Genomic DNA, 55,211 nt, shown 5'->3' on the forward strand with positions numbered 1-55,211 from the left:
GCTGGCCCTGCTTGCCATGGCGCTGCTGGCGCCGTTCGCTGCCTCGCTGATCCAGATGGCCATCTCCCGGACAAGGGAGTACGACGCCGACGAGGACGGCTCCGCGCTCACCGGCGACCCGCTGGCGCTCGCCTCGGCCCTGCGCAAGATCGAGCAGGGCGTGCAGCTCGCGCCGCTGCCGCAGGACCAGCGGCTGGTGAACGCCTCGCACCTGATGATCGCCAACCCGTTCCGCGGCGGCGGCATGGCCCGGATGTTCTCCACGCACCCGCCGATGAGCGAACGGATCGGCCGGCTCGAGCGGATGGCCGGGCGGCCGCTGGTGTAGGCACGAAAAAGCCGGGCCCGGCGTCGGTGATGACGCTGGAGCCCGGCCCGTGCGGCTCTGTTAGCTGCGGAAGTTGACGAACTGCAGGTCGGCCTCGTCGAAGCCCTTGAGCAGGTTCATGGTCTCCTGCAGGTCGTCGCGGGACTTGGAGGTTACGCGGAGCTCGTCGCCCTGGATCTGCGACTTGACCGACTTCGGCCCCTCGTCGCGGATCAGCTTGTTGATCTTCTTCGCGAGGTCCTGGGCGATGCCCTCCTTGATGGTCGCCTCGAGGCGGAACTCCTTGCCGGAGGGGTAGGGCTCGCCCGTGTCGAGGGACTTCAGCGAGATGCCGCGGCGGATGAGCTTGGACTGGAGCACGTCCAGGACGGCCAGCACCCGCTCCTCGGAGTTGGCCTTCATCAGGATCTTCTCGCCGCTGAAGTCGACCTCGGCGCCGACGCCCTTGAAGTCGTAGCGCTGCGCCAGTTCCTTCTGGGCCTGGTTCAGCGCGTTGGCGACCTCCTGCTTGTCGACCTTGCTGACGACGTCGAATGTGGATTCGCCTGCCATGACTGTCCTCCTGTTGGTTGTCCGGGCGCCCTCCTGCAGGGCGGTGTTTCCTGCATTCCAGCCTAGTACGGATGCTCCGGTTGTGAAGGTGCGGCGGGAGGCCGGGCTTCACAGTTGGCTCAAAGCTGAACCACGGCGGGAACGAAGCCATGTCCGGCAGAGTTGTAGCCGTTGGAAGAGCCGCTTGAAAGGCAAGGCACATGAACCGCAAAGCCGTCCGTTACGTCACCAGCACCACCGCCGCAGCCGCAAGCTCGCTCTCGTCGGCGGCAACGTCGGTGGCCGCAGCGGCGCTGGCGGCCTCGATCATCCTCAGCCCTGCGGCCGAGGCATCCGCCCGCCTGGACGGGGTGCAGGCGGACCTGGCCCGGGCGGTGCAGCTCAACCAGGTCACGGCGGAGCAGGCGGCCAAGTTCGAGGCCAGGATTGCCGGCCGCATCCTCGGCGAAGCTTGATTTTCCGGGCCTCCGGGGGCCTAATGGCGCCGATTCGATTCTTCGGCGGAAGTTCTGTAAAGTTGTCTTGCCCGCGGTTGCTGGAAGCGAAACGGACTGGAAACAGGTGTTCCGAACACGGAAGCCGCGAGTGATCTTCTTTTGAAGTTCGGCAGATTACCCGAGCGGCCAAAGGGGGCTGACTGTAAATCAGCTGGCAACGCCTACGGGGGTTCGAATCCCTCATCTGCCACCCTCGAAAAAGCCTCCGGAACCCATCGGTTCCGGAGGCTTTTTTGTTCTATTGGCCGGCGACTACTCCGTAGGCGCCGTTATGGAACGTGAAAACGGCAGTTATGGAGCAATCGCTGTGCCGTCGACGGCGGCGAGAATGACCGCCCCCAGTTCCGCCGGCCTGGTGAACTGCGGCCAATGCCCGGTAGGCAGGTCCACATATTCAACGTCCCGGATCCGCGCCAGCTCCGCCACGTAGGGGTTTCCTTGCGCAATCCATTCCCAGAGCAGCGACGACGGAAATTCGCAGGCGATGATGGTGGCGGGAACGTCGTAGCGCCGCTCATCGTGCAACTCCTGCCGGTCCTGGGCCACTGCCTTGGGTTCCGGCACGGCGCGGGCGCGGAAGGCGGCCCGCAGTTCCTGGTCCAGGTCAACGAGGTCCTCGTCGTCGAACAGCTCCCACGGCGGCAGCGGCACCTCATCTCCGTCGGCCGGCAGCTGGTCGTTGATGACCCCACCGGCCCCCAGCGGGCCGCTGTCCACGTAGATGGCGCGGGCAACCCGGTCCGGGCGCGCATCCACGGCGCCGTGGATGATCGCCCCGCCGCCGGAATGGCCCACCAGCACCACCGGGCCGTCAATGCCGTCAACGGCGGCCACGACGGCGTCAACGTGGGTGCGCAGGCCAATCCCCGCACGCGGCGCGTCTGCCGCTCCGAGTCCGGGCAGCGTGAGCGGGTGGACCCGATGGCCCGCGGCGACGAGCGGCGGCGTGACCTCCGACCATGACGACGCATCCAACCAGAACCCGGGAACCAGGATGATGTCCATGGCGGCACCCTACGCGCTCCGGCACCCGCGTGGCCGGCGCAACGCGGGTACCTTTTACGGACGGATCGTCATTTTTCGGATGCAAACGTAACGGGCATCACGTTTTTGCCCGCAACGCGCTATTCTGTCGCGGGAGGGGGATCACGATGGAAATAGTCCTGGCGGCCGGCAAAGGTACGCTCAGCCTGGATGAGACCGGCATTATTCGGCTGGTCTGGGCCGGCGGCTCCGCGCTGGAGACTGGAGACGCAGCCGAATCCGTCCTGGCCATTTCAAAAATCAGCGCCGGGCGGCTGCTGCCCCTGCTGATCGACATCAGCGACGTCAAGCTGAGCGCCGGTGCCCGCAACCACTACCTGGACAGCCGCTTCGTCTCCTCCGTGGCACTGGTCGGCGAATCGAATGTGGACCGGGTGGTCGCGGCGTGGATGCGCCGCGGCAACGAATGCCCGCAACGGTATTTCACCTCCACCTCGGAGGCGCTTGCGTGGCTGGGCGAGTTGGCCGCCAGCGACGACGCGGCCCAGTGCGTCCCGGGCTGAAGTCTCCGCCGCCCCCAGCTGCCCGCTGTTAGGGCCGCGCCGGCACGGCTGAGGGGCGCCGCCTCGACGGTGCCCCCCGTTGTCCCCGGCGCGCGGGAACGTCAGTCTGCCTCCCTGCCAGCTAGTTCTTGCTCCAATTGTCGTGGACCTTGTTGTCCTTCTTGTCGTTCTTGTGGTCTACCCATTTGTCGGAGTTGTGGTCGGAGCGGTGGTCTCCGGAGTGGTTCTTGTCGTCGTGGCTCCGGGAACTGCGGTCGTCGCGGCGATCGTCCCAGTTGAACCTGCCGTCGTGGCTCCACCAGCCCCAGCGGTCATGCTCGCATCCGTCCCTGTCGTGCCAACGGCCGTTGTCGTCGTCGTCGGAACGCCAGTTGCAGTTGTCGTCGCGCCAGCCGTTGCGGTCATCGCGGTCGTGGAAACGGCCTTTGGAGTCCCACCAGCCGTGCGAGGAGTCGTGCCTGTTGTTGCAGGTATCGTCCCTGAAATCCCGGTGGTCGCCCGACATGCTTACCGTTGTCTTCAGCCCGGTATCCGCCGATGCCGCTCCTGCGGAGAGAACGGTGCCGCCGAGGCCTAGTCCGCCGGCAAGCAAAGTGACGCCGGCCAGTCGTATTGAGCTCTTCATGAGGTTTCCTAGCGTGAGTTTCATCCTGATGAGCCGCAGCCGTCCGGACGTGGGCATGCAGCCTCCCAAGACGCCTGCGGTGATGGGCCCCGAAAAAATCCGGCGCAGGACCGCGCGTCAAAGACAGCCTGGGTGGCCTGGGGCCGCGGCGGGCGGAGAAAGCGCGTAGCCAGCGCATTCGGGGCTCCGTGCCCGGTGTGAGTGGTGCGCGCCTGTCGCGCCAGGGCACGGTCTGTTTTTCTTGGGGACCCCCCGCGCCTGCCCCAACGCCAACAGGGGGTTCGCGGAATGGTAATCCTCGACCGGCTGCGGCAGGAACGACACCCCGCCTCGTCATTGAGTCTACGGAGAGGTTCGTTCACCAACCACGATAGCCCGATGAAGGTAGGGACAACAGTGCCGGAGCCCATAAATCCTGCCTGCGGTGCGCCCGGCGCCGCCGGCCGCCACGGCGACACCGGAACACGCCCTCGGCTCGATTACAGCTACTGCAGAGTAGGGTGGGGCCGTTGATCATTGAGTCCTAGGAGCTGAAGTGAAGTCGTTTGCATGTGGTGACGTGGTCCCCGGTTGCGAAGCCCGGTGGGTCTGCAGCACGGATGACGAGATCCTGGTCCAGGTGGGGGCGCACGCCGCCACGGTGCATGGCCTGACCGATCTGCCCGCCGAATTGGTTGAATCTGTCCACAAAGCGATCCACCCGGTTAGTTGACGCACGCGGCAGGCGGGCCAGGCCCGGAGCCCGGGCCGCCCGGGCCGCCGGGCTGGGACAGCCTGCTGGCCTCGGCCTGCCGCGGCGAAGGGCTGGCGGCCGCCTATCAGCCAATCGTCGATACCGCACGGGGCGCCGTGGTGGGCTATGAGGCCCTTGCGCGGTTCCCCGGCTACGCCGAGAAGAACCCCGAGGCCTGGTTTGCGGCAGCGCGGGAGCACGGAAAAGCCGCCGAGCTTGAGTCCGCGGCGCTGCGTACCGCGCTGAAGGCGCGCGCCGCGCTGCCGGCGAATTGCTTCCTGACCCTGAACGTCTCGCCAGAACTGCTCACCTCGGAGGACATCCGCCGTGTCTGGCGGGACGAGGGCGCGCTGGGCGGACTCATCGTCGAACTGACGGAGCAAACGCCGATCGAGTCGTATGTGGAACTGGAACCGGATCTCAACCAGTTGCGCGCCGCCGGCGCCCTGATCGCCGTCGACGACGCCGGAGCCGGCTACGCGGGGCTGCGCCACCTGCTGGACCTGCGGCCCTCGATGATCAAGATCGACCGCGCGCTGATCCAGGACGTCGACCGCGACGAGGCGAAACGGGCCCTCATCGGGATGCTCGGCGCGTTTGCCAGCCGGGTCGACGCCTGGATCCTGGCCGAAGGCGTGGAACGGGCCGAAGAGCTCGACGCGCTCGTTTCGCTGGGGGTCCCGCTCGTGCAGGGCTACTACCTCGCCCGGCCCGCTCCGCCCTGGGCCGGCATAGAGCTGGAGGTCGCGCACCGCCTCGCCAGTGCCCGTCCCGTGGCCCACAAGAGGGTCGTCCGCGACGTCGTCGAACCGGCGGCGACGGCGACGAGTGTCACGCAGGCGGCCGAAGCCTTCGCGGCCAACCCAGCGCTGGACGCCGTTGTGCTGCTGGGCGAGCACCTGAGGCCGGTCGCGGTGCTGGGCGCCGGTGCGTCAGCACTCGGGGTGGTGAGCCCCGGGATGCGGGTGAACCTCGATACCCCGCTCAGCCAGGCGCTGGCCCGCTCCATGACGAGGCCGCCGAACCAGCGGTTCGACCCGCTTCTGGTGACGGACAACGCCGGCCGCTTCGCCGGCGTCGCCCGGATGGAGCGCATGGTCATCGCCGTGGCCGGGACCGCCGACGGGACTGACGACGGCGCCACGGACTAGCCCGGTCCGTTCCCGGGGGCACGAGCCTGAACGAGTACTGCCCGGTGCCCCCGGCAGGCGCCATGCTCAGCTCGGCATCGGATCCCCGGCGACCGCGCAGCTCGCCGGCGGCGCGGCGCCGGCTGCGGACCTGCGGGCATCGGTGAGTATGGGGGATGTGATCACTGAGGGTTCAAGCATGCTTGCGGGAGACTTGCCCGGCGATGTCCACATCAGGCTGCTTCGCGGCTCCGACGCCGAGAGGCTGGGCGCCGCCTACCGGCGGAACCGGGACCATTTGGCGCCCTGGGAGCCGGTGCGGACGGCGGAATTCGTCACTATCGAGGGCCAGCGGGCCAACATCGGCGGCAAGCTCGGCATGTTTGCCGCAGGAACCGGAGTGCCCTGGATCCTATTGGCTGGCGACCGGGCCGTGGGAACCATGACGTTGAGCTGCATCATGCGGGGCCCGTTCCGCAGCGCCAACCTCGGCTACTGGGTGGACCGGGACGTCACCGGAAAGGGCATCGGCTCCGCCGCCGTCGCCCACGTGATTGAGGCCGCCCGTGGCCCGCTGGACCTGCACCGGATCCAGGCGGCCACCCTGCCCCACAACGCAGCCTCCCAGGCAGTGCTTCGGCGGGCCGGTTTCCAGGAGATCGGCCTGGCACCGGAGTACCTCCAGATTGCCGGATTTTGGCAGGACCACCTCCTGTTCCAGCGCATTCTGAACTGAGCCGCGTGCCAGACTTTCACAGTGACTGACGAATCTTTCGGTGCGCTGCACCATGTGGAACTCTGGGCGCCGGAGCTAGGCAGCGCCAAGGACCAGTGGGGCTGGCTGCTGACCCTGCTTGGCTACGACCAGTACCAGGACTGGCCCCACGGGCGGAGCTGGCGGCGCGGACCGACGTACATCGTCGTCGAGCAATCCCCGGACCTGAGCAGCACCACCCACCGGCGCACCGCGCCCGGCCTGAACCACCTGGCTTTCCATGCCGGCACCCGGCGGCAGGTGGACACCATGGCGGCCGACGCTCCCGCCCACGGCTGGACCGAGCTGTTTCCGGAGAAGTACCCCCACGCTGGCGGCCCCGAGCACTTCGCCGCCTACCTGGTGAACTCGGACGGCTTCGAGGTCGAGCTGATCGCCGCGGACTGACGCCGGGGCTGCCCGGCCGGTAGCGTGAGCCCATGAGCATCATCCTGGCGGGCGGCGGCCCCGATACCGTCACAACCCCGGTGGTCTTTGACCGCTTTGTGAAGGATGTCCGGCACCGCGCCGGCGGGCGCCGGCCTGCCAGGATCGCGGTCGTCCTCTTCGACCGCGACGGCAGCTCGGAGTATTTCCTTCCCGCCTACCGGGAGCCGCTGCAGGCCCGCACGCCCTGCGACGTGATCCCTGTCCTGCTGCGAACCGGCGAACCGGCCGATCCGGCGGCGTTCGACGACGTCGACGGGATCGTCGTCGGGGGCGGACCGACCCCGGAGTACCTCGCGGGCCTGCTCGGCTCGGCGGCGGCGGCGATCCGGGCCGCGGCCGCAGCGGGTGTGCCTTATCTGGGGTTCTCCGCGGGGGCCATGATCGCGCCGCAGCGGGCGCTGGTGGGCGGCTACCGGATCCGGGGCACCGAGGTGTGCTCGGAGGAATGCTCCGAAGGCCTCGATGAACTCGACGTCCGCGACGGCCTGGGCCTGGTGACGTTCGCCGTCGATGTCCATGCCGCGCAGGCAGGCACCCTGAGCCGGGCGGTCGCGGCCGTGGCGGAGGGCCTCGTGGACCGGGCGGTGGCGGTAGACGAGAACACCGCGTTGGTGCTCCGCCACACGGGCTTGGAAGACCTGGAAGTCATCGGCACCGGGAACTGCTGGAGCATCCGCGGCTCCGGGAAGAAGGCCACGGTGGCCGTCCTGTCCGCCTGCTGACGGGACCCCTTGGCACCTTTGTTACTGACGGGTAACATGGGCTCCATGCATCTGCTCCTCCGCACCATCCTCCTGCTCATCACGTCCGCCCGGCGCTCACCACTGAGCATCTGGGACGCGTCGTCGCTGCCGCTGCGTGTCCTGCCGACGGACATCGACATCGCACTGCATGTCAACAACGGCATGTATTTCTCGCTGATGGACCTGGGCCGGTTCGACCTGATGGCACGCAGCGGCACCTGGAAGGCCATCCGCCGGCGGGGCTGGACGCCGGTGGTGGCCGGGGAGACCATCGCTTTCCGCCGCTCCCTGCAGCTGTGGCAGCAGTACACCATCGAGACCAAAGTGATCGGGCTGGATGAGAAGGCCATCTACTTCGAACAGCGGATGGTGGCCGACGGCGAAATCTACGCCCGCGCGCACATCGCCACCCGGCTGGTCAGCAAGGGCAAGCCCGTCAGCCAGGAAGAGATCATCAGCGAGCTCGGTGCGCCGCCGGCGGATCTGGAACTGCCGGAGTGGATCCACGACTGGCGCGAAACCAACGCCCTGCCCGGTGCCCGCCGTCCGGCCCCGCACGTCTGGGCCTGATCTCAGGACCTGGCCCCCGGGCCCGGACGGGATGAGCCAACAGCGAAACGAGGGGGACTTTCACGGGTGGCTCGCGTACCGTTGAACCCATGGCAACCGTAGACATTACAGGTGAACAGTTCGCATCGACCGTCGAGGACAACGACATTGTCCTTGTAGATTTCTGGGCCGAATGGTGCGGCCCGTGCAAGCAGTTTGGCCCCACATACTCCGCCGTCTCCGAGAAGCACCCGGACGTCGTGTTCTCCAAGGTGGACACCGAGGCGGAGCAGCAGCTTGCCGCCGAGGCCGGCATCACCTCGATCCCCACGCTGATGGCCTTCCGCGAGAAGGTGCTGGTGTTCTCCCAGCCGGGCGCGCTGAACGCCCAGCAGCTGGAGCAGGTTGTGGACGCCGTTAAGGCCCTGGACATGGAGGAAGTCCATGCCCACGTGGCGCGCTCCCAGGCCGAGGCGCCCGCATCCCAGCAGGATGGCACCCAGATCCCGGACGTCTAGTCCGGGGCTCACAGCAACAACAACGCGGGGTCACTCCGCGCCCATCCCCGAGGGATGAACCGGCGCGAAGTGACCCCGCGTTTGTGCTGGGGGGCTTAGAGCCGTTCCAGCCTCACAGGCTCGGCCAGCAGTGCGCTCAGGGACTCGTTCAGGTCCTGGAGGGCGGTTCCCTTGGCGTGCCTGTCCAGGTCCTCCTGCGAGGCCCACTGCTCGGTCAGCACCAGCTTGTCCTCGGCGGCCTCGGTCAGCTCGTACCGGAGGCACCCGGGTTCGTTGACCACCTCGTCGATGGCGATCTCGAGGGCTAGTTTCACGCGGAAGAATTCGCCCTCGTTGGGGATGAAGGTGGCCTGCAGGTCAATGGGTGAGCTCATGGTTTTCACCCTACCCGGCGGACGCCGAGGCGCCGCAGCATGGGCACAAGATTTCCTAGGACTTCCACGCTTTGCCCTTCTCTTGCCGCCGGGCTGTTGGTAGCGTCGCACCATGCTTGCCTACACAGCCGGGGACACTGACGTCCCGCTGCTCAACGAGACCATCGGCGACAACTTCGAGCGGATCGTGGCCCGGTTCCCGTACCACGACGCCCTGATCGAGGCCGCGGCCATCCCCGGCGGGGAGGCCCGGCGGTGGAGTTACACCAAGATGAACGACGACGTCGACCGGCTGGCTCGCGCGCTGCTCGCCGTCGGCGTGGCCAAGGGCGACAGGGTGGGGATCTGGAGCCCGAACTGCGCCGAGTGGACCATTCTGCAGTACGCCACGGCGAAGGTCGGGGCCATCCTGGTCAACGTGAACCCGGCCTACCGCAGCCACGAGCTTGAGTTCGTTGTCCGGCAGAACGGCATGCGGATGCTGGTGGCGGCCCCCTCGGACAAGAACAGCGACTACACCGGCATGGCGCGCCGCGCCCTGGCCGAGTGCCCCGAACTCCGCGAGCTGGTGTTCCTGCCCGACGGCGGCCAGCCGGGCCTCGCTGCCGGTGTCCCGGAAGGCGAGGCGGAGCGGACATACGCCGAACTGCTGCGGCGGGCCGACGACGTCGCGCATTCCGGCCTCAAGGCGCGGATGGCAGAGCTGGATCCGCATGACGCGATCAATCTGCAGTACACCTCCGGCACCACCGGCTTCCCCAAGGGCGCCACCCTGACACACCACAACCTGCTCAACAACGGCTACTCCATCGGCGAGCTGCTGAACTACTCCGAGCATGACCGCGTGGTCCTGCCGGTGCCGTTCTACCACTGCTTCGGCATGGTGATCGGAAACCTGGCCGCCTTCAGCCACGGCGCCGCCACCATCATCCCGGGGCGCGGGTTCTCCCCGGCCGCGGCCCTGGAGGCGGTGCAGGACTTCGGCGGGACCTCGCTTTACGGCGTGCCGACCATGTTCATCGCCGAGTTCGCCCTGGCCGACTTCGCCTCGTACGACCTGTCCACCCTGCGCACGGGCGTGATGGCCGGCTCGCTGTGCCCCATCGAGGTGATGAACCGGGTGATCGCCGAGATGAACATGCGCGACGTCGCCATCTGCTACGGGATGACGGAGACCTCGCCGGTCTCCACCATGACCCGTGACGGAGACACCCTGGCCCAGCGCACCCAGACGGTGGGCCGGACCATGCCGCAGCTGGAGAGCCGGGTGGTGGACCCCATGACCGGTGAGGTGCTGCAGCGCGGCGAAATCGGCGAGCTGTGCACCCGCGGCTACTCCGTGATGCAGGGCTACTGGAACCAGCCGGACAAAACCGCGGAGGCGATCGACGCCGAGGGCTGGATGCACACCGGGGACCTGGCCCGGATGGACGAGGACGGCTATCTCGTGATCGAGGGCCGGATCAAGGACATGGTGATCCGCGGCGGCGAGAACATCTACCCGCGCGAAATCGAGGAGTTCCTGTACACCCACCCGGACATCCAGGACGTGCAGGTCATCGGCGTCCCGGATGCCAGCTACGGCGAGGAACTCATGGCCTGCGTCATCCTCAAGCCCGGCGCCGCCCCGCTGGACGCCGAGGCCCTTGCGGAGTTCTGCCGCGGCAAGCTGGCGCACTACAAGATCCCGCGCTATGTGGACGTCCGCGAGAGCTTCCCGATGACCGTTTCCGGCAAGATCCGCAAGGTGGACATGCGCCAGGAGGCCGTGGCGAGGCTGGGTCTCTAAAAGCAACGCTGACCGGGGCCGGCCGGGGCTGGGGCGGTGATTCGCGCCGTGGACCGATCGGGGGCACTTTGGCGGCCAAGGACGACGTCGGCGGCCCGGTTGGCGGCGTGTCCGTGCCAAAGTGCCCCCGGAGCGCAGGCGGTGCCGCCTTGCTTGGGGGAGGAGTCAGTGGGTCCGATGGTCCTGGATGGTCATCCGCGGGCCGAAGACTGGCTTGCGGAAGCCGCTGAGGCCGATCATGCGCACCACCCGCTGCCGGTGGCCGGCCCAGGGGGCGAGCAGCCGCAGCATGCCGGCGTCGTCCGTTCTCCGCCCGGTCAGGGCGGCGCCGACGTAGGCGGCCAGATGATAGTCGCCCACCGCGATTGAGTCCGGGCAGCCGTGCGTGCGCTGCACCACCTCGGCCGCCGTCCAGACCCCGATTCCGGGCAGCGTCTGCAGCTTCGCGGCCGCCTCGGCGGCGGGCAGTGCCGCCAGCCGTTCGAGCGCGGCGGCGGAGCGGAGCGCCCGCATGACGGTGTCGGAGCGCTGCGGGCCGACACCGGCCTTGTGCCATTCCCAGGACGGAATGCGCAGCCACTGCGCGGCGGTGGGCTGAACCCGGAGATCCGACGGCGCCACGGTGCCGGCGCCGGGGGCCGGGGTCCCAAAGCGGTACATCAGGTAGCGGTAGCCCCGGCGGGCCTCGATCACGGTGACTTTCTGCTCGAGGACGGTGGGCACCAGCGCGTCGATCATCCGGCCGGTCGAAGGGAGCCGGACGGCGGGGTTCCGGCGCCGGGCGTCGATGACCATGCGGGGGAGAGTGGCGTGGAAAGCCGGCTCGTCGAAGGCCGTCCAGTCGTCGTCGCGGCCGAGCAGCCGCGGAACGGCCCGGACCGCTTCCGCCGCACCCGGTCCCCAGGCGCGTGCCTCGATCACCGGTGCGGCCGCCGGGCCGGTGCTGGCCAGGCGCAGCGTGGCCGGCCCGGTCGCCGTCGTGAACGCCATCCAGAAGCCGTCCGGCGCCACCCGGATCGAGGGGTCGCCGTGGCCCCGGCGGAGCGTGCCAAGGGTCTGCAGGAGATCGTAGGGCCCGCCCGGGTGCCACCGCAACGATGCGTCCGCCGCGGCTGCGGCGCCGGCCGGGAGCTCTGCGGTGGTCATCCGAATATGTTCCCACGCCCGGCCCGCGTCGGGGGCATCCGGGACCCCCCGCGGGGCGCTCCCGGAGGCCGCCGGGGCCCACCGGCGGCAGGGAGCCGCGGGTCCAACGGCCCTTAACCGCCGCCCCGCGACGGGCTTAGAATCCGGCTGGGGCACGGAGTTCCGCGCCCGCCCGGGAACGGATCCCTTGAGTGTCAGGAGAGTGTGATGGCTGGTGGAGTGGTGCACTTCGAGCTTCCGGCGGACGACGAAAACCGAGCCCGGAAGTTCTACAGTTCGGTGTTCGGCTGGGGTTTTCAAGTCATGCCGGAGATGGAATACAGCCTGGCGATGACCACGCCGATGGACGAGCAGGGCCGTCCGGCGGTCGCAGGCTCCATCAACGGCGGCCTGTTCCGCCGCGGCGACCTGACGGCGCCGGTGGTGACGGTCGACGTCGAGGACATCGACGCCGCTTTGGAGCAGATCGTGGCCGGAGGCGGCTCGGTCCACCGCGCCAAGATGGAGGTCCCCGGGATGGGCTGGAACGCGTATTTCAAGGACACCGAGGGCAACGTCGTGGGACTGTGGCAGAACGCAGCTCCAGCGCCGGAAACGTCAGCAGAATCAGCGGGAAACGATCTAGGAGCGTGACGGGCGCCTAGTGCATGCCGCTGGCCAGCCACAGCGCCGTGACCGCCGCGGGCACGGTGAGGACGACGGCGGCGAGGCCGGCCAGCGCGAAGCCGCCCCAGCGGATCTCCACGTTGAGCGCCCGCAGCCGTTCGTGCCAGAGCAGGGTGGCCAGCGACGCCCACGGCGTCACCAGCGGACCCAGGTTCACGCCGATCAGCAGCGCCGCGAGCCGCACGGGCGAGCCTCCCACCGGCTCCAGCGCAAGGTACGCCGGGAGGTTGTTGACCGCGTTCGACGCGCCCACCCCGAGGCCCGCCAACTGGAGCAGCGCGGGCAGGCTGTCCCCGGAACCGGCGACGCCGGCCAGCGCCCTGGCCAGGCCGTTGGCGTGCAGCGCCTCCACCACCATGAACAATCCGATGGTGAGCATCAGCGGCCGCCACGGGACCATAGACCAGCGCAAGCTTGACCGGCGGCGCCACAGGAACAAGGCCAGCAGGACCGCCGCGGCGGCAGCGGCAGGAAGATACACCGGAACCCCGGACACCAGGGCCGGCAGCAGCACCAGCATCACGCCGGCCGAGGCGTACAGCAGCACCCGGTCCGGCACCCGGTGGGCCGGCTGCGGGCCGTAGCTGCCCCGCAACTGCTTGCGGAAGGCCAGCCAGAGCAGCCCCAAGGGCAGGAGGATCCCCACCAACGCCGGGGCCCAGACCAGGGAGGCGAAGGCGGCCGGGCTGAGGCCCAGCCGGGACTGGGCCAGCAGGTTGGTCAGGTTGGAAACAGGAAGCAGCAGCGAGGCCGTGTTCGCGAGCCAGATGGTGGTCAGGGCGAAGGGCAGCGGCGGGATCTGGGCGTGGACAGCGAGCAGCACCACCACCGGGGTGACCAGCACCGCCGTCGTATCGAGCGAGAGGAACACGGTGGAAACGCAAGCGAGCGCGATCACCAGGAACCAGAGCAGCAGCACCCGGCCCCGGCCCAGCGCGGCCAGGCAGTCGGTCACCGCCCGGAACAGCCCGGCGTCGTCCACCAGTTCCGTCACCAGGGACATGGCCACCACGAACCCCAGCACCGGGACCGTGCGACCGGCGAGCTCCTCGAAGGCCGGCCAAGGCAGCAGCCCGGTGCCCAGCGCGGCGGCCCCGGCCAGCAGCATTCCGCCGGGGACCAGATAGCTCCTCAGCGGCTTCAACCAGGACCTTCGCTTCACCGCCCTATCGTCGCACCCGCGGGGCTGCGGCGCCCACGCGACGTGACTGAATCCGACTCCGGCTGCTGCAGACGGTAACTTTGTACCTATGAAGTACGCCCAGTCCGTCCTGGACCTCATCGGCAACACGCCGCTCGTCAAACTCAACCACGTCACCGACGGCATCGCCGCCACGGTCCTGGTGAAGCTCGAATACCTCAACCCGGGCGGGTCCATCAAGGACCGCATCGCGGCCAAGATGATCGAAGAGGCGGAGCGCAGCGGCAAGCTCCGGCCCGGCGGGACCATCGTGGAGCCCACCTCCGGCAACACCGGGGTGGGGCTGGCGCTCGTGGCCCAGCAGAAGGGCTACCGCTGCATCTTCGTGGTCCCGGACAAGGTCGGCGAGGACAAGCGCGCCGTGCTCCAGGCCTATGGCGCCGAAGTCGTGGTGACGCCCACCGCCGTCGCCCCGGACAGCCCGCAAAGCTACTACGGCGTCTCGGACCGCCTGGTCACCGAGATCCCCGGCGCCTACAAGCCGGACCAGTTCTCCAACCCGGCCGCGCCGGCCAGCCACTACGAGTCCACCGGCCCTGAGATCTGGAAGGACACCGACGGCAGGGTCACACACTGCGTGATCGGCGCCGGCACCGGCGGCACCATCACCGGCACCGGCCGCTACCTCAAGGAAGTCTCCGCGGACCGGCCCGAGGCCGACGGCGGCGTGGTCAAGATCATCGGCGCCGACCCCGCCGGTTCGGTCTACTCCGGCGGCACCGGCCGGCCGTACTTCGTCGAGGGCGTCGGCGAGGACATGTGGCCGGCCAACTACGACAAGGCCGTGCCCGACGACGTCATCGCCGTCAGCGACGCCGACTCCTTCGCCATGACCCGCCGCCTGGCCCGCGAGGAGGGTCTGCTGGTGGGCGGATCCTCCGGGATGGCCGTCGTCGCCGCGCTGCAGGCCGCCAAGGACCTGCCCGCCGACGCCGTCGTGGTGGTGATCCTGCCGGACTCCGGCCGCGGCTACCTGGCGAAGATCTTCAACGACCAGTGGATGCGCTCCTACGGCTTCCTGGCCAGCGGCGACGAGGCCTCGGTGGGCGAGGTGCTCAAGGCCAAAACCGGCGAGCTGCCGGATTTGGTGCACATCCACCCCAACGAGAGCGTCCGCGACGTCATCAACATCATGAACGAGTACGGTGTCTCGCACATCCCGGTGCTGTCCGCGGAGCCCCCGGTGGTGATGGGCGAGGTGCTCGGCGCGGTCGACGAGCGCACCCTGACCGCCAAGCTGTTCCGAGGCGAGGCGAACCTCACGGACAAGATCTCCGAACACATGGAGCCCCGGCTGCCGGTGATCGGTTCGCTCGAATCGATCTCCACCGCCCGCGAACTCCTCTCCGACGCCGACACCCTGATGGTGACGTTCGTCGGTGCTCCGGTGGGGATCCTGACCCGCCACGACCTCCTCGCCTACCTCAGCAACTGACCAGCCCAAGGAGTCCCATGTCCCAGCCAGAAAGCTCTTCCGCGAAGAACGCCGGCTTCAACACCCGCGCCGTGCACGCCGGCCAGGCCTTCGAGCCGCGCACCGGCGCCGTGGTGCCCCCGGTGCACTTCTCCTCCACCTACGCGCAGGACGGGATCGGCGGCCTCCGGGCCGGCTATGAATACGGCCGCGGCACCAACCCCACCCGCGACGCGCTGCAGGAACAGCTCGCGGCGCTGGAGGTCGGGTCCGCCGCGTTCTCCTTCAGCTCGGGACTTGCCGCCGAGGATTCGATGATCCGCGCCCTCACCCGGCCCGGGGACCACATCGTGCTCGGCAACGACGCCTACGGCGGCACGTACCGGCTGATCAGCCGCGTCCTGGGGGAGTGGGGGATCGGCAACACCCCGGTGGACATGTCCGACCTCGACGCCGTCGCCAAGGCCGTGGCCGCCAACAAGACCCGGCTGGTCTGGGTGGAGACGCCGTCGAACCCGATGATGAAAATCACCGACATCGCGGCCCTCGCCAAGGTGGCGCACGACGCCGGCGCCCTCCTCGTGGTGGACAACACTTTCGCCTCCCCGTACCTGCAGACCCCGTTGGCGCTGGGGGCCGACGTCGTGGTGCACTCCACCACGAAGTACATCGGCGGGCACTCCGACGTCGTCGGCGGCGCCATCATCGTCAACGATCCGGAGCTGGCCGAGAAGATCGGCTTCGTGCAGTTCGCCGTCGGCGCAGTGTCCGGGCCGATGGATGCCTTCCTGACCACCCGCGGGCTCAAGACCCTCGGCGTGCGCATGGACCGGCACAGCGACAACGCCCAGGCCGTGGCCGAATGGCTGCTGGAGCGCCCCGAGGTGGAGGCCGTGCTGTACCCGGGTCTGCCTTCGCACCCGGGCCACGAGCTGGCCAAGAAGCAGATGAAGAAGTTCGGCGGCATGGTCTCCGTGCAGTTCAAGGGCGGCGAGGCGGCGGCACGCAAGGTGGCCGAGTCCACCTCCGTGTTCACCCTGGCGGAATCCCTGGGCGGCATCGAATCCCTGATGAACTACCCGTCGGAGATGACCCACGCCTCGGTCAAGGGCACCGAACTGGCAGTCCCGGTGAACCTGATCCGGCTCTCCTGCGGCATCGAGGACGTGGAGGACCTGATCGCGGACCTCGAGCAGGCCTTCGCGCGCCTTGAGCCGGGCAGCTAGCCTCCGGTGACCACCCTTTCGAAGGCGGCCGGTTCCACCACCCGCGGCTGGATCGCGACGGCGGCCGGCGCCGCCGCCGTCGCCGCGGCACTGGTGGTGCTGTACTCGGCCTACATTCCGCTGCTGAACGACTTCGAGGTCTACTTCTACGGCGGAAACCGCGTCCTGCAGGCCGGGGAGGCCGGCGTGAACGAGCTGTACGCGCCGCGGGACGGGCTGCCGTTCACCTACCCGCCGTTCGCCGCACTGATTTTTGCCGCCATGGCCACGCTGGGCCAGAGTGCCGGCGGCTTCGTCTTTACCGCCTCCGCCCTGCTCGGCGCCGGCGTCGTCTCCGCCTGGCTGACCCGGCATTACTTCGGGCTGGGCCGCTGGCGGGATGCGGCCGCCGACTGGCGGTTCCGGGCCGTGGCCCTGGCCGGCACCGCGGCGATCCTGCTGCTGGGGCCGTGGCGGGACACCTTCGACTTCGGCCAGATCAACATCATCCTGATGGGCCTGATCCTGGCCGACTTCGCGCTGTACGGGAAGTCCCGGGCTGGCGAGCTCCGCTGGCCCGCGGGCCTGCTGATCGGGATCGCGGCGGGGATCAAACTGACCCCGCTGGCGTTCGGGCTGTACTTCCTCGTCCGGCGCGACTTCAAGGCCCTGGGCTGGATGGCCGCGGGGTTCTTCGGCTCGATCGCACTGGCCTGGGCCCTGCTGCCCACGGCATCGGTGACGTTCTGGACCAAGATTCTGCCGGACACCGGGCGGATCGGTGGACCGGCCTACGTGGACAACCTCTCGGTCAAGGGTCTGCTGCTGCACCTGGGGCTGCCGGACTCCCCGGTGACGTCCGTAATGTGGCTGGTGCTCGCGCTGGCCCTCGCCGCGGTGGCCGCGCTGGTGATCAAGTGGGCGGTGGACGCGGAGGAGAACTTCGTGGCCGTGTCCGCAACCGCACTGCTGATGCTGCTGATCAGCCCGGTGTCCTGGTCGCACCACTGGGTCTGGATGGCCGTGGCGCTGCCGTGCATGGGGTTCGCGATCCACCGGGTTCCGTCGCGGAGCGGGAAGATGCGGCTCGCCGGCTGGATCATCGTTGCCGCCTCCGTCGTCGCGTTCTACCTCACGCCCAAGTACCTCGCCGTGATGGCTGGGGCACATGAGTGGGGCAAGGACCCCAACACGCCCTGGCAGCTCACCCTCGCGAGCCTCGGCGTGGCCTGCGGAATGGCCATGCTGGTCTACTGGGCCCTCGCTTACCGGCCGTCCCGCGCGGGCCTCCGCCAGCACCTGTAGCCGATCCGCCGCATCACCCTAGCTTTCTTGAAAGAAGTTAGCTAGGCTCGTCCGCATGGCACTTAGATCCGACTGGTCCCGGCGCACCTGCAGCATGGCCCGCGGCCTGGATATCCTCGGCGACCCGTGGGGCATGCTGGTCCTGCGCGAAGTCTTCTTCGGCAACGGCCGCTTCGACGCCATCAAAGAGCGGCTGGGCGCGGCGGATTCGGTCCTCACCCGGCGGCTCACGGCCCTGGTGGCGGCCGGCCTGCTCACCCGCAGGCCCTACGACGACGGCGGCCGGCAGCGCCAGGAATACGTGCTCACCGCCAAGGGCGAGGACGTCCTGCCGGTGCTCAACGCCGTCGTGCTGTGGTCCGAAAAGCACCTCCCGGCGCCGTCGGAGCGCGCCCACATGTTCGTGGTCCACAGCGGCTGCGGGCAGCGGACGTCCTCGGCGGACAGCTGCACGGCCTGCGGTGAAAGGCTCACGGCCGGGAACACGAGTTGGCACAGCCTCACCCGGACCGACCACCCGGTACCCCTCGCCACCGCCTCGGCGGGGCAGAAGACCGGCCCGAAGAACGGAACAGCAGCATGAGCGCGCCCCGGACCACGTCCCGTCCTCCCGTCAACCGCCGGTTGCACCCGGCCTGGATGGTCGCCGCCGTCGCGTTCCTGGCGCTGGTGGGCGCCGCCGGCTTCCGGGCCGCCCCGGGCGTGCTGATGGTGCCCCTGCAGAACGAGTTCGGCTGGTCCACCACTGTCCTGTCGGCGGCCGTCAGCATCAACCTGGTGCTCTTCGGCCTCACGGCCCCGTTCGCCGCGGCCCTCATGGAACGCTTCGGCATCCGGGCAGTCACCTCGGTGGCGCTGGTGCTGATCGGGGCCGGCAGCGCCCTGACTGTCCTGGTCAACCAGTCGTGGCAGATCCTGCTGACTTGGGGACTGCTGATCGGGCTCGGCACCGGATCCATGGCGCTGGTGTTCGCCGCCACCATCGCGAACACCTGGTTCGTGAAGAGCCGCGGGCTCGTGATCGGCATCCTCACCGCCGGCAGCGCTGCAGGGCAACTGGTGTTCCTGCCGTTCATCGCCGCCCTCGCGCAGAGCCCGGGCTGGCGGCAGGCCTCGCTGCTGATCGCCGCCGGGGCGCTGGCCGTGGTCCCGCTGGTCCTGAAATTCCTGAAGAACTCACCGGCCGACGTCGGGGCGCTGCCCTACGGCGCCGAGGCCGCGGCGCCGCCGGAATCCCCGGCAACCGCGTCCGCGCCGGCCGAACCGGTGGAACCGGCGGAGCCCCGCCGGAACGCCGCCGTTCGCGCGCTCCAGGTCCTCAAACGCGCCAGCCGGGTCCGCACGTTCTGGGCCCTCGTGGCCGGTTTCGCGATCTGCGGAGCCACCACCAACGGACTAATCGGCACGCACTTCATTCCCTCCGCACACGACCACGGCATGGCCGAAACCACAGCGGCAGGCCTGCTCGCCGTCGTTGGAATTTTCGACATCCTCGGAACCATCGCCTCGGGCTGGCTCACGGACCGGTTCAACCCGAGGATCCTGCTGGCGGTCTACTACCAGTTCCGGGGCATCGGGCTGCTGGTGCTGCCGCTGCTGCTCAGCGCCGAGGTGCAGCCCAGCATGATCGTGTTCGTGGTCATCTACGGCCTGGACTGGGTGGCCACCGTACCGCCGACCGCCGCGATCTGCCGGCAGGTGTTCGGGGCGGACGGCAGTGTGGTGTTCGGCTGGGTCTTCGCCGCCCACCAGCTCGGCGCTGCCGCGGCGGCGCTGGCCGCGGGGGCCGTCCGGGACGCCACCGGCCAGTACACCTACGCCTGGTTTGCTGCCGCGGCCATGTGCACCATTGCCGCCGTCATCAGCGCCACCATCCGCAAGGAGGCCGGAGAAAAGGCCAGGATCCCGGTCCCGGCCTGAGGACTCGGTAGGATAGGCGGCGGGGGCCGGGACAGCCGCCGCCGGCGCGCCCCGCCCCGTCCCGCGGCAGCAAATATTGGGGGATCCACACATGTCAGTGCTCGACGCCGAAAACCGGCATGCCCGGCCGCCGTCCGGGAGCCGGGTGGAGCCGCCGTCGGACCCGTCGCGGCAGAGACGCCGTCCCCTCACCCCGGCGGGCGCCCTGTTGCCGCTGGGCGCGGCCGCCGTGGCCCTCGCAGTGTGGCACTGGCTGAGTGTCTGGGGCGAGCAGGGCCTCGACTTCAGCGTCTACTGGTACGGCGGGAAGATCCTCAACGACGCCGGCCCGGCGGCCTCGGACCTCTATGAAGGCAACGTTGACTGGGCCGGCGGACCCGGCCTGCCGTTCACGTACCCGCCCTTCGCGGCCCTGCTCTTCAGCCTGCTGGCTCGGCTGCCCGAGACGCTGGCGCTGAACTGGTTCAACACCGCCGGCGTGATCGTTGCGCTCTGGGTCGCTGTCCGCGCGGTCCGCTACTGGACGGCTAAGGCAGACTGGCGCGCGGCCTTCCGCGTCCCGGCCAACGGCTGGGCCGCGGCCGTCCTGGTCCTGGCCGTGCTCAACCTCGGCCCCTGGCGCGAAACCCTGGCCTTCGGGCAGATCAACATCCTGCTGATGGGCCTGATGGCGGCGGACCTGCTGGCCCGGAACCCCCGCTGGTCCCGTGGCGTTCCCGGCAGCGGGTTTCTGGTGGGTGTCGCCGCGGGAATCAAGCTGACGCCGCTGGTGTTTGGGCTCTATTTCCTGGTCCGCAAGGACTGGCGGGGCCTGCTGAACATGGGTGCGGGATTCCTCTTCACCGTGGTGCTCGGCGCGCTGCTGCTCCCGGCCGAGTCCCTGCAGTTCTGGTTCCGGATCCTGCCGGACACCTCCCGGATCGGCGGCGCCGGCTACGTCGACAACCTGTCCCTCAAGGGCGCGCTGCTGCACTTCGGCGTTCCCGAGGGCGCCGTCACCGTGCCCTGGCTGGTGCTGAGCCTGCTGGTGGTGGCGCTGGCGGCCGGCGTCATCAAAGCCGCGAGCGAGCAGGGCGCCCGGGTGGTCGCCATCTCGGCGACGGCATTGACCATGCTGCTGATCAGCCCCGTCTCCTGGTCCCACCACTGGGTGTGGGTCGCCGTCGTTCTTCCCGCCTTCGCTTGGACGCTGCGCGAAATGCCGCACCGCTACCGCGGAACCCGCTGGCTGATGGGCGGTGTGCTGGGCGTCTCCGTGCTCGTGTTCCTCTTCTCCCCGAAGACGATCGGAACGGCCCTCGGCGCGCAGGACCTCAACGTCCAGACTCCCGGGCTTTGGATCATGGCGTCCAGCGCCGGGGTCTTCTGCGCCCTGGCCCTCCTGCTGTGCTGGCAGCTCGCCCTGCGCCGCGGGTCCCTGGCACTCGATGCGGACACAACAGCGGCGCCGGTCCGCGGACCGGCCGCACCGGCCCGTCTAGGCTGAAGCGTATGACCCAGACGCCCGGTTCTTCCGCCCCTGTCCCGGTCCAGCGCAGGACGGCACTGGTCACCGGCGTTGGACGGCTCGCGGGTCTGGGAGCCGGCATCGCGCGCCGGCTCGCGGCCGACGGCTGGGACCTCGTCATCACCTACTGGCAGGACTACGACACCCGCATGCCCTGGGGCGTCCAGCCGGACGACGTCGAGCGCCTCACCGCCGAACTGCAGGCCACCGGCGCAGCAGTGGTGGCGGTGCCCGCCGACTTCGAGGATCCGCAGGCCGTGGACCGGCTGATGGCCGCGGCGGCGGACGAGGCCGGCACGCTGCAGGCACTGGTGCTCAGCCACGCGGAGTCCGTGGATTCCGGCATCCTGGACACGTCGCTGGAGAGTTTCGAGCGGCATTTCGCTGTCAATACCCGGGCCAGCTGGCAGTTGATTGCCGCGTTCGCCCGGCAGGCACCGGCCGACGGCGGTACGATCGTGGCGCTGACCAGCGACCACACCGCGTTCAACCTCCCGTACGGGGCGTCCAAGGGCGCCCTGGACCGGATCGTGATGGCCGCGGCGCGGGAGCTGGGCCCGCAGGGGATCAGCGCCAACGCGCTCAACCCTGGCCCGGTCGACACCGGCTGGATGGATCCCCAGCTGCGCGGGGAACTGGCCCGGCGGCAGCCCGGCGGGCGGCTCGGCACTCCCGCGGACGTGGCCGGCACGGTGGCGTTCCTGCTCTCGCCCGAGGGCCGCTGGGTCTCCGGCCAGCTGGTCAAGGCCGACGGCGGCTTCTCGGCCTGATGCCGGAAGGCCCCGTGGCCGCCCGTCCTAGCGGAAGGCGGCCAGGCCGGTGATGTGCTGGCCCAAAACCAGCGTGTGCACCTCGTCGGTGCCCTCATAGGTACGGACCGACTCCAGGTTGGCGGCGTGCCGCAGCGGCGAATAGTCCAGCGTGATGCCGTTCCCGCCGAGGATGGTGCGCGCCTCGCGGGCAATTGTGATCGCCTCCCGCACGTTGTTCAGCTTGCCGAGCGAGATCTGTTCCGGCCGCAGCGACCCGGCGTCCTTGAGCCGGCCCAGCTGCAGCGCCAGCAGGGTGCCCTTCTGGATCTCCAGCAGCATGTTCACCAGCTTCTCCTGGGTCAGCTGGTAGCCGGCCAGCGGCTTGCCGAACTGCAGCCGCTCCTGCGAGTACCGCAGCGCCGCCTCATACGAGTCCCGGGCGGCCCCCATGGCGCCCCAGGCAATCCCGTACCGCGCCTCGTTCAGGCAGGAGAACGGGCCCCGCAGGCCTCGCGCCGCGGGCAGCATCGCCTCCGGGCCCAGCCGGACGCCGTCGAACGCCACATCACACTGGATCGAGGCGCGCATCGAGAGTTTCTGACCGATCGGCGTCGCGGTGACCCCGGGGGTGCCGGCGGGGACCACGAAGCCGCGCACGCCGTCGTCGGTCATGGCCCAGACCACCAGGACGTCCGCCACCGAGGCCAGGCCGATCCAGCGCTTCGCCCCGTCCAGGACCCAGCCGGCGCCGTCGCCGGTCCCGTCCCGGCGGGCAAAGGTCTGCATGGCGGCGGGGTCGGATCCGGCGGTGGGTTCGGTTAGGGCGAAGCAGCCGATCAGCTCGCCGGCAGCCATCCGGGGGAGCCATTCCTGCTTCTGCTCCTCCGAGCCCCATTTGTGGATGGCGGTCATCGCCAGGGAGCCCTGAACGGAGACGAACGTCCGGATGCCCGAATCGCCGGCCTCCAGCTCCATCGCCGCCAGGCCGTATTCCACCGCGGAGCGGCCCGGGCAGCCGAAGCCCTCCAGATGCATGCCGAGGACCCCGAGTTCGCCCAGTTCCGGGGCCAGCTCCAGCGGGAACACACCGTCCTCGTACCAGCGCGCGATGCCGGGCCGGATCCGCTGGGTGGTGAAATCGCGGACCTTTTCCCGCACGGCCAGCTCGCCGGCGCTCAGCAGGGAGTCGATCGCCAGGACATCGGACACATCTGTTGCTGCAACACTGCTCATGGGAGCATCCTACGTTCCGGTGCGGGCGCCGTCCCCGACGTTCCTGCCCGGTTACTTCCGGACCCGCGCTCCGATCGCGGCCGACACGCCGGTGTCGCGGTCGGGTCCGGGGGCCGGCGGGAAAGTAACTGGGCCGGAGCGCCGCCGGACGACCCCGGGCCTACACTGGTGCCATGGACACCGCTTCTGTGCTTGCCGTCTGCCGGGTACATCAGCTGCTCAGCGATGCCGGAAGCGTGGGCGTGACCGCGATCGACAAACGCCCCGTGGACGGTCCGGTCAAGGTGCACCGGCTGGGACTCCACGGCGACATCCAGGCCAGCCGCATCCACCACGGCGGCGAGGACCAGGCGCTCTACGCCTATTCCCAGGACGACGCCGACTACTGGGCTGAGGAACTCGGCCGGGATATCCCGCCCGGGTACTTCGGCGAGAACCTGCGGGTCGCCCGCGTTGATGCCACCAACGCCGTGATCGGCGAACGCTGGAAGATCGGCCTCGACGTCGAAGTGGAGGTGACCTCGCCCCGGATGCCCTGTGCCACGTTCCAGCGGCGGACGCAGGTGCCCAACTGGGTGGCAAGGTTCGGCGAGGCCGGCCGGGTGGGCAGCTACCTGCGGGTGGTCCGGACCGGCACCATCGCGGCGGGGGACCATATCCACCGGATCTTTGTCCCCACCCACGGCGTCACCATCGGCAAGTGGTTTAGCGATCCCACGCTCGAGGACATGGAGGCGCTGCGGGACGCGGACGCCGACGGCGAAATCCGCCTCCAGCCTGAGTACCACGAGTATTTCGAGAAGCTGGGGCGCCGGCTGGGGCAGTAGCGGCGGAAACGGCAGTGTGCGCAAGCTCACCGCCGCAGGCGGGGCCGCCCGTTAGCACCTACGCCGCGGCATGCCCTACACTTGAAATATCCCCCACTCCGGAAATCCCTTATTCCTGCCCAATTCTTGAGGCAGGACTGGTAAGTGTTGGGGCCCGCAAAACTGTGTTGCGGGCATTTTCATAGGGAGAGCCGGCTAAAGAAAACGCTGTACAGACTGCTGGGATAGCAGCCAAGAGATGCAGCGGGAAGTCCTGCCACGGGATTGCGAAAGCGCCGGGCTTCTATGTGACCGGCCGGTCAAAGTATGCCCGGCACCATGTGTCACGCGTACTGCGGCTCCGCTCACCTCGGGTTGTGCCGCCTGGCCCCTATGGATGAGGAAGATTCCCCTATGCCCGAAAATCAGGACAACTCCGTCGACACCGAGAACACCAGCGCCGACGTCGAGTTCACCGCACCGGCTGCCCCCGCCGCAGCCGACACCGCTGACACCACCGCCGATAACTCCGGCGACGACGACGGCGGCCTTCGCTTCGTTGACCTCGGCATCGACGCCCGCGTCCTCGCCGCCCTGCAGGACGTCGGCTACGAGAAGCCGTCCCCGATCCAGGCAGCGACCATCCCGGTCCTGCTCGAGGGCCGCGACGTCGTTGGCCTGGCCCAGACCGGCACCGGTAAGACTGCAGCATTCGCAGTACCGGCGCTGTCCCGGCTGGCCGAACTCCACGACCTGAACGGCCCGTCCCGCAAGACGCAGGCCCTGGTCCTGGCCCCGACCCGCGAGCTCGCCCTCCAGGTCGCCGAAGCCTTCACCTCCTACGCCAAGCACATCGACGACTTCACCGTCCTGCCGGTCTACGGCGGCTCCGCCTACGGCCCGCAGCTGGCCGGCCTGCGCCGCGGCGCCCAGGTTGTTGTCGGTACCCCCGGCCGCGTGATCGACCACATCGCCAAGGGTTCCCTGGACCTGTCCGAACTCCAGTACCTCGTGCTGGATGAGGCAGATGAGATGCTGCGCATGGGCTTCGCCGATGACGTGGAGCAGATCTTCCAGCAGACCCCCGAGGGCCGCCAGGTTGCCCTGTTCTCCGCCACCATGCCGAGCCAGATCCGCCGGATGTCCAAGCAGTACCTGAACAACCCGGCCGAGATCCAGGTCAAGTCCAAGACCACCACCGGCGCCAACACCCGCCAGCGGTACCTGCAGGTCATGGGCCCGCACAAGCTCGACGCGCTGACCCGCATCCTCGAGGTTGAAGAGTTCGACGGCGTCATCGCCTTCGTCCGGACCAAGATGGCCACCGAGGACCTCGCCGACAAGCTGCGCTCCCGCGGCTTCCAGGCCGCCGCCATCAACGGCGACATCCCGCAGCAGCAGCGTGAGCGCACGGTCGATGCACTGAAGGAAGGCCGCATCGACATCCTCGTGGCCACCGACGTCGCCGCCCGCGGCCTGGACGTCGAGCGGATCAGCCACGTGATCAACTACGACATCCCGCACGACACCGAGTCCTACGTGCACCGCATCGGCCGCACCGGCCGCGCGGGACGCTCCGGCGACGCCGTGCTGTTCATGACCCCGCGGGAGAAGTACCTGCTGCGTTCGATCGAGAAGGCAACACGCCAGCCGGTCGAGCAGATGCACCTGCCCACTGCGGAGACGGTCAACACCCTGCGCCTGGGCAAGTTCGCGGACAAGATCACCGAGACCCTCGAGTCCGAGGACGTTTCGGCCTTCCGTGACCTGATCGCCTCCTACGAGGAAGAGCACAACGTTCCGGCCGCCGAGATCGCCGCCGCACTGGCCGTTATGGCGCAGGGCGGCCAGCCGCTCCTGGTCAAGGAACTGCCTGCCGCTCCGGAATTCCAGAAGCGCGAACGCTCCAAGGACGGCTTCGGCTCCCGCGGCCCGACCCGCACCCTGACCGAGGGCAACGCCACCTACCGGATCGCCGTCGGACGCCGCCAGCGCGTTATGCCGGGCTCCATCGTCGGCGCCATCGCCAACGAGGGCGGCATCTCCTCGGCCCAGATCGGCGGCATCGACATCCGCTCGGACCACTCCCTCGTGGAGCTTCCGGCGGACCTGAGCCCCGAGCAGCTGAAGGCCCTGTCCCGCACCCGGATCGGCGGCGAGCTGATCCACCTCGAGCTGGACAACGGCCGCAAGCCTTCCGGTGACCGCGGCGCCTACCAGGGCAACCGGGGCGACCGTGGCGAGCGCGGCGGGTACTCCGGTGGCAGCGGCAACTTCAAGGGCAACGGCGGCTTCAAGCGCGAATTCCGCAAGAACGACGGCGAGCGTTCCTCCGCGGACCGCGGCGGCCGCTCCTTCAGCGACCGCAACGAGCGCGGCGTCGGCGCGGACACCCGCAAGCCTCGCCACGAAGGCGGCTTCAAGCCCCGCAACAAGTGGTAACCATTAGTTCCTAGGCAGCACCGGAACAGGCCGGCTCTTTTGAGCCGGCCCGTTCCGCGTTTCCGGGCCGCGCGGCGCGGCATGCCGGTTCGGTGCAGGACCCGCGAGTCGGCTTCGTCACATCACTGGTGCGGACCGGTCGGATCGGGGCTGCGGAGGACGGTCGAAGGCCCCGGAAATCCCCGAAACCGCGTGGGTTTCGGCGCGATGGGCAGGGGAGGTCGGCCGATTTGTTGGGAGCGGAATCTTCCGGTAGAGTATTTACTCGTTGCCCCCCTAGCTCAGTGGTAGAGCGCGTTCTTGGTAAGAACGAGGTCACCGGATCGATTCCGGTGGGGGGCTCTGAATGAGGGCCTGCGTCAAGGCGGTTTTTGACCGGCCTGACGCAGGTTTTTCTCATTCGTGGCGGTGTAGCTCAGTTGGTTAGAGCGCACGACTCATAATCGTGAGGTCGGGAGATCGAGCCTCCCCACCGCTACAGAATGACCCCGCAGGCCAAGCCTGCGGGGTCTTTTTGTGTTCGAACGTGCCACCCCCAGATGTTCCGGCGCTTTTGGCGCCCCGGGCGTCCAATTCCAGCCAAAGATGTTATCGCAATGTTCACCGGAAAGGCGTGCGGGGAGGTAGGCTCTGCGCTCGGGGGGATATTGTGCGTTGGCTGTTGCTTGTGGTGATCATATTGGGGCTGTCCGGGTGCGGCGCGGTGGCTGCGCCTGCACCGGAAGCGGCCCAACGAACCGTTCGTGCCGTCATCGGCGCGGACAATGTCGCCGTGACGATCCCCGCCAGACCCAACGGCACGCTCATGATTGCGGCCCACGGGCACGGCGGCACCGTCGAGGAGTGGCAGGCGGGAACTGACCAGGCGGCGCTGCTGGAGGCCCTGCTGGGGGCCGGCTACAGCATCGCCAGCTCGGACGCTGGCGGGAACGTATGGGGCGCCCCCGCCTCGGTCACGGCCTACGAGGACCTCTATCATTGGGCGGCGCGGGAAGCGGGTGCCCGGCATGTTGTGCTGCTGGGGCAATCGATGGGCGGGCTTCCCGCACTGCAGCTCGTCGGACGCATCCCGGCCACCGCGTTCGTGGGGATTTACCCGGTCTGCAACCTCGCGACCATGACCGACAAATTTCCCACTTTCTGCCAGGCGTGGCCCGATGGCGCCCCCGCAGACCTTTCGCCGGTCAGCCCGCCCTACCCGCCCGGGTTCAGGGCGCTGTTCTTCGCGTCGCCGCAGGACACCACCGTTCCCAAAGCCACCAATACGGACACTTGTGCTGCCGTTGCAGCCGCCGCGGGAGCCGACGTGACGGTAGTGGCGGCCGAAGGTGAGCACGGTGATCCTTCCGTGTTCCAGCCTGCCAGGGTTGTTGAGTTCCTCAGCGCCGGTTGACGCCTAACCGCCCGCGTCTACGTCCAACTCTGCCGGGAACACGCTAGGCCTGCCCGGGGAAGTGGGGGCATCTGGTGCGGCTCCGGTTCAAGTGGGACAGAATGGGACGATGACGCGAATCGCAATCATCGGCGGCCACGGCAAGGTGGCTTTGGAACTCTCCGGCATCCTGACCAAGGACGGAGCCGAGGTGACATCGATTATCCGCAATCCCGATCACCGCGACGACGTGGCTGCCACCGGCGCCACCCCGGCGGTCCTGGATGTGGAGAGGTCCACGACGGCGGAACTCGCCGCGGCACTGACGGGACACGACGCCGTCGTTTGGTCCGCCGGAGCCGGCGGTGGCAGCCCGGAACGCACCTACGCGGTGGACCGGGACGCGGCGATCCGATCCATGGACGCCGCAGCGGAAGCCGGCGTGCCCCGTTACGTCATGGTCTCCTATCTGGGGGCTGGGCCGGACCACGGCGTCCCTGCGGACAGCAGCTTCCACGCCTACGCGGAGGCCAAGGCCGCTGCGGACGCCTACCTGCGCGGCACCGGTCTGGCCTGGACCATCCTGGGACCAGGGTCCCTCACGGACGGCCCCGGTAACGGACTGATCGACGTCGCCCCGGCGGACACTTCAGCCGGCACCGGTACGGCGCGGGCCAATGTGGCTCTGGTGGCCGCCGCCGTCCTGGGACTGCCCCAGACTGCCGGCCGGACCATCGAATTCCGGGACGGGACGCTGCCGCTGGCCGCGGCGCTGGAGCCGGCGAAGTAGCGGCGCGCAGGACCTTTCCGCTGTAGACGCAAAAAGAGCCGGACCTTTCGGATCCGGCTCTTTTTGCGTCTGGTGGCTCTCCCGCCTGGCGGGCGGGGCGTCCTAGGACAACTGGGTGGCGAACACTCGGCCCAGGTAACCCTCGTTGGGCTGCATGCCCGTGCCCGAGTAGGCCCACAGCGAGCCGTCCGGCCGGCGGGCGACGATGTCGGGGTAGCGGTCACCGTTGAGGTTCCAGGCACCACGCACGGCGTCGTAGATGTTCCACCCGGTCCCGACCTTCCGGGGCGTGGAGAGCCGGCCCGCACCATCACCGGGGTAGAGCAACAACGTCCCGTCCGGGAGCCGTGCCAGCACGTCGTTCTTGCCGTCCGCGTTGTAGTCCCCGACGCCGAAGAGCTGGTCGAAGACCTCCCAGCCGAAATTGCCGATCTTCGTGGGTATGCCGAGCCCGGAACTGGTGCCGTCGACCCGTCCGGTCCCCGGGTACACCCAGAGGGAGCCGTCGGAGCCCCGCGCCAGAAGGTCGTTCTTGCCGTCGCCCGTCAGGTCGCCGGTCCCGGAAAGCGTCGTGAACGCCTCCCAGCCGAAGTTGCCGATCTTCCGCCCCGGCGCATAGCCGTTACTGCTCGAGTTCACCTGCCCGGTGCCGGAGTACAGCCACAGGGACCCGTCAGGCATGCGGGCAATCAGATCATTCCGGCCGTCGCCGTCCAGGTCGCCCACGCCGGTCAGGGCGTTGAAGGCATCCCAGCCGAAGTTGCCGATCTGCACTCCGGCGCCGTACGACCCCGCGCCATTGCCGGCGTAGAACCACAGGGTCCCACCGGGTCCGCGCGCGATCAGGTCCGCGATGCCGTCGCCATTGAAGTCGGGCGTGGCGACGAGCATGTCGAAGGCATCCCAGCCGAAGTTGCCGATCTTGCGGCCGCCGGAATAGCCTTCGTCCCGCATGCCGGTGCCTGCGTAGAAGTAGACGGAGCCGTCGGGCTGGTTGGCGATCATATCCGCCATCCGGTCGCCGTTGGCGTCCCCGGTGCCCAGGATGGTGGTGTAGATGCCCCACCCCGATCCGATCTTGGTGGCGTTGATGAGTTTCGCCTGCCCGGTGTTCGAATACATCCACAACGTGCCGTCCGGTTTCCGGCCGGCAAGGTCGTTGGTGCCGTCGCCGTTGAAGTCCTGGAGGGCGATCAGCTGGTCGAAGATCTGCCAGCCGAAATCGATCTCGCGCGCCGCGCCGGGCCGGCCCGTGGCGGTGCCGGGGTAGAGCACCAGCACGCCGTCCGGTCGCCGGGCGAGCAGATCCGGTCGGCCATCGCCGTCGAAGTCCCGGACCCCCAGGAGCGCATCGAACGCGTCCCAGCCGAAGTCGCCGACCTTCACACCGCCGGAGTACCCCTCGCTGGTGGCTGATACGGAGCCGTTTCCGGCGTAGAACCAGAGCGACCCGTCCCATTTGCGGGCTATCAGGTCGTTTCGTCCATCGCCGTTGAAATCACCCACGCCGATGACGCTGTCGAAGATCTCCCAGCCCGTTCCAATCCGTCGGCCCGCACCCTGACGGCCGGTTCCGTCGCCGGGGTAGAACCAAAGCTCACCGTTGGCCTTGCGCTGGAGGACGTCCGGGATGCCGTCGCCGTTGAAGTCACCGGGAGCGATGAGCAGAGGCTTGGCAGGGGGAAGGGTGTCAATGGTGATGCCGGCGGCGACGTCGGAGATCCAGTCCACGGTCACCCTGGTGCCGGCGTGGGTGGTGAAGGTTTGACCGGCCTGCCAGGCGGCGTTCGAGGTGTAGTACGTCGAGTAGTAGGTGGTGGTGCTGGGCGGCAGCGAAATCGAGCCTGCGCCGAACGACTGGACGATCTTGACGCCGCGGTTCCCGTTGACCGCGGCGGCCGCGTCGCCGCCGATCGGGAGGCGGAGCTCGACGTAGTAGATCTCCCCGCTGAGCGGGTCGGTGAATTTCACGGCGCGGTTGTCGGCCGCGCTGCTCCAGGCCTGCAACTGGTAGGAGGCTTTTCCGGAGGCCGTTCCGATGTTGTAGACCTCGTTGCCGGCGCCGAACCCGCCGTATTCGTACATCGGCGAACTGACGACCGGGCGGCTCAGCTGCGAGACGCCCATCAGGTCCAGGTTGTCCTTGTATTCCTGGACCGAGCAGCTGGGGTCGGCGAAGGAGCCGTCGGCGTTGGTCGCCACGTCCACCGCCCCGCTGGTGCACTGCAGCGCGTTGGCGTGCATAAGGCCCAGCACGTGTCCGAACTCGTGCGACAGCACACTCTTGGTCAAGTTGGCAGGAAGCGGCATGATGACTTTTCCGCTGGTCCCGCTATAGCTCCAGCCCGCGCCGTAGGCTCCATCGGAAAGAGTGCCCGTCGACACGAAAACCACCAGGGCCGTGTTGGAGCTGGGGGCCCAGCCCAGTTCGGTCGTGATGGTGTTCATCATGTCCGAATAACGTTGGGTGGACGTCGCCTTGCTGGTGGGGTACTCCACCGACGCGACGCTCATGGACAGGCGCCCATTGGACTCGGCCTGCCAGTAGTCGCTGCTGGTGGTGATCGCGGCCCTTGCATCTGTTTCCGAGATAGCCGCTTTTTTGTCGGCCAGCTGCACCAGCGCCAGCCGGACCTTGATGTCGCCCCGGCGGTCAAGGGCGTAGGCCTCGGTCGAAATTGCCGGGCGGGTCGGCACACCCTTGTTGCCCGCGGGCGGCGGCGTCTCGAAAGTGTGCTCGACGAGTGGCGCATCGCCGGGCGCAGCCGCGTCCTGCGAGGGAACCGCGGTAGTGCCGGCGGGCGCCGGGACGCCCGGCTGCGGGGGAGCCGAGATGACCGTCGTCGACGTGGGATCAGTCGGCGAGGGCGCCGCGGGGGACGTGGCACTGGTTCCGGAAGCCGTCGGCGCGGCAGTTGGCGTTGCCACCGGGGTCGCCGCAGCAGGCGTCACCGCGGCAGTCGGGGCGGGCGCAGGTTCGGCTGACGCCGGCGAACTTGTGACAGCGGGCAAGGTGGCCAGAGAAAGGACCAGCGCTACGATCCACGCGGTCCTCTTCCGTATTGAGTTCACTGTGTGTCTTTCATGAGACCGCCGCCCCGCTGAAGGCTCAGCGAAACGGCCGGGAGACCGGGAAGTGAGGCCAGTCTACGGACGGCACGCCGCCAGACCCGGCAAGCTGCAACAATCTTTCGGCTTAGTTGGCGAATCGTTGCCGAAACTTGAGCAAAGCCTGCGACGGTCCCGGCGATGCGGCAATCCTGCGTTACCGGGGCAGCTCCAGTTCCAAGGCATTCGCCTCGACGAAGTCCAGGGCGTGCCGGATGGCGCCGACCGTGACGATCCCGTCGCCCAGCGGCGAAACCGTCACCCGCGGGGGAGTGGCGGTGAAGCGCGGCAGCGCGGCGGTGATGCCGGGCAGCAGTGCCCCGGCCGAGTCCGCGACGGCGCCGCCGATCACCACCTGCTCGGGGTTGAGCAGGCTGGCGATCGCGGCGATCACCCGGGCCATCCGCTCCGCGAGCCGGTCCAGGATGGCCAGTGCGGCGGGTTCCCCGGCGGCGGCATCCTCGAAGACCCGCAGCGCGCTTGCCTCGCCGCCGGAAGCGGGTCCGCCGGACGCGGCCTGCCATTGCCGGGCGAGGCTCGCAATGCCGTCGCTGGAGCCGACGCCCTCCACCATGTCCAGGAATCCCATCTCGCCGGCGCCGCCGCCGCGGCCGTGCAGCAGCCGGCCGGACTCCAGCACGCCCGCGCCGAGCCGCTCGCCAGCCAGCAGCACCACGAGGTCGTCCACTCCCGCGCCGGAGCCGCGCCAGCGTTCGCCGAGCACGGCCAGGTTGGCGTCGTTCTCCAGCAGCACCGGCCAGCCGTGCAGGTCCTGCAGGGCCGAGCGCAGCCCGACGTCGAACAGGCTCCAGAAGTGCTGGGCGGCCAGTACCTTGCCGTCGCGGTCCACCGGGGCGGCAATGCCGGCGCTGACGGTCAGGACGTTCCCGGGGGCCTCGCCAGCGGCCGCCAGCGCATCCCGGCACGCCCGGTCGACGACGCCGATCCGCTCGCCGGCGGGGATGTCCGCGGCGCGGAAGTACCCGCTGGCGCGGCCAAGAACGGTGCCCCGCAGGTCGGCGACCGCGGCCGTGGTGGTGGCGGCGCCGATGTCGATGCCGAGGACGACGCCGGCCCGGGCCCGGAGTTCGAAGCGCCGCGCCGGCCGGCCTTTCTGCGGGCTGCCGGCTGCCTGGCCCCCGGCGGGCAGGGCATCTTTGCGCGGCGCGTCCAGTTCGCGGATCCAGCCGCGCCGGATCAGGTCCTCGCAGACGGCGATCACCGAGGCCCGAGTGAGGCCGGTTGCCGCCATCAGCTCCGTTCCGGTGGCCACCTCGGTGCCACGGATGGCGGCCAGCACCGCCTGGGCGTTGACCCGGCGCAGCAGTTGGGGCGTGGCGGCGGCCTGGCGCTTCGGAATCTTGACCTCCTCATGAGTGCGGACCCATAATTGATCCGGCAATAGATTTAGCTTCTATCTAAATTATCAGACACGCTGTTATCAGACACCGCACCCCAGCCCCGAAGGATTCACCTTGTCGAACACCGCCACGCTGGCAACCCTGTCCGGTTCCGACCTCGCCGCCGACCCCAACTGGTGGCGCCAGGCGTCCGTGTACCAGATCTACCCGCGCAGCTTCTCCGACTCCAACGGTGACGGACTGGGCGACATCAAGGGCATCACGGCCAAGGTGCCGTACCTGAAGGCCCTCGGCATCGATGCCGTCTGGCTCTCCCCGTTCTACCCCTCGGCCCTGGCCGACGGCGGCTACGACGTCGACGACTACCGCGATGTCGACCCCAAGCTCGGCACGCTGGAGGACTTCGACGAGATGTCCGCCGCGCTGCACGCCGCCGGCATCAAGCTGATCGCGGACATCGTCCCGAACCACTCCTCCAACCGCCACGTCTGGTTCCAGGAGGCCCTCGCCTCCCCGCGCGGCTCGGACGCCCGGGAGCGCTACATCTTCCGCGATGGGCTTGGGCAAAACGGTGAGATCCCGCCGTCGGACTGGGAATCCGTCTTCGGCGGACCGGCCTGGGAGCGCATCACCGAACCCGACGGCACGCCCGGCCAGTGGTACATGCACATCTTCGCCAAGGAACAGCCGGACCTGAACTGGTCCAACCGCGAGATCCGCGATGACTTCCTCAAGACCCTGCGCTTCTGGTCCGACCGCGGCGTGGACGGCTTCCGCGTGGACGTCGCGCACGCCCTGACCAAGGACCTCACCGAACCGCTGCTGTCCAAGGTCGAACTGAGTGAGGCCAACTCCGGCACCGACGGCTTCGACGACGGGTCGCACCCGTTCTGGGACCGCGACGAGGTGCACGAGATCTATGTCGAATGGCGTGAGGTCTTCAACGAATACAACCCGCCGCGCACCGCCGTCGCCGAGGCGTGGGTGCACGCCAGCCGGCGTGCCCGCTACGCCAGCCCGCAGGGGCTGGGCCAGGCCTTCAACTTCGACCTGCTGCAGGCCGACTTCGACGCCGACGAGTTCCGCGAAATCATCACCCGCAACCTCGCCGAGGCCACCGAGTCCGGTGCCTCCTCCACCTGGGTCTTCTCCAACCACGACGTCGTCCGGCACGCCACCCGTTACGGCCTGCCCAAGGGCGGCGGGCGGCACGCCAAGGGCCAGGACGGCAAGGGCTGGCTGCTGGCCGGCGCCCCGGCCGAGGAACTCGATGTCGACCTGGGCCTGCGCCGCGCCCGCGCCGCGACCCTGCTGATGCTGGCCCTCCCCGGCTCCGCCTACCTGTACCAGGGCGAGGAACTGGGCCTGCAGGAAGTCGCCGAGATCCCGGATGCCGAGCGCCAGGACCCCACCTTCTTCCGCAACAAGGGCGTGGAGATCGGCCGCGACGGCTGCCGGGTGCCGCTGCCCTGGTCCCCGGAGGGTTCCTCCTTCGGCTTCGGCGACGGCGGCGCCCACCTGCCGCAGCCGGCATGGTTCTCCCGCTACGCCGTGGCCGCCCAGGACGGCGCCGAAGGCTCCACCCTGGAGTTCTACCGCAAGGCCCTCAAGCTGCGCCGCGAACTGCAGACCTCAGAAGAGCTGGAGTGGCTGGAGACCGGCCACGCGGACGTGCTGCACTTCCGCCGCCACGGCGGCTGGCAGTCCGTGACCAACTTCGGGGACGACGCCGTCCAGCTGCCCGCCGGCGAGGTGCTGATCAGCAGCGGCCCGCTGGACGGACAGCTACTCCCGGGCAACACCACCGTCTGGCTCCGGTGAGCACCCAGGAACTGATCCCCAGCCAGGAACTGATTTATGGCTGCATGGGCCTGGGCGGGAGCTGGTCGGCGGAGCCGTACTCGTCCGCGCACGTGGACGAGGCGGCCGCCGCCGTCGACGCCGCCCTGCAGGCCGGCATCACGCTGTTCGACCACGCCGACATTTACCGCAGCGGCAAGGCCGAGGCGGTCTTCGGCGAGGTCCTGGCGCAGACCCCGGGCCTGCGGGAGCGGATCCGGCTGCAGACCAAATGCGGCATCCGGCTGGGGGAACAGGGCCTCGACGCGTACTACGACCTGAGCCGGGAGGGCATCCTGGACCGGGTCAACGAAAGCCTGGCCCGGCTTAAGACGGACTACGTGGACGTGCTCATGCTGCACCGGCCCGACCCGCTGGTGGATCCCGCCGAGGTTGCCTCCGCCGTCGGCCAGCTGATGGCCGAGGGCAAAATCCGCGCGGTCGGCGTGTCCAACATGTCGGCGCCGCAGATTGAGCTGCTGCAGGACCGGCTCGAGGCTCCCGTGGTGGCCAACCAGTTGGAGATGAGCCTGTCCGCACGGGCCTGGCTGGAAAGCACCGTGCTGGTCAACCACGCCGAGGGCACGGACTACAGCTTCCCGCACGGCACCGTGGAGCATTGCGTGCGGAACGGCATCACCCTGCAGGCCTACGGGGCCCTCTCCCGCGGGCTCTACACCGGAGCGCCGGCGCCGGCCCCGAGTGCCGCGGAGGAGGCCACCGCCGTCCTCGTGGCCGAGATGGCCGCGGCGAAGGGCACCACGGGCGAGGCGGTGCTGCTGGGCTGGCTGATGAAGCACCCGGCCGGGATCGCCCCGGTGATCGGCACGGCCAAACCCGAAAGGATCCTGGCCTGCGCCGGGGCCGCCGAGGTGGCCGCCGCCATGAGCCGCGCCGAGTGGTACCGGCTCTGGATCACGGCCCGGGGCAGCAACATCCCCTAGGCACGCACCGGCGTCGTGTTCAGCCCCCAACCGGCTCGCAGTTGTTGCCGTTTAGACCGCTCTAAACGGCGACAACTGCGGGCCAGTTTCGCGTCCGGGGGTGATTTTGGTCGTATTGGTCGCCCCGAACAGGGGTATTACTTGGCGGCGGGCCGGTCCGGGCAGCTAGCGTAGAGACATGACCTCTACCACCACCGCCGGGATTGTCCGGCCCCAGCGCAACGTCCCGGCCGAAATTGCCCGCTCCTGGCTGCTGGTCAACGCCATGAAGCCCGAACTCTTCGGACAATCGGCGGAGTCCCGCGCGGACGCCATCATCCTGGACATCGAAGACGCGGTGGATCCCTCGCAGAAGGATGCCGCCCGCGAGCACGTCGTGGACTGGCTGACCGCCGGCGGCAGCGCCTGGGTCCGGATCAACGATGCCACCAGCCCCTTCTGGGCCGATGACCTCGCCGGACTCCGCGGCACGCCCGGACTGCTCGGCGTGATGCTCGCCAAGACCGAATCCGCGGACCAGGTCACCGAAAGCTTCCACCGTATGGACGGCAAGACCCCGGTCATCCCGCTGGTCGAATCCGCCGTCGGCATCGAGGAAGCTAACAACATTGCCCGGGCCCAGGGCGCGTTCCGGCTGGCGTTCGGCTCGGGCGACTTCCGCCGCGACACGGGCATGGCCGCCACCCCGGAGGCGATGGCCTACCCGCGGGCCAAGCTCGTCGTCGCCAGCCGCGTCGGCAACCTGCCCGGCCCGATCGACGGCCCCACGGTCGGCACCAACCACCCGATCCTGCGCGAGCAGACCGGCATCACCGTGATGATGGGCATGACCGGCAAGCTCTGCCTCGCCATCGACCAGACCCACGTGATCAATGAGGTCATCAGCCCCACCCCGTCCGACGTCGCCTGGGCCACCGACTTCATGGCCGACTTCGAGGCCAACGGCCGCGTGATCCGGGACGGCTCCGACCTGCCGCGACTGGGCCGCGCCGAAAAGATCATGAAGCTCGCGGTAGCCTTTGGGGTGCAGCCGGCCCTGTAGCCGGACCCGAACCGAGGAGACCCCGTGACCGATGCCCGCTATCTGGTCCACGGGGTCTTTTGGGATGGTCACCCGCCGGCCGAGGGGCACGACGCCGGGTACGACGCCGGCGGCGCGGCCCTCCGCCTGCAGGACCCCTCGGGCGGCTTCACCGAGGTGGCGCTCGACGCCGGCACGCGGCTGGGCTTCCGGCTCGCCACGCCGGGTAAGCACTGCCTGGGCCACCACAAGGTGCACGGCCCCGCGGACCGGGACCACGTCGTCTGCCCGGACCAGGCCCCGGCCGCCCGCGGAAACCAGTGCGGGCCGTGTTTCGCCGTCGACGATTCACGGCTGATCCACGATTTCCACCGCGGCGGGCGCGTCCCGCCCGGCTTGCGCGCCTACCTGATGCAGCCGCACTGGCTCTACATCGCCACCTTCGCCAGCGGCGCCTGCAAGGTGGGCACCGCCTCACAGCTGCGGAAATGGCACCGGCTCGCGGAGCAGGGCGCCGTCGTCGCCCGCTACGTCGCCCGCGCTGGGGACGGCCGGATCGTCCGGATCCTGGAGGACCAGGTCACCCGCGACGCCGGGCTGCCGCAGCAGGTCCGCTCGGCTGCGAAGGCCGCCGGACTCACGGCACCGGCTGCCGCCACAGAACTCGATGAGCTGAACGGCCGGCTCGCCGCGGAGGTCCGGACCCTGCTCACCGGCGCCGGCGTGGAGGGCTTCGAGGTGGTGGACGAACGCTGGCAGCGGCCCGCGCTGGCCGATGCCGCCTGCACACCCGCTGCCCGGCATGCCTACCCGCACGACCTCGGCGCCGACGCCCACGGCTTCGTCGTGTCGTCGCTGAGCGGCAGCATCGCGCTGGCCCGGCTGGACGGCGCCGACCTTGACTTTGTGGTCAACCTCGGCGGGCTGAAGGCGCGGATGATCGAACTCGGCGACCACGGCTCCGCGGTCCCCGCAGTCCAGGAGTCCCTGTTCTGAACTGCCCCCGGCGCCCCCGGTAGACTGGGGCGGTGCTGAACGAATTCTGGGCCACCGCGCCAACCACCTACAAGGTCCTCGTTTTCAGCGCGATGGGCCTGATCGCCGCCGGCATCATCCTCAATCTGGTCGGCAACAACACCGGCAACCAGACCCTCGCGCTGGCATCGCTGGCCGTGATCGGGCTCGGGCTCATCCTGCACATCGCCGGGATCGTGGTCCGCGGCCAGACGATCCGGAAAAACCTCAGGCGTTAGCGGCAGCGTTCCGCAGCACATGGCTCCGGGCGTGCTCCACGGCCCCGGGCAGGCTGTCGAACAGGTGCTTATGGTGCCGGAGCGAGCGGATCACGCCAACGTTGGTCACCAACTCCAGGTGCTGGGGCTGGACGCCCTTGAGCAGCACCGTGACGCCGCGCAGTTCCAGCGCCGAGATCACCTCCACCAGGGTATGGGCGCCGGTCGCGTCAAGCATCCGCACCTGCGAGAGCCGGATGATCGCGACCTGGATGTCCCTGACCTGGCTGATTTCCTGTAGGACCCGCTCCGCCGCCCCGAAGAACATGGCGCCGTCCAGCCGGAAGATGGCGATGTGGCCGTCTCCGGGCGCGGGCGGCCCCGGGATGTCCTCGCGCTCCACCCCGCTGAGGGAGGCAAACTTCCGCAGCGTGAACACCGCCGCCGCAACGAGCCCGATTTCAATTGCCACGATCAGGTCGAACGCCACGGTGATCAGGGCGGTCAGGATGAAAACGAAGGCATCGGCACGGGTGGAGCGCAGCACAGCCGCCACGGTCTGCCGCGACACCATACGCGTGGCCGTGACCATCAGGATGCCGGCCAGGACCGCCAGCGGGATCCTGCCCACCAGAGGCGCCGCAAGGTAGATGATGGCCAGCAGTACCAGGGCGTGCACAATCGCCGCGAGCCGTGTTTTGGCTCCCGAGCGCACATTGACGGCGGTCCGGGCGATCGCGCCGGTGGCCGGCATACCGCCGAAGAGCCCCGCCGCCACCGACGCCAGGCCCTGGCCGGTGAGTTCGCGGTCCGGGCTGTACCGTCCGGTGGGGCGGCCGTCCGGGCCCACCATGCCGGCGGCCACCCGGGCGGACAGCAGCGACTCGATGGCCGCGAGTGTGGCGATGGACACCGCCGGCATGAGGAGCCCGCCCAGCGCCGACGGATCCAGCACCGGAAGTGCGGGGGCTGCGAGCGAATGCGGCAGGGCGCCGATCCGCGGGATCTGCAGATCCAGGAGTTCGGCGGCCAGAGTGGCCAGCAGCACCGCTGACAGGCTGGCGGGAATGGCCTTGTTGAGCCGGGGGAGCAGGACCATCACCGCGGCGACCCCAGCCACAACGGCCAGGGTCTGCAGCACGGCAGGGGCAGAGGCTCGCGAAGCGCTCTCGACGGCGGCCAGCAGCGTGTTGTGGCCCGGCACTCCCGCCGTCCCGGTGGCCATGGGCACCTGCTGCAGGAAGATGATGGCGGCGATGCCCAGCGTGAAGCCCTCCACCACGGGCCACGGGATGAAGGCGACCGCACGGCCGAGGCCGCTGATGCCCAGGACGATGACCAGCAGCCCGGCCAGCACGGACACCAGGGCAATGCTGCCGGCGCCGTGGGCAGCGACCACGGGGGCCAGGACCACCACCATGGCGCCGGTGGGCCCGGAAACCTGCACAGGCGATCCGCCCATCACGGCGGCCACCAGCCCGGCCACCACCGCCGTGACGAGTCCGGCCTCGGCCCCCACCCCGGAACTCACCCCGAACGCGAGGGCCAGCGGCAGGGCCACAATGCCCACGGTGATGCCGGAGAGCAGGTCCGTCCGCCAGGACCTGCGCAGCCCCTCGTAGTCGCGGACGGACGGCAGGAACCGGGCCAGGTAGCCCCGGGAGCTGCGGCCCGCTGTCCCGGCGGTCACGTGGCGGAACCCTGGAGGTGCGCGGCCGGCAGTTCCTGCGCGAGCCGGAGTTGCTCGCCCGACTCCGCCAGGCTGTCCAGCAGGAAGAGCCGGGCAATCGCCAGCAGCTCCGCGATCTTCGGGTGCGCCAGCCGGTATGTGACGGCATTGGCCGTCCGGACCGAGGTCACCACCCGGTGCCGGCGCAAAGTGGCCAGGTGCTGGGACAGGTGCGAGGCCTCCAGCCCCGTCTCGGCCAGCAGGTGGCTGACCGGCGCCGCGGTGTCCGGCGCGGCCGCCAGCAGTTCCAGTACCCGGATCCGGGCCGGGTGGGCGAGGGCCTTGAACAGATTGGCCTTGATCTCGTACAGAGGGGCCTGCGCTGCGGGCATCATCGGAAGGACCTGCGCTCTCCCCGCGACTGGAACACCGGGCCACGGATTGCTGAATTGATGTTTCCATCATATCGCTGCTGGGCACGCCCGCCCGGTGCCTGTAACGCGCAAGGCCCGTCCGGGGCAGGGCGCTAGGCTGGAGCCATGACTATCAATCCGGATCTGCAGGGCCGCAGTTACCCTGCCGCAGAGGTGTACGACGTCGGGCGCGAGAAGATCCGCGAGTTCGCGCGCGCGGTCAAGGCCACCCACCGGGCCCACTTCGAGGTGGACGCCGCCCGGGCACTGGGCCACGGCGACCTGGTGGCCCCGCCCACCTTCGCCATCATCGTCGCGCAGCGCGCCGATGCGCAGCTGATCGAGGACCCTGATTCCGGCATCGACTTTTCCCGCGTGGTCCACGCCGACCAGCGCTTCGTCCACCACCGGCCGATCGTCGCCGGCGACCGCCTCGTCGCCGAGCTCCACGTCGACGGCGTCCGCGCCATGGGGGGCGGCGCCATGATCACCACCCGCTCCGAAATCTTCGCCCTCACCGGCGGCGAGGCCCCCGGCGGTTCGGCCGGCCGCGAGCCGGTCGCCACCACTACCTCGTCCATCCTGGTCCGCGGAGAGGGACAGTAGCCATGAGCATCGACATCGCAGAACTCACCGTCGGCCAGGAAATCGGCGGCCGCACCATCGTGGTCACCCGCACCGACCTCGTCAAGTACGCCGGCGCCTCCGGCGACTTCAACCCGATCCACTGGAACGAATCCTTCGCCACCGGCGTCGGCCTGCCCGGCGTGATCGCCCACGGCATGTTCACGATGGGCGCCGCCGTCCAGCTTGTGACCGACTGGGCCGGCGACCCGGCCGCCGTCGTCGACTTCCAGACCCGCTTCACCAAGCCGGTCCCGGTGGCCGACACCACCGGAACCCCGGAGCCCGGCGCCGTGATCGAAGTCAGCGGCGCCATCGGGGCGCTCGACGCCGACGCCGGCACCGCCCGCGTGGACCTCACCGTTGTCGCAGGCGGGCAAAAGGTCCTGATGAAGGCCCAGGCCGTCGTCAGGCTGGCCTGACCGGATGATGCTGCCGTGATGGCGCGAATTGCGCAGACGGCCGAAGTCACCCGGTGGCGCAACGCCGTCGTGGCCGCCTATGCCTTCAGCGGCATTGCCTTCGCCAGCTGGGTGTCCCGGCTGCCGGCCATCCGGGACGGGCTTGACCTCACGCCCGGAAACGTCGGCCTGCTGCTGCTCTGCATGACGCTCGGCTCCTTCGTCTCGGTGTCCGCGTCCGGGCTGATCGTGCTGCGCTTCGGCTCCAAGCAGACCATCCGGATCGGCAGCATCATGGTGGGCGCCGGCCTGGTCCTCGCCGGATTCGGCACCTCCGTCCTGGTCAACCCGCTGGCGGTGGCGGCGGGCCTCGTTGTGGTGGGCCTCGGCACCGCCAGCTGGAACACCGCCTCCAACGTGGAGGGCGCCGCCGTCGAGCGCGCGGTGCGCCGCCACATTATGCCCCGGCTGCACGGCGCTTTCAGCCTCGGCACCGTCGCCGGCGCGGGAGCGGGCGCCTGGGCCGCCGGCGCCGGCGTGCCCGTCTTCTGGCACCTGGGCGCCGTGGGACTGCTGGTCGCAGCCTCCGTGGCCTCGGCCGCCGGCTGGTTCCGCGCCGACGTCACCCCGGTGGAGGAGAAGACCTTCACCCCGGCCGGAACGGACACCTTCGAGGACCCCTCCACCGGCCCGCTGCCGATCATCAGCCAGGCAACGCAGGGCCCGGAACAACCGCTGGACAACAAACGGCAGATCGCGCAGGCCTGGCGGGACCGCCGGACCCTGCTGCTCGGCGTCCTGGTGCTGGGGCTGGCCCTGGCCGAGGGCGCGGCCGGGGACTGGGTGGCTCTGGCGCTCGCCGACGGCCACGGCCAGTCCGACGCCGCCGGAGCCGCCGGCTACGGCCTCTTCGTGACCTTTATGACCGTGGGCCGCTTCGCCGGGACCCTGGTGCTGGACCGCTTTGGCCGGGTACCCGTGATGCGCTGGTGCGCGGCGCTGGCCGTGGCGGGACTGGGCCTGTTTGTCTTCGCGCCCGTGCCCTGGCTGGCCTACACGGCCCTGGCGATCTGGGGGCTCGGCGCCTCGCTGGGCTTCCCGGTGGGCATGTCCGCCGCTGCCGACGACCCGGTCAAGGCCGCTGCGCGCGTCTCGGTGGTGTCCACCATTGGCTACGGGGCGTTCCTCTGCGGGCCGCCGCTGCTGGGCCTGCTGGCCGAGCACGTGGGCATCCTGCACTCGCTGCTGGCCGTCATGGTGATGCTGGTGGTCAGCTTCCTGCTCTCCCCGGTGGCCCGTAAGGCCGCCTAGGCCCACACAGGCCGCCTTTCCGGGCACGGCCCGGACCCGGCTAGGCTGGAGGGGTGACCCAGACACTGCTTTCCGCCCTGACCACAGCCGGCGTCGGCGGCCCCGCCGCCACTTACGTCGAAGCCCGCACCGAGGCTGAGATCATCGACGCCGTCCGTGCGGCCGACGCCGCCGGCGAACCGCTGCTGATCATCGGCGGCGGCTCCAACCTGCTGGTCGCCGACGCCGGTTACCCCGGCACGGTCCTGAAAATCGCGTCTGAGGGCTTCACCGTCAACGCGGAGGACTCCTGCGGCGGGGTCGCCGTTGTGGTGCAGGCGGGCCATAACTGGGACGCGCTGGTGGAGCACGCCGTCAAACATGCCTGGTCCGGCATAGAAGCCCTTTCCGGGATCCCCGGCGCCACCGGGGCGACCCCGGTGCAGAACGTGGGGGCCTACGGTGCCGATGTCTCGCAGACCATCGCCGCGGTGCGCACCTGGGACCGGGAACGAAACGCGGTGCAGACGTTCACCAACTCGGAGCTGAAGTTCGGCTACCGTGACTCCCTGCTGAAACGGGCCACCTCCAGCGGGTCCCCGCGCTACGTGGTGCTCACCGTGGAGTTCCAGCTGCCGCTCGGCCGGATGAGCGCCCCGGTCCGCTACGCCGAACTGGCCCGCGCGCTCGGCGTCGAGGTGGGCCAGCGCGCCTACTCTACCGACGTCCGGCGCGAGGTGCTTCGGCTGCGGGCGTCCAAGGGGATGGTCCTGGACCCGGCGGACCGGGACACCTTTTCCACCGGTTCCTTCTTCACGAACCCGATCGTGCCGGCAGAGGTCGCCGCGACACTGCCTGAGGACGCCCCGCGGTACCCGGGCGGAGCGGACGGGCTGACCAAGCTGTCCGCGGCGTGGCTGATCGACCAGGCCGGCTACGGCAAGGGCTTCGGGCTGGAGCCCGGCAGCGTCTCCGGCGGCCTGGCATCACTGTCCACCAAACACACCCTGGCCGTCACCAACCGGGGCGGGGCCACTACCGCGGACCTGCTGGCCATCGCCCGCGAGGTGCGCCGCGGCGTCGCCGAACGCTTCGGGATCGAGCTGCACCCGGAGCCGCTGCTGATCGGGATCGACCTCTAGCCGCATCGCGGCGGGGCCTAGTTCCTGCCGCGCTGCGGGGCCACCTTGCTGAAGAGCATAAAGGTGAAGCCGGACGCTGCGGCGCCCAGCAGGAAGACCTGGCAGAACGCCACGGACTGGGCGCTGGGCCCGCTGCGCAGCAGCAGCCCGGCGCAGCCGAAAGCCACCGCCCCGGCCAGCAGCGCCAGCGAACCGAGCAGGAAACTCCGCACCGTGGCCGGAAACTCTCCGCCCGGATCGATGTCGAGCTCGGGCCGTTCGGGCTCCCGCGGGGCCGGGGTCCGCGGCTGGAGCGTCGCGGCGGTGACGAAACTGGCCACCGCGACCGCCATGCACACGGTGGACACCGCCTGGAATGTGGTCATCATGGGGGACAGGCGCGTGCCGCTGGCGATGGCGACGGCCAGGCCGGCCCCCATGCCGGCGGCGCTGGCGGCCCAGCCCAGCAGGGCCAGCCTCCTGCACAGGGGCCGCAGGCGCGGCCACACTTCACCCAGAGTCATGCATCCACCTTAAGGACACCGGCTGGGCGCAGGCTGGGAGGGCGCCGGGCGCCGGCCGGGCTGCGGACGGTGGAGGCGGGAATCCGGCCGAATGTCCGGCCCCGGGCCTAGGATGATGCCATGGCAGCAGTCGGGCACCCGCGTCTGAGCCGGGCCGTGATGGGCCGGCTCCGGCTGGCCTCGCAAGGGCTCACCGGGCCGGGCTTCGGCTCCGTCCCGGCCGCCGTCAGGTCGATGCCTGCCCTGCAGGCGCAGGACCTGCAGGCCTCACTCTGGGCCGTGGGGCAGCGCGTTCCGGGCTCGCGGCTGGCGGACGTCCGTGCCGCCCTGGACCGGGGCGAGATCGTCCGCTCCTGGCCCATGCGCGGCACGCTGCACCTGCTGGCCCCGGAGGACCTGAAATGGATCCTGGCCATCACGTCCGCCCGTCTCGTCAAGAGCCTCGCCGGGCGGCACCGGGACCTCGGCATCTCGTCCGCCGACGTGGACGCCGCAGCCGAGGCCGCGCTGCAGCGGGTCGCCGGCGGGGCCGCGGCGAGCCGGGCGGAGATGTTCCAGGCCTTCGAACAGACCGGCCAGTCCACGGCCGGCCAGCGTGGCATCCATCTGCTCGCGATGCTCTGCCAGCGTGGCCTGCTGGTTCAGGGGCCGCTGGCCGGCAACCAGCAGCTGGTGGTGGCCGTCGACGACTGGATCAAGACTCCACGGACCCTGGACCGGGAAGAAGGCATTGCCGAGTGGCTGTTCCGCTATCTCCGCAGCCATGGTCCTGCTACCGAGCGTGACTTCGCCTGGTGGTCCGGTATTCCGTTGACGGAAACCCGGGCGGCCCTGGCCGAGGTCCGGGATCGCTTGGTGGAAGTGGAATTTGAGGGAAAATCGTACTGGCTGTCACCGGAGACAGCGGCCCTGCTCGAGGACGGCGTCCCCGGCCAGCGCGCCGTGCTGGCGCTGCCCGGGTTCGACGAGTTCCTCCTGGGCTACACCGACCGCTCCATCGCCCTGCCTGCGCACCATGCGGACAAGATCGTCCCCGGCGGTAACGGGGTGTTCAAAAAGACCATCGTGGCAGGCGGCGAAGTGGTGGGGACCTGGGCGGCGCCCGGAAACGGCCGGGGCGGCGCCGTCGTCGCGGAACCGTTTGACGGGGTTAACGGCCTGCGGCCCGCAGCCCGTAAATCCTTTGAGCTGCAGGCCGCGAAGTACCGGCGGTTCCTGGGCCTCGACCGGCCCTGACGGCTTCCGGCCGGGCCTAAAGGGTACCGGTGGCGATCTTGAGCATACGCCGCAGCGGCTCGGCCGCACCCCAGAGGAGCTGGTCGCCCACGGTGAAGGCGCTGATGTACTCCGGCCCCATTTCGAGCTTGCGGATGCGGCCCACCGGGATGTCCAGGGTGCCGGACGCCGCCACCGGGGTGAGATCCGCCATCGAGGCTTCCTTGGTGTTGGGCACCACTGTGGCCCATTCGTTGTCCGCGTCGAGCAGCTTCTCGATCTCGGCGACGGAGAGGTCCTCGCGGAGCTTGAGCGTGAGGGCTTGGGAGTGTGAGCGCATGGCACCGATCCGGACGCACAGCCCGTCCATGATGACGCGGTCCGCGCCGGAGGTACCGAGGATCTTGTTGGTTTCCACCCCCGCCTTCCACTCCTCCTTGGACTGGCCGTTGCCGAGGTCCGCGTCGATCCAGGGAATCAGCGAACCGGCCAACGGAACCCCGAACTGGGTGGCATCGATGTCGGTGCGCTGGTGCGCGAGGACCTTCCGGTCGATCTCGAGGATGGCCGACGCCGGGTCGTCCAGTTCGCTGCTGACCTCGGCGTTGAGCGTGCCGAACTGGCTCAGCAGTTCGCGCATGTGCCGGGCGCCGCCGCCGGAGGCGGCCTGGTAGGTCATGGAGGTGCCCCACTCGACGAGGCCGTTCTTGAATAGGCCGCCGAGGCCCATCAGCATGCAGGACACCGTGCAGTTGCCGCCGATGTAGTCCTTCACACCCCCGGAGAGGCCGGCGTCGATGACGTCGCGGTTGATCGGGTCCAACACGATGATTGAGTTATCGTCCATGCGGAGGGTGGAGGCGGCGTCGATCCAGAGGCCGTCCCAGCCGCGGCTGCGCAGTTCGCCGTGCACCCGTTTGGTGTAGTCCCCGCCCTGGGCGGTCACAATGATCGGCAGCTTCGCCAGCGTCTCGACGTCGAACGCGTCCTCAAGTTTGCCGGCAGCACCCGCCGCCGTGCCGGCAATGGCCGGGGCGGCACCTCCGGCGTTCGAGGTGGAGAAGAAGACCGGGTTGATGTTGGCGAGGTCGCCCTCGTCCTGCATGCGCTGCATCAGGACGGAGCCGACCATGCCACGCCAACCGACCAGTCCGACGGACGGGGTAGCTGCTGTAGTCATTGGGCCAGTTTAGACTTTGCGGGTGGCCGGCCGCAGTCGGTTACGTCACGCCGGCGGGCGGCCGCGCACGGGACGGCCCGTGTCAGTTCAGCTGGCGCGGGCTCGGTTCCGGAAGGCCGCGTTCGCGGCGGATGCGCCGGGCCTTGAATTCGGACATGGCGAGCCGGACGGCGTAGATCATTCCGGCGGCGCCGATCACGGTCAGCACGAGCGCGCCCCACAGCGGGCCCTCGCCCTGCGAGGTCGGGGCGGCGACGAGGACGATGGAGAAGACGGTCATGGCGGCGAACACGGCTGCCAGGATCACCATGCCGAAGGCCGTGGTGACGATCGGACCGGATCCGGCGCGGGCGAAGCCGATCTCGTCGGCCGCGTAGGAGTGCAGCCGGCCGCGGTCCATGGTCCTGGTGAGGAGCCTTTTCTCTCCTGCGGCCACGGCGCGTTCGTGCAGGGCGCGGACCTCGTCGTCGTGCTGGCGGTCGGCAGCGTCTTTGGGCACGTGGTTCAGCCTTCCCGGATGGTGCGGATGTGGTCCAGTACCTCGGAATCGCCCAGGCCCGTGAGCTCCTCAATGTCCCCTGCCCCGGGGGTGCTGTAGCCAACCGTCCAGGATTCTCCGGCGCGCTTGAGCAGCAGTTGGCGCCCGGAAGCGTCATCGAGGCGGCGCAAGGTGGCGCCGCCAGCGGGGTTGTCCTCGAGGTGCTTGCGCATAATAAAGAAATTCGCCTCCTCCGGGGTGATCTCCGGATCCTGCGCCATGGCAAACCAGCTGAAGAAGGCGCGCGGCTGCAGCAGGATGCGGTAGTCCTCGGACTCGACGGCCAGGACGCTGTCCGCGGAATCTGCCGTGAGCAGGTTGATCTGCATGCGGCGGGTGGCCGTGGTCAGTGCCCGCGTTACCGCTGCCACCGGCCCACTGACGGACAGCGTGCCGTCGGGCTCCACGGTCGCCGCGCCCCGTGCCACCAGCGAGGAAGCTCCGGCGGACACGACCGTGGGGTCCTCGAGTTCCTTGGCCACGCGCAGTGCCTCGGCGCTCGCGGTGGCGGCCGGGCCGTGCGCCAGGTTCAGCAGGGCCACGAGCTCGGCGAAGCCGAACCCGATGGAATCCGGGTAGACAGGCTGTCCGGCTCCCGGACGAGCTGTGGTTGTCTCAGTCACGATCTAGATCTCCTCGTTATTAGAAGCCAAAGAAGTCGCCAACAGCTTCCGCGCCGTCGGAAATGGAATCCCCGACGGCGCTCGCCCCGTCAGCGATCTTGCCGCCCACCCAGTTCACCGAGTCGTGGACGACGGGGACGTTGTCGTAAAGGGCCAGGCCTGCGCTGGCGACCATGCAGGCCGTTCCGGCGGGCGGCGGCAGGAAAGAGAGGGCGCCAATGACGGCCTTGGTCGACGAATAAGCGGCGTCGCCGTACTCGTGGTCCGCCAGGGAGTTAATGGCGTCCATACCGTCAAGGCCGACCCCCACAACGCCAAGCCCCTTGCCCAGGCCGTCGAAGGCAGCGAAGGCCTTTGTTCCTTCGGTAAGGTTGAAGGCTTCGTGCCATTTGCCCTCAAACAACTGGTTGGAGACGTTGAAGAACTTGCTGAACTCGTTGGAGTTTTGAAAGGCCTTCCATGCCGCCGGATCGAAGAAATCGCCGATCCGGGATTTCTGCAGCATGCCGGCGATGTCGAAGAGGCCGGAGCGAAGGTTGGGGAACGCCTTGACGACGTTGTAGAAGTCCCAGCCGCCGCGGAACGGGGACGAGGGGTCAGAAAACCAGTCCGGGCCCCAGGGATCGTTGGAGCCGGGCCTTCCCTGGCCGCCGGTGCTTCCGGCGGTTCCGGCGCCCGGTCCTCCGCCGGAGCCGGGAGCGGCGTTGCTGGTCTTCTCCTGCTCGTCGGCCTGGGTCATCAGCCGCTTGGACTGTTCCTTCAGGGCACGGGCGGTCTGCTGGATCAGCGCGCGGTGGCTGCCGTTCCAGTCGGACTTGAACCGTGCACTGTCGGCGCCCTTCCACGAGGTGTTGTTGTTGATCGTGGAAGTGAGGACCGAGGACTGCTGCAGCAGCGTCTCCGACGTTTTGCCAAAATGCTGCGCGAGTGTCCGCAGCTGGGCGACGTCGGCGCCCCACACGTTTCCTGCCATGCTGGCAACCCCCCTTTACGGGCAACAGCCTAACGGGCCGCCGCCGAGACCAAATGCATCCGGGCCAAAGAATCTGACCGGCACCAATCTAGCCGGGCCGCCTGGATGCCGCGATGGGGTGATCTCCCCATGGCGGTGAAGCCGCCGGCCGTAGCCGCTACTCGCCGTCGGGCTCTGCCAGCAGGGCGCTCTTGCGCCGGCGCAGGGCGAACACCGCGCCGAACGCGAACACCTGGGTGACCACAACGAGCACGATCGCGCCCGCGATCTTGTTGCCGCCGAGGATCATGGTCAGCCCCACGATCGCGGACAGCAGGGCCAGCAGCGGCAGCAGCATGTAGCCAAGGACAAACAGGGTTTCGGGTTTACGCAGCATTACTTGGCCTCCGTCCGGCGCCACAGGGTGATCCGGTAGCGGGTGCCGTTCGCGGCGGTCAGCCAGCCGTCGGCCGGGAGGCTGGCGTCCGCGGCCCAGTCGTAACCCAGCTCCGGCGCGAACGTGTCGCCCTCGGCGGCGGTGTCGATTGTGGTGACCACGGCGACGTCGGCCAGGTCCAGGGACTGGGTAAAGATCTCCCCGCCGCCAATGATCCAGACCATCTGCTGGCCCGGCGCGAACTGGGATTCCAGCAGCGCGTCATCGAGGGACTTGACCGCCAGGGCGCTTTCCGCTTCCGGCGTCCCGCCCCAGCCTTCCTGCCGGGTGATGACGATGTTCGTCCGTCCCGGCAGCGGCCGGTACTTGTCCGGGAAGGAATCCCAGGTTTTGCGGCCCATGATGACGGGATGCCCGGCCGTGAGCCGGCTGAAGTGCGCCATGTCCTCGGGCAGGTGCCACGGCATGGACCCGGCCTGGCCGATCACGCCCGTGCTGGTCTGTGCCCACACCAGCCCGAGCCCGGTGACGGTGCCGCGGAGCTGCTCGGTGAAATCGGCGGGTTCCATGTGTTTGCTCGTCTCGTTGCTCATACCGCGATCGGGGCCTCGATCGTCGGGTGGTGCTGGTAGCCGACCACCTCGAAGTCCTCGAGGGTGTAGTCGAAGATGGACTCCGGCTTGCGGGTTATCTTCAGCTGCGGGTATTCGTACGCGTCCCGGCCCAGCTGGGTGAGGACCTGGTCCAGGTGGTTGTCGTAGATGTGGACGTCGCCGCCGGTCCAGACGAACTCGCCCGGCTCCAGCCCGGTCTGCTGCGCCAGCATGCAGGTCAGCAGGGCGTAGGAGGCGATGTTGAACGGCACGCCCAGGAAGGTGTCCGCCGAGCGCTGGTAGAGCTGGCAGGAAAGCTTGCCGTCGGCGACGTAGAACTGGAAGAACGCATGGCACGGCGGCAGGGCCATGTCCTTGAGTTCGGCAACGTTCCAGGCCGAGACGATGTGCCGGCGCGAATCGGGGTTGGTCCTGAGGTTCTCCACGAGCTCGGCGATCTGGTCGACATGGCCGCCGTCTGGTGTGGGCCAGGAGCGCCACTGCACGCCGTAGACCGGGCCGAGTTCGCCGTCGGCGTCGGCCCATTCATTCCAGATGGTGACGCCCTGGTCCTGCATCCACTTCACGTTGCTGTCCCCGCGCAGGAACCACAGCAGCTCTACGGCCACGGACTTGAAGTGCACCCGTTTGGTGGTGATGAGCGGGAAGCTCTTGCCCAGGTCGAAGCGGAGCTGCCGGCCGAACACGCTGCGGGTGCCCGTCCCGGTGCGGTCCGATTTGTGCGTGCCGTGTTCCAGCACGTCGCGCAGGAGGTCTTCATAGGGCGTAGGGATGCTCACGCTCCCAGTCTACTGAGAAGAGCCGGGCCTGCCGTACTTGTGGCGCTCGCAAGGACCCTAGTCGTCGAAGGGCCGGAACTGCTCCACAGCCACAACCTTGCCCTTGGTCCGCGAGACATGGCAGACGATGATTTCGCCGGGGGAGAGGTAGGGGTCGTTTTCCGGCAGCAGCGCACGCAGCCGGGAGTTCATGTGCTTGCCGAGCTGCGCGAAGACCGTCGGCAGGGCGGGCCGGTGCGTGCACAGGGCCACGGCCCGTTCCTTGTCGAAGAGGGATTCGACGACGTTGGCGGTTTTGTGCGGGCTCCGGCCGTGCAGGTGCTCGGTGAGGGACTCGTGCAGTTTCACCTTGGCGTCCACGGCCTTGGCGTAGGGAGCGACCGTGGCCACGCAGCGAAGCCACGGACTGGTCACCACGCGGGAGGGGCTCCAGGCCTGCATCAGCCGCCCGACCGCCTGGGCCTGGCGGGCACCGGTGGCGGCCAGCGGGCGGTCGCCCTCGGCCTTGGACCAGGACGAGCGCGGCTTGGCCTTGGCGTGGCGGACCACCAGCAGCGGCCAGGTGTCCAGTTCATTGCGGGCATGGGCGGCCGCGAGGTGCTCCAGCGGGGCCTGATCACTGGGGTTGCTCAGCAGGGACGCCGCCTTCTCCGGCGAACACCACATCACGCTGTCCACCTCCTTGCCGTCCGGGTGGAGCGGGGCACCGTCGACGTCGACCGCCCAGTAGTGCACGACCTTCAGCCCGGCCGCCACGTGGTAGTGGATTGGCGGCAGCGGGATGCCGAGGGGCGCCTTAAGGCCGATTTCCTCTTCCACCTCGCGGGCAGCGCACTCGGGGACGGTCTCACCCGGGTCGAGCTTGCCCTTGGGCCAGGACCAGTCGTCGTACCGGGGGCGGTGGATCAGCAGGACCTCGAGCTTGTCCTTGTTGACGCGCCATGGCAGGGCTCCGGCCGCGACGACGGCGACCGCCTCGCCGGGGTGGTCGGTCTGGTCCGCTACCAGCGCATCGCTGTTTGCCACCGGTGGCCCTAGCGCAGGCTCGTCGAGCGCTGCCGCGAACGGGAGGCGAGCAGCCATGACTGGACGTCCTCGAGGGCGGTTCCGTCCTCCGCGAGGTGGTGGCGGACCCATTCGCCGTCGTGGTCCAGGTGCCAGCTGGCGGTGCCCGGGTCCATGTAGCGGCGGAGCATGTCGAGGACATAGGAGGTATCGTCGCCGCTGCTGAGCTGCACTAGGGCCTCCACCCGGCGGTCCAGGTTGCGGTGCATCATGTCGGCCGACCCGATGTACACCACCGGGTTGCCGGCGTTGGCGAACGCAAAGACGCGGGAGTGCTCCAGGAAGCGGCCCAGGATGGAGCGGACCGTGATGTTTTCGCTCAGGCCCGGGACGCCGGGACGCAGCGAGCAGATGCCGCGGACAATAACGTCCACCTGCACGCCGGCCTGCGAGGCGCGGTAGAGGGAGTCGATAATGGCTTCGTCCACCATCGAGTTGACCTTGATCTGGACGCGGGCGGCGATCCCGGCCCGGGCGTTGCGGATTTCCGTTTCGATCCGGTCGATCAGCCCCGACCGCACCGAGCGCGGGGCCACCAGCAGCCGCTTGAACGTGGACTTCGGCGCATAGCCGGAGAGCTGGTTGAAGAGCTTGGACAGGTCCTCGCCCACCTGCTCGTTGGCGGTCAGGAGGCCAAGGTCCTCGTAGTAGCGGGCCGTGCGGGGGTGGTAGTTGCCGGTGCCGATGTGGCAGTAGCGGCGCAGCCCGTCCACTTCCTGGCGGACCACGAGGGAGAGCTTGCAGTGGGTCTTGAGGCCCACGATTCCGTAGACCACGTGCACCCCGGCCTGCTCCAGCTTCCGGGCCCAGGAGATGTTGGCCTGCTCGTCGAAGCGGGCCTTGATCTCCACCAGGGCGAGGACCTGCTTGCCGGCTTCGGCCGCGTCAATCAGCGCATCGACGATCGGCGAGTCGCCGGAGGTGCGGTACAGGGTCTGCTTGATCGCCTGGACCTTGGGGTCCGCGGCGGCCTGCTCGAGGAAGGCCTGCACGGAGGTGGAGAAGGAATCGTAGGGGTGGTGCAGGAGGATGTCCCGCCGCCGCATGGCCGCGAAGACGTTCGCCGCCTTGGACGTTTCCGATTCGTTCAGGTAGCGGGAGGTGTGCGGGACGTGCTTGGGATAGTGCAGGTCCGCGCGGTCGATGCCCGCGATGACGGAGAGCCCGCGCAGGTCCAGCGGGGCCGGGACGGAGTAGACCTCGGATTCCTCGACGCCGAGCTCGCGGATCAGCAGCGCCCGGATGTTGGGGTTGATGTCATTGGTGACCTCGAGCCGGACCGGCGGGCCGAAGCGGCGGCGCAGCAGTTCCTTCTCCAGCGCCTGCAGCAGGTTCTCGGCGTCGTCCTCTTCGACCTCGACGTCCTCGTTGCGGGTGACGCGGAAGGTGTGGTGCTCCAGCACCTCCATCCCGGCGAAAAGCTGGTCCAGGTGGACGGCGATGACTTCCTCGAGCGCGATGAACCGGGCCACCCGGCCGGGGACCGACCCGGCGCGCGGGCCGTCGATGGAGATCAGCCGCGGCAGCTGGTCCGGGACTTTAACGCGGGCGAAGAGTTCCTTGTCGCTGACCGGGTTGCGGACCACCACGGCGAGGTTCAGCGAGAGCCCGGAGATGTACGGGAACGGGTGGGCCGGGTCCACGGCTAGCGGCGTCAGGATCGGGAAGACCTTCTCCGCGAACATGGCGCTGAGCTGGTCCTTGGCCTGGTCGTCCAGTTCCTCCCAGTGCATCAGGTGGATGTGCTCGTAGGCCAGCGCCGGGCGGATCTGCTCGGCGTAGACGCGGGCGTGGCGCTGCTGGAGCCGGTGGGCGGCCTCGCCGATTTGTTCCAGGACCTGCATGGGGCTCAGCCCGGCGGGGGAGGGCACGGCGAGGCCCGTGGCGATGCGGCGCTTGAGCCCGGCGACGCGGACCATAAAGAACTCGTCCAGGTTGGACGCGAAGATGGACAGGAAGCCTACGCGTTCGAGCAGGTAGAGGTTGGGATCCTCGGCCAGTTCCAGCACGCGCGAGTTAAAAGCGAGCCAGCTCAGCTCCCGGTCCAGGAAACGGTCGGGGCTGATGTCGCCCTCCGGTTCCAGGTTGGGGGCGAACTCGGGGATGTCGATCCGGTCCTGGGTGGCGCGCGAGGCGGGCACTTCGGAGGAGCCGAACCGCGCCCGCACGGGACGCGCAGCCTTGTCCGGCGTAGCGGTTCCAGAGCTGGCTGTCCGGGCAGAATCCGGTTGCATGGTCTCTCCTAATGCTGGCGCGAGTTAGCTTCAACCTTACAAGGAATCAGCTCCGGATGAGCCCAGGTTTCGCCCGGCGGCGGGGCCCGGGCGCAGGCGCGGTTACTGGCCTTCGCGCGGCGCGTACATCACGTCTTTGTCCCAGCGGGAGAAGCCGAGCCGCCGGTACAAGGCGACGGCGGGGATGTTGTCGGCGTCGACGTACAGCATGACGGCGTGCAGGCCCTGCTGCTGCAGGTGCTTGATGCCGGCGACAGTGAGGGCCTTGCCCAGGCCGGTGCCCTGGGCTTCGGGTACGACGCCGACGACGTACACCTCGCCGATCGCCGGGTGCTCGCCGTGCCGGGGGTGGACCTTGGTCCAGTGGAAGCCGAGGATCCGGCCCTCGGCGTCGACCGCGAGCAGGAAGCCCGCCGGGTCGAACCACGGCTCGGCCATCCGGGCGTCGAGGTCGGCGCGGCTCATGTTCCCTTGTTCCGGGTGGTGGGCGAAAGCGGCCCGGTTGACCGCGAGCCAGGCGTCCTCGTCCTGGCCGGGCACAAAGCCGCGCAGCGAGACACCCGCCGGCAGGGCGACGTCGGGCAGTTCGGAGGCCGCCGTGGCGAGCCGCATCTTCCACAGTTCCCGGACGGGTGCGTAGCCGTAGCGGGCGGCCAGGTCCGCGGCGGCCTCGTGGTTGCCGTGCGACCAGGCCTTGAGCCCGGTGAAGCCGCGCACCGTGCGCAGTTCGCCGACCAGCCGGTCCGCGACGCCCTGGTTGCGGTAGCTCGGATGCACTGCCACTTCCAGCACCCCGGTGCCGTCGGCTTCCCCGATCACCACGGCGAACCCCGCCAGGTCGTTGCCGCGGCCGGCGTTTTGGCGGGCCGGGGAGTCCTCGCCGGAATAGTCGGGGGAGTAGAGGGCCAAGGCCAGCACGGTGTGCGGCCCGGCGTCCCGGGCGCGGAGTGTCACGAGGGTCTGTTCGGACAGCGGGGGGGTGCCGTCGGACTCCTCCGCGGCGGCCGCGAGCGTGGTGACGTCCCGCAGCAGCTGTTCATCGACAGCTCCCTGCAGGGTGAGTACGGGCCAGTTCTCCGGATGCGCGGGACTCATGGTGCAAGGCTATACGTCCGCCGCCCGAAGCTGGGTGAAAATCCGGCCGATTTGATGCAACCGGCTTCGGGACGTATAGTCGATATCTCATCCGGCTGGACGGTGCGTAACCGTTGAGTGGATGTGAGGGGGATCCACCACTGGGGTGGCCTCGATACGTTCGACCCGTATGTCCTCCACTGCAACGCCAACTGGCGAAACGAAAGCCCCGGACTTCACAGTCCGGGGCTTTTTCGTGTCCAGCCGGGGGCGGCGCGGGCGGCGGGCCGCTCAGGCCTCGGTGAGTTCCTCGTCCGGCTGCCGGACCAGGGTCAGGCGGTAGCCGACGTTGCGGACCGTGCTGATCAGGTTTTCGTGGTCGGCGCCGAGCTTGGCCCGCAGCCGCCGGACGTGGACGTCCACGGTGCGCGTGCCACCGTAGTAGTCGTAGCCCCATACCTCGGTGAGCAGCTGCTGGCGGGTGAAGACGCGGCCAGGGTGCTGCGCCAGGTACTTGAGCAGTTCAAATTCCTTGAAGGTCAGGTTGAGTGCCGCCCCGTTGACCCGGGCCGTGTAGCTGGCCTCATCAATCACGACGCCGGCCGCCCTGATCTCCGTGGGGGTGTCGTCCGCGTCGGGCAGTGC

General features: G+C 69.2%; 56 protein-coding genes and 3 tRNA genes (2 of these 59 running past the window's edge). 36 read left to right on the plus strand and 23 right to left on the minus strand.

The features are described 5' to 3' along the window. A protein-coding gene (gene htpX, locus AC6I9V_RS11700) for a zinc metalloprotease HtpX (RefSeq protein ID WP_497899563.1) crosses the window boundary here: on the plus strand, positions 1-328 show its end. Its footprint begins 545 nt before the window's first position; 328 of the gene's 873 nt are visible here — the last part of the coding sequence; its start codon lies off the left edge, out of view; it ends in the stop codon at positions 326-328. Positions 329-388: 60 nt separating this feature from the next. On the opposite strand, the gene AC6I9V_RS11705 is transcribed toward htpX, so the two are convergent. Further along, entirely contained in the window at positions 389-880 is a 492-nt protein-coding gene (locus AC6I9V_RS11705) for a YajQ family cyclic di-GMP-binding protein (RefSeq protein WP_138768479.1), read from the minus strand. Positions 881-1,080: 200 nt separating this feature from the next. Between AC6I9V_RS11705 and AC6I9V_RS11710 the strand changes: the two genes are divergently transcribed. Continuing rightward, positions 1,081-1,335, plus strand: a complete 255-nt coding sequence (locus tag AC6I9V_RS11710; RefSeq protein WP_349412289.1) for a hypothetical protein — start codon at positions 1,081-1,083, stop codon at positions 1,333-1,335. 150 nt (positions 1,336-1,485) lie between these two features. Further along, positions 1,486-1,567: transfer RNA gene (locus AC6I9V_RS11715), tRNA-Tyr, on the plus strand. 101 nt (positions 1,568-1,668) lie between these two features. Here the strand turns inward: AC6I9V_RS11715 and AC6I9V_RS11720 are convergent. Then, positions 1,669-2,382, minus strand: a complete 714-nt coding sequence (locus tag AC6I9V_RS11720; protein ID WP_497899564.1) for an alpha/beta fold hydrolase — start codon at positions 2,380-2,382, stop codon at positions 1,669-1,671. A 146-nt stretch (positions 2,383-2,528) separates the two neighbouring features. Between AC6I9V_RS11720 and AC6I9V_RS11725 the strand changes: the two genes are divergently transcribed. After that, positions 2,529-2,924 (plus strand): DUF7793 family protein, encoded by a 396-nt coding sequence (locus AC6I9V_RS11725; protein WP_497899565.1) that lies wholly within the window; start codon positions 2,529-2,531, stop codon positions 2,922-2,924. A 121-nt stretch (positions 2,925-3,045) separates the two neighbouring features. On the opposite strand, the gene AC6I9V_RS11730 is transcribed toward AC6I9V_RS11725, so the two are convergent. After that, positions 3,046-3,549, minus strand: a complete 504-nt coding sequence (locus AC6I9V_RS11730; RefSeq protein WP_497899566.1) for a hypothetical protein — start codon at positions 3,547-3,549, stop codon at positions 3,046-3,048. Between the two features lie 535 nt (positions 3,550-4,084). Between AC6I9V_RS11730 and AC6I9V_RS11735 the strand changes: the two genes are divergently transcribed. From AC6I9V_RS11735 to trxA, 7 genes are all read left to right on the plus strand, one after another. Next, positions 4,085-4,261: a DUF1059 domain-containing protein gene (locus AC6I9V_RS11735; protein ID WP_349412285.1), complete on the plus strand. Its 177-nt coding sequence runs from the start codon at positions 4,085-4,087 to the stop codon at positions 4,259-4,261. Then, complete coding sequence (locus tag AC6I9V_RS11740; protein WP_497899567.1) at positions 4,258-5,433, plus strand: EAL domain-containing protein; 1,176 nt, start codon at positions 4,258-4,260, stop codon at positions 5,431-5,433. The genes AC6I9V_RS11735 and AC6I9V_RS11740 overlap by 4 nt, the downstream gene beginning before the upstream one ends. A 178-nt stretch (positions 5,434-5,611) precedes the next feature. Then, entirely contained in the window at positions 5,612-6,148 is a 537-nt protein-coding gene (locus AC6I9V_RS11745; protein ID WP_497899568.1) for a GNAT family N-acetyltransferase, read from the plus strand. Positions 6,149-6,169: 21 nt separating this feature from the next. Then, a complete protein-coding gene (locus AC6I9V_RS11750) occupies positions 6,170-6,574 on the plus strand; it encodes a VOC family protein (RefSeq protein ID WP_497899569.1) in 405 nt (134 codons plus the stop codon). 32 nt (positions 6,575-6,606) lie between these two features. Beyond that, a complete protein-coding gene (locus AC6I9V_RS11755) occupies positions 6,607-7,338 on the plus strand; it encodes a Type 1 glutamine amidotransferase-like domain-containing protein (RefSeq protein WP_497899570.1) in 732 nt (243 codons plus the stop codon). Positions 7,339-7,383: 45 nt separating this feature from the next. Continuing rightward, positions 7,384-7,929 (plus strand): acyl-CoA thioesterase, encoded by a 546-nt coding sequence (locus tag AC6I9V_RS11760; protein ID WP_497899571.1) that lies wholly within the window; start codon positions 7,384-7,386, stop codon positions 7,927-7,929. Between the two features lie 89 nt (positions 7,930-8,018). Then, on the plus strand, positions 8,019-8,426 hold the full coding sequence (gene trxA, locus AC6I9V_RS11765) for a thioredoxin (protein ID WP_497899572.1): 408 nt from the start codon (positions 8,019-8,021) through the stop codon (positions 8,424-8,426). Positions 8,427-8,521: 95 nt separating this feature from the next. Here the strand turns inward: trxA and AC6I9V_RS11770 are convergent, their stop codons facing one another. Then, the gene (locus AC6I9V_RS11770) at positions 8,522-8,800 is read right to left on the minus strand and encodes a putative quinol monooxygenase (RefSeq protein ID WP_497899573.1); all 279 of its coding nucleotides are present in this window, start codon (positions 8,798-8,800) and stop codon (positions 8,522-8,524) included. Positions 8,801-8,912: 112 nt separating this feature from the next. On the opposite strand from AC6I9V_RS11770, the gene AC6I9V_RS11775 reads away from it, so the two are divergent. After that, positions 8,913-10,589: an AMP-binding protein gene (locus AC6I9V_RS11775; protein ID WP_497899574.1), complete on the plus strand. Its 1,677-nt coding sequence runs from the start codon at positions 8,913-8,915 to the stop codon at positions 10,587-10,589. Between the two features lie 165 nt (positions 10,590-10,754). On the opposite strand, the gene AC6I9V_RS11780 is transcribed toward AC6I9V_RS11775, so the two are convergent. Continuing rightward, positions 10,755-11,735, minus strand: a complete 981-nt coding sequence (locus AC6I9V_RS11780; protein ID WP_497899575.1) for a DNA-3-methyladenine glycosylase family protein — start codon at positions 11,733-11,735, stop codon at positions 10,755-10,757. A gap of 207 nt (positions 11,736-11,942) precedes the next feature. Between AC6I9V_RS11780 and AC6I9V_RS11785 the strand changes: the two genes are divergently transcribed. Beyond that, positions 11,943-12,368 carry a VOC family protein gene (locus AC6I9V_RS11785; protein WP_497899576.1) on the plus strand — a complete coding sequence of 142 codons (426 nt, stop codon included), beginning with the start codon at positions 11,943-11,945 and terminating at the stop codon, positions 12,366-12,368. Between the two features lie 7 nt (positions 12,369-12,375). Here AC6I9V_RS11785 and AC6I9V_RS11790 read toward each other — a convergent pair whose 3' ends face one another. Next, on the minus strand, positions 12,376-13,509 hold the full coding sequence (locus AC6I9V_RS11790; protein WP_497900310.1) for an SLC13 family permease: 1,134 nt from the start codon (positions 13,507-13,509) through the stop codon (positions 12,376-12,378). A gap of 142 nt (positions 13,510-13,651) precedes the next feature. Here AC6I9V_RS11790 and AC6I9V_RS11795 point away from each other — a divergent pair, with 142 nt between their 5' ends. The 7 genes from AC6I9V_RS11795 (at position 13,652) to AC6I9V_RS11825 (ending at position 21,723) form a co-directional block, all read left to right on the plus strand. Continuing rightward, positions 13,652-15,037, plus strand: a complete 1,386-nt coding sequence (locus AC6I9V_RS11795; protein WP_497899577.1) for a cystathionine beta-synthase — start codon at positions 13,652-13,654, stop codon at positions 15,035-15,037. A 17-nt stretch (positions 15,038-15,054) separates the two neighbouring features. Next, on the plus strand, positions 15,055-16,242 hold the full coding sequence (locus tag AC6I9V_RS11800; protein WP_497899578.1) for a cystathionine gamma-synthase: 1,188 nt from the start codon (positions 15,055-15,057) through the stop codon (positions 16,240-16,242). Between the two features lie 6 nt (positions 16,243-16,248). Beyond that, positions 16,249-17,526 (plus strand): glycosyltransferase 87 family protein, encoded by a 1,278-nt coding sequence (locus AC6I9V_RS11805; RefSeq protein ID WP_497899579.1) that lies wholly within the window; start codon positions 16,249-16,251, stop codon positions 17,524-17,526. Between the two features lie 55 nt (positions 17,527-17,581). Next, complete coding sequence (locus AC6I9V_RS11810; protein ID WP_497899580.1) at positions 17,582-18,109, plus strand: winged helix-turn-helix transcriptional regulator; 528 nt, start codon at positions 17,582-17,584, stop codon at positions 18,107-18,109. Further along, entirely contained in the window at positions 18,106-19,446 is a 1,341-nt protein-coding gene (locus tag AC6I9V_RS11815; RefSeq protein WP_497899581.1) for an MFS transporter, read from the plus strand. Before AC6I9V_RS11810 ends, AC6I9V_RS11815 begins: the two co-directional genes overlap by 4 nt. Positions 19,447-19,537: 91 nt before the next feature. Continuing rightward, positions 19,538-20,932, plus strand: a complete 1,395-nt coding sequence (locus tag AC6I9V_RS11820; RefSeq protein WP_497899582.1) for a glycosyltransferase 87 family protein — start codon at positions 19,538-19,540, stop codon at positions 20,930-20,932. Between the two features lie 5 nt (positions 20,933-20,937). Further along, positions 20,938-21,723: an SDR family oxidoreductase gene (locus AC6I9V_RS11825; protein ID WP_497899583.1), complete on the plus strand. Its 786-nt coding sequence runs from the start codon at positions 20,938-20,940 to the stop codon at positions 21,721-21,723. Between the two features lie 27 nt (positions 21,724-21,750). Here the strand turns inward: AC6I9V_RS11825 and AC6I9V_RS11830 are convergent, their stop codons facing one another. Further along, entirely contained in the window at positions 21,751-22,938 is a 1,188-nt protein-coding gene (locus tag AC6I9V_RS11830) for an acyl-CoA dehydrogenase family protein (RefSeq protein ID WP_497899584.1), read from the minus strand. A gap of 173 nt (positions 22,939-23,111) precedes the next feature. On the opposite strand from AC6I9V_RS11830, the gene AC6I9V_RS11835 reads away from it, so the two are divergent. From AC6I9V_RS11835 to AC6I9V_RS11860, 6 genes are all read left to right on the plus strand, one after another. Next, positions 23,112-23,765 (plus strand): MOSC domain-containing protein, encoded by a 654-nt coding sequence (locus tag AC6I9V_RS11835; protein WP_497899585.1) that lies wholly within the window; start codon positions 23,112-23,114, stop codon positions 23,763-23,765. 393 nt (positions 23,766-24,158) lie between these two features. Beyond that, positions 24,159-26,186 (plus strand): DEAD/DEAH box helicase, encoded by a 2,028-nt coding sequence (locus AC6I9V_RS11840; protein ID WP_497899586.1) that lies wholly within the window; start codon positions 24,159-24,161, stop codon positions 26,184-26,186. A gap of 270 nt (positions 26,187-26,456) precedes the next feature. Further along, positions 26,457-26,528: transfer RNA gene (locus AC6I9V_RS11845), tRNA-Thr, on the plus strand. Positions 26,529-26,590: 62 nt separating this feature from the next. Next, a tRNA-Met gene (locus AC6I9V_RS11850) sits at positions 26,591-26,664 on the plus strand. Positions 26,665-26,958: 294 nt separating this feature from the next. Further along, on the plus strand, positions 26,959-27,579 hold the full coding sequence (locus AC6I9V_RS11855; RefSeq protein WP_497899587.1) for an alpha/beta hydrolase: 621 nt from the start codon (positions 26,959-26,961) through the stop codon (positions 27,577-27,579). A gap of 109 nt (positions 27,580-27,688) precedes the next feature. Continuing rightward, positions 27,689-28,348, plus strand: a complete 660-nt coding sequence (locus tag AC6I9V_RS11860) for an NAD(P)H-binding protein (protein ID WP_497899588.1) — start codon at positions 27,689-27,691, stop codon at positions 28,346-28,348. Between the two features lie 102 nt (positions 28,349-28,450). On the opposite strand, the gene AC6I9V_RS11865 is transcribed toward AC6I9V_RS11860, so the two are convergent. Both AC6I9V_RS11865 and AC6I9V_RS11870 read right to left on the minus strand, forming a co-directional pair. Then, complete coding sequence (locus AC6I9V_RS11865) at positions 28,451-31,276, minus strand: FG-GAP-like repeat-containing protein (RefSeq protein ID WP_497899589.1); 2,826 nt, start codon at positions 31,274-31,276, stop codon at positions 28,451-28,453. A 337-nt stretch (positions 31,277-31,613) separates the two neighbouring features. Next, positions 31,614-32,858, minus strand: coding sequence for an ROK family protein (locus AC6I9V_RS11870; RefSeq protein ID WP_497899590.1), 1,245 nt, complete (start codon positions 32,856-32,858; stop codon positions 31,614-31,616). Positions 32,859-32,931: 73 nt separating this feature from the next. Here AC6I9V_RS11870 and AC6I9V_RS11875 point away from each other — a divergent pair, with 73 nt between their 5' ends. From AC6I9V_RS11875 to AC6I9V_RS11895, 5 genes are all read left to right on the plus strand, one after another. Further along, the gene (locus AC6I9V_RS11875) at positions 32,932-34,638 is read left to right on the plus strand and encodes a glycoside hydrolase family 13 protein (RefSeq protein ID WP_497899591.1); all 1,707 of its coding nucleotides are present in this window, start codon (positions 32,932-32,934) and stop codon (positions 34,636-34,638) included. Then, on the plus strand, positions 34,635-35,600 hold the full coding sequence (locus AC6I9V_RS11880; protein WP_497899592.1) for an aldo/keto reductase: 966 nt from the start codon (positions 34,635-34,637) through the stop codon (positions 35,598-35,600). Before AC6I9V_RS11875 ends, AC6I9V_RS11880 begins: the two co-directional genes overlap by 4 nt. A gap of 178 nt (positions 35,601-35,778) precedes the next feature. Then, positions 35,779-36,642 (plus strand): HpcH/HpaI aldolase/citrate lyase family protein, encoded by an 864-nt coding sequence (locus AC6I9V_RS11885; protein WP_349412258.1) that lies wholly within the window; start codon positions 35,779-35,781, stop codon positions 36,640-36,642. Positions 36,643-36,666: 24 nt separating this feature from the next. Then, positions 36,667-37,617: a DUF2797 domain-containing protein gene (locus AC6I9V_RS11890; RefSeq protein WP_497899593.1), complete on the plus strand. Its 951-nt coding sequence runs from the start codon at positions 36,667-36,669 to the stop codon at positions 37,615-37,617. 32 nt (positions 37,618-37,649) lie between these two features. After that, positions 37,650-37,874, plus strand: coding sequence for a DUF3188 domain-containing protein (locus AC6I9V_RS11895; RefSeq protein ID WP_497899594.1), 225 nt, complete (start codon positions 37,650-37,652; stop codon positions 37,872-37,874). Here AC6I9V_RS11895 and AC6I9V_RS11900 read toward each other — a convergent pair. Further along, on the minus strand, positions 37,864-39,543 hold the full coding sequence (locus AC6I9V_RS11900; protein WP_497899595.1) for a SulP family inorganic anion transporter: 1,680 nt from the start codon (positions 39,541-39,543) through the stop codon (positions 37,864-37,866). The genes AC6I9V_RS11895 and AC6I9V_RS11900 overlap by 11 nt on opposite strands. Next, positions 39,540-39,917, minus strand: a complete 378-nt coding sequence (locus tag AC6I9V_RS11905) for an ArsR/SmtB family transcription factor (protein WP_349412252.1) — start codon at positions 39,915-39,917, stop codon at positions 39,540-39,542. The genes AC6I9V_RS11900 and AC6I9V_RS11905 overlap by 4 nt, the downstream gene beginning before the upstream one ends. A gap of 144 nt (positions 39,918-40,061) precedes the next feature. On the opposite strand from AC6I9V_RS11905, the gene AC6I9V_RS11910 reads away from it, so the two are divergent. From AC6I9V_RS11910 to AC6I9V_RS11925, 4 genes are read left to right on the plus strand one after another with little or no spacing between them, the layout of a single operon-like run. Further along, a complete protein-coding gene (locus AC6I9V_RS11910; RefSeq protein WP_349412251.1) occupies positions 40,062-40,541 on the plus strand; it encodes an FAS1-like dehydratase domain-containing protein in 480 nt (159 codons plus the stop codon). 2 nt (positions 40,542-40,543) lie between these two features. Next, the gene (locus tag AC6I9V_RS11915; protein WP_349412250.1) at positions 40,544-40,981 is read left to right on the plus strand and encodes a MaoC family dehydratase; all 438 of its coding nucleotides are present in this window, start codon (positions 40,544-40,546) and stop codon (positions 40,979-40,981) included. 18 nt (positions 40,982-40,999) lie between these two features. Continuing rightward, positions 41,000-42,271, plus strand: coding sequence for an MFS transporter (locus AC6I9V_RS11920; RefSeq protein ID WP_349412248.1), 1,272 nt, complete (start codon positions 41,000-41,002; stop codon positions 42,269-42,271). Positions 42,272-42,324: 53 nt separating this feature from the next. Next, a complete protein-coding gene (locus tag AC6I9V_RS11925) occupies positions 42,325-43,392 on the plus strand; it encodes a UDP-N-acetylmuramate dehydrogenase (protein WP_497899596.1) in 1,068 nt (355 codons plus the stop codon). 17 nt (positions 43,393-43,409) lie between these two features. Here the strand turns inward: AC6I9V_RS11925 and AC6I9V_RS11930 are convergent, their stop codons facing one another. Then, on the minus strand, positions 43,410-43,895 hold the full coding sequence (locus AC6I9V_RS11930; protein ID WP_349412246.1) for a hypothetical protein: 486 nt from the start codon (positions 43,893-43,895) through the stop codon (positions 43,410-43,412). Between the two features lie 120 nt (positions 43,896-44,015). Between AC6I9V_RS11930 and AC6I9V_RS11935 the strand changes: the two genes are divergently transcribed. Continuing rightward, entirely contained in the window at positions 44,016-45,131 is a 1,116-nt protein-coding gene (locus AC6I9V_RS11935) for a winged helix DNA-binding domain-containing protein (RefSeq protein ID WP_497899597.1), read from the plus strand. 16 nt (positions 45,132-45,147) lie between these two features. On the opposite strand, the gene asd is transcribed toward AC6I9V_RS11935, so the two are convergent. The 11 genes from asd to AC6I9V_RS11990 all read right to left on the minus strand — a co-directional run. After that, a complete protein-coding gene (gene asd / locus AC6I9V_RS11940) occupies positions 45,148-46,290 on the minus strand; it encodes an aspartate-semialdehyde dehydrogenase (protein WP_497899598.1) in 1,143 nt (380 codons plus the stop codon). Between the two features lie 82 nt (positions 46,291-46,372). After that, the gene (locus AC6I9V_RS11945) at positions 46,373-46,789 is read right to left on the minus strand and encodes a hypothetical protein (protein ID WP_349412243.1); all 417 of its coding nucleotides are present in this window, start codon (positions 46,787-46,789) and stop codon (positions 46,373-46,375) included. 5 nt (positions 46,790-46,794) lie between these two features. Beyond that, entirely contained in the window at positions 46,795-47,451 is a 657-nt protein-coding gene (locus AC6I9V_RS11950) for a hypothetical protein (RefSeq protein WP_349412241.1), read from the minus strand. Between the two features lie 19 nt (positions 47,452-47,470). Further along, complete coding sequence (locus tag AC6I9V_RS11955; protein WP_497899599.1) at positions 47,471-48,424, minus strand: WXG100 family type VII secretion target; 954 nt, start codon at positions 48,422-48,424, stop codon at positions 47,471-47,473. Between the two features lie 157 nt (positions 48,425-48,581). Continuing rightward, positions 48,582-48,800 carry an NF038396 family protein gene (locus AC6I9V_RS11960; protein ID WP_146336836.1) on the minus strand — a complete coding sequence of 73 codons (219 nt, stop codon included), beginning with the start codon at positions 48,798-48,800 and terminating at the stop codon, positions 48,582-48,584. Next, on the minus strand, positions 48,800-49,393 hold the full coding sequence (locus AC6I9V_RS11965) for a dihydrofolate reductase (protein ID WP_349412239.1): 594 nt from the start codon (positions 49,391-49,393) through the stop codon (positions 48,800-48,802). The genes AC6I9V_RS11960 and AC6I9V_RS11965 overlap by 1 nt, the downstream gene beginning before the upstream one ends. Beyond that, positions 49,390-50,193 carry a thymidylate synthase gene (locus AC6I9V_RS11970; RefSeq protein WP_497899600.1) on the minus strand — a complete coding sequence of 268 codons (804 nt, stop codon included), beginning with the start codon at positions 50,191-50,193 and terminating at the stop codon, positions 49,390-49,392. Before AC6I9V_RS11970 ends, AC6I9V_RS11965 begins: the two co-directional genes overlap by 4 nt. Before the next feature lie 57 nt (positions 50,194-50,250). Continuing rightward, complete coding sequence (locus AC6I9V_RS11975; RefSeq protein ID WP_497899601.1) at positions 50,251-51,276, minus strand: NUDIX hydrolase; 1,026 nt, start codon at positions 51,274-51,276, stop codon at positions 50,251-50,253. Next, the gene (locus AC6I9V_RS11980) at positions 51,228-53,492 is read right to left on the minus strand and encodes an RNA degradosome polyphosphate kinase (RefSeq protein ID WP_349412236.1); all 2,265 of its coding nucleotides are present in this window, start codon (positions 53,490-53,492) and stop codon (positions 51,228-51,230) included. Before AC6I9V_RS11980 ends, AC6I9V_RS11975 begins: the two co-directional genes overlap by 49 nt. Positions 53,493-53,594: 102 nt before the next feature. Beyond that, positions 53,595-54,587, minus strand: coding sequence for a mycothiol synthase (gene mshD, locus AC6I9V_RS11985; protein WP_497899602.1), 993 nt, complete (start codon positions 54,585-54,587; stop codon positions 53,595-53,597). A gap of 270 nt (positions 54,588-54,857) precedes the next feature. Next, positions 54,858-55,211: the 3' portion of a winged helix-turn-helix transcriptional regulator gene (locus AC6I9V_RS11990; RefSeq protein WP_146336841.1), read on the minus strand. Its footprint extends 345 nt past the window's final position; only the last 354 of its 699 coding nucleotides appear in the window; its start codon lies beyond the right edge, outside the window; its stop codon occupies positions 54,858-54,860.

Source organism: Arthrobacter sp. SlRoot2-15 (genome assembly GCF_059739345.1).

What these genes read in the sequence shown, in the direction of transcription:
- AC6I9V_RS11705 (WP_138768479.1), bottom strand. Translation starts at nt 880, where the DNA reads ATGGCAGGCGAATCCACATTCGACGTCGTCAGCAAGGTCGACAAGCAG.
- AC6I9V_RS11710 (WP_349412289.1), top strand. Translation starts at nt 1,081, where the DNA reads ATGAACCGCAAAGCCGTCCGTTACGTCACCAGCACCACCGCCGCAGCC.
- AC6I9V_RS11720 (WP_497899564.1), bottom strand. Translation starts at nt 2,382, where the DNA reads ATGGACATCATCCTGGTTCCCGGGTTCTGGTTGGATGCGTCGTCATGG.
- AC6I9V_RS11725 (WP_497899565.1), top strand. Translation starts at nt 2,529, where the DNA reads ATGGAAATAGTCCTGGCGGCCGGCAAAGGTACGCTCAGCCTGGATGAG.
- AC6I9V_RS11730 (WP_497899566.1), bottom strand. Translation starts at nt 3,549, where the DNA reads ATGAAGAGCTCAATACGACTGGCCGGCGTCACTTTGCTTGCCGGCGGA.
- AC6I9V_RS11745 (WP_497899568.1), top strand. Translation starts at nt 5,612, where the DNA reads ATGCTTGCGGGAGACTTGCCCGGCGATGTCCACATCAGGCTGCTTCGC.
- AC6I9V_RS11755 (WP_497899570.1), top strand. Translation starts at nt 6,607, where the DNA reads ATGAGCATCATCCTGGCGGGCGGCGGCCCCGATACCGTCACAACCCCG.
- AC6I9V_RS11760 (WP_497899571.1), top strand. Translation starts at nt 7,384, where the DNA reads ATGCATCTGCTCCTCCGCACCATCCTCCTGCTCATCACGTCCGCCCGG.
- trxA (WP_497899572.1), top strand. Translation starts at nt 8,019, where the DNA reads ATGGCAACCGTAGACATTACAGGTGAACAGTTCGCATCGACCGTCGAG.
- AC6I9V_RS11770 (WP_497899573.1), bottom strand. Translation starts at nt 8,800, where the DNA reads ATGAGCTCACCCATTGACCTGCAGGCCACCTTCATCCCCAACGAGGGC.
- AC6I9V_RS11775 (WP_497899574.1), top strand. Translation starts at nt 8,913, where the DNA reads ATGCTTGCCTACACAGCCGGGGACACTGACGTCCCGCTGCTCAACGAG.
- AC6I9V_RS11780 (WP_497899575.1), bottom strand. Translation starts at nt 11,735, where the DNA reads ATGACCACCGCAGAGCTCCCGGCCGGCGCCGCAGCCGCGGCGGACGCA.
- AC6I9V_RS11785 (WP_497899576.1), top strand. Translation starts at nt 11,943, where the DNA reads ATGGCTGGTGGAGTGGTGCACTTCGAGCTTCCGGCGGACGACGAAAAC.
- AC6I9V_RS11790 (WP_497900310.1), bottom strand. Translation starts at nt 13,509, where the DNA reads ATGCTGCTGGCCGGGGCCGCCGCGCTGGGCACCGGGCTGCTGCCTTGG.
- AC6I9V_RS11795 (WP_497899577.1), top strand. Translation starts at nt 13,652, where the DNA reads ATGAAGTACGCCCAGTCCGTCCTGGACCTCATCGGCAACACGCCGCTC.
- AC6I9V_RS11800 (WP_497899578.1), top strand. Translation starts at nt 15,055, where the DNA reads ATGTCCCAGCCAGAAAGCTCTTCCGCGAAGAACGCCGGCTTCAACACC.
- AC6I9V_RS11810 (WP_497899580.1), top strand. Translation starts at nt 17,582, where the DNA reads ATGGCACTTAGATCCGACTGGTCCCGGCGCACCTGCAGCATGGCCCGC.
- AC6I9V_RS11815 (WP_497899581.1), top strand. Translation starts at nt 18,106, where the DNA reads ATGAGCGCGCCCCGGACCACGTCCCGTCCTCCCGTCAACCGCCGGTTG.
- AC6I9V_RS11820 (WP_497899582.1), top strand. Translation starts at nt 19,538, where the DNA reads ATGTCAGTGCTCGACGCCGAAAACCGGCATGCCCGGCCGCCGTCCGGG.
- AC6I9V_RS11825 (WP_497899583.1), top strand. Translation starts at nt 20,938, where the DNA reads ATGACCCAGACGCCCGGTTCTTCCGCCCCTGTCCCGGTCCAGCGCAGG.
- AC6I9V_RS11830 (WP_497899584.1), bottom strand. Translation starts at nt 22,938, where the DNA reads ATGAGCAGTGTTGCAGCAACAGATGTGTCCGATGTCCTGGCGATCGAC.
- AC6I9V_RS11835 (WP_497899585.1), top strand. Translation starts at nt 23,112, where the DNA reads ATGGACACCGCTTCTGTGCTTGCCGTCTGCCGGGTACATCAGCTGCTC.
- AC6I9V_RS11840 (WP_497899586.1), top strand. Translation starts at nt 24,159, where the DNA reads ATGCCCGAAAATCAGGACAACTCCGTCGACACCGAGAACACCAGCGCC.
- AC6I9V_RS11860 (WP_497899588.1), top strand. Translation starts at nt 27,689, where the DNA reads ATGACGCGAATCGCAATCATCGGCGGCCACGGCAAGGTGGCTTTGGAA.
- AC6I9V_RS11885 (WP_349412258.1), top strand. Translation starts at nt 35,779, where the DNA reads ATGACCTCTACCACCACCGCCGGGATTGTCCGGCCCCAGCGCAACGTC.
- AC6I9V_RS11905 (WP_349412252.1), bottom strand. Translation starts at nt 39,917, where the DNA reads ATGATGCCCGCAGCGCAGGCCCCTCTGTACGAGATCAAGGCCAATCTG.
- AC6I9V_RS11910 (WP_349412251.1), top strand. Translation starts at nt 40,062, where the DNA reads ATGACTATCAATCCGGATCTGCAGGGCCGCAGTTACCCTGCCGCAGAG.
- AC6I9V_RS11915 (WP_349412250.1), top strand. Translation starts at nt 40,544, where the DNA reads ATGAGCATCGACATCGCAGAACTCACCGTCGGCCAGGAAATCGGCGGC.
- AC6I9V_RS11920 (WP_349412248.1), top strand. Translation starts at nt 41,000, where the DNA reads ATGGCGCGAATTGCGCAGACGGCCGAAGTCACCCGGTGGCGCAACGCC.
- AC6I9V_RS11930 (WP_349412246.1), bottom strand. Translation starts at nt 43,895, where the DNA reads ATGACTCTGGGTGAAGTGTGGCCGCGCCTGCGGCCCCTGTGCAGGAGG.
- AC6I9V_RS11935 (WP_497899597.1), top strand. Translation starts at nt 44,016, where the DNA reads ATGGCAGCAGTCGGGCACCCGCGTCTGAGCCGGGCCGTGATGGGCCGG.
- asd (WP_497899598.1), bottom strand. Translation starts at nt 46,290, where the DNA reads ATGACTACAGCAGCTACCCCGTCCGTCGGACTGGTCGGTTGGCGTGGC.
- AC6I9V_RS11955 (WP_497899599.1), bottom strand. Translation starts at nt 48,424, where the DNA reads ATGGCAGGAAACGTGTGGGGCGCCGACGTCGCCCAGCTGCGGACACTC.
- AC6I9V_RS11960 (WP_146336836.1), bottom strand. Translation starts at nt 48,800, where the DNA reads ATGCTGCGTAAACCCGAAACCCTGTTTGTCCTTGGCTACATGCTGCTG.
- AC6I9V_RS11965 (WP_349412239.1), bottom strand. Translation starts at nt 49,393, where the DNA reads ATGAGCAACGAGACGAGCAAACACATGGAACCCGCCGATTTCACCGAG.
- AC6I9V_RS11975 (WP_497899601.1), bottom strand. Translation starts at nt 51,276, where the DNA reads ATGGCTGCTCGCCTCCCGTTCGCGGCAGCGCTCGACGAGCCTGCGCTA.
- AC6I9V_RS11980 (WP_349412236.1), bottom strand. Translation starts at nt 53,492, where the DNA reads ATGCAACCGGATTCTGCCCGGACAGCCAGCTCTGGAACCGCTACGCCG.
- mshD (WP_497899602.1), bottom strand. Translation starts at nt 54,587, where the DNA reads ATGAGTCCCGCGCATCCGGAGAACTGGCCCGTACTCACCCTGCAGGGA.